General features: G+C 61.4%; 56 protein-coding genes and 2 tRNA genes (1 of these 58 cut by a window edge). 21 read left to right on the top strand and 37 right to left on the bottom strand.

Translation table 11 applies throughout. The features are described 5' to 3' along the window. A protein-coding gene (lepA, locus tag HMPREF2996_RS07935; RefSeq protein ID WP_070447895.1) for a translation elongation factor 4 crosses the window boundary here: on the bottom strand, positions 1 to 1485 show its 5' portion. 363 nt of this gene lie to the left of the window's left edge; the window shows 1485 of its 1848 coding nt (coding positions 1-1485); its start codon is at positions 1483 to 1485; its stop codon lies beyond the left edge, outside the window. An 18-nt stretch (positions 1486 to 1503) separates the two neighbouring features. Here lepA and HMPREF2996_RS07930 point away from each other — a divergent pair, with 18 nt between their 5' ends. The 4 genes from HMPREF2996_RS07930 (at position 1504) to HMPREF2996_RS07915 (ending at position 4388) form a co-directional block, all read left to right on the top strand. Then, complete coding sequence (locus HMPREF2996_RS07930; RefSeq protein WP_070447893.1) at positions 1504 to 2025, top strand: type II toxin-antitoxin system PemK/MazF family toxin; 522 nt, start codon at positions 1504 to 1506, stop codon at positions 2023 to 2025. Between the two features lie 118 nt (positions 2026 to 2143). Further along, positions 2144 to 2407, top strand: coding sequence for a 30S ribosomal protein S20 (gene rpsT, locus HMPREF2996_RS07925; RefSeq protein ID WP_070447890.1), 264 nt, complete (start codon positions 2144 to 2146; stop codon positions 2405 to 2407). Next, a complete protein-coding gene (locus HMPREF2996_RS07920; protein WP_070645329.1) occupies positions 2408 to 3217 on the top strand; it encodes a DNA adenine methylase in 810 nt (269 codons plus the stop codon). Next, positions 3210 to 4388: a type II restriction enzyme gene (locus tag HMPREF2996_RS07915; protein ID WP_246823012.1), complete on the top strand. Its 1179-nt coding sequence runs from the start codon at positions 3210 to 3212 to the stop codon at positions 4386 to 4388. Before HMPREF2996_RS07920 ends, HMPREF2996_RS07915 begins: the two co-directional genes overlap by 8 nt. Here the strand turns inward: HMPREF2996_RS07915 and HMPREF2996_RS07910 are convergent. The 20 genes from HMPREF2996_RS07910 to HMPREF2996_RS07815 form a co-directional block, all read right to left on the bottom strand. Further along, positions 4385 to 5026 (bottom strand): LysE family translocator, encoded by a 642-nt coding sequence (locus HMPREF2996_RS07910; protein WP_070730862.1) that lies wholly within the window; start codon positions 5024 to 5026, stop codon positions 4385 to 4387. The two genes, HMPREF2996_RS07915 and HMPREF2996_RS07910, sit on opposite strands and share 4 nt — an antisense overlap. After that, entirely contained in the window at positions 5023 to 5391 is a 369-nt protein-coding gene (locus HMPREF2996_RS07905) for an ankyrin repeat domain-containing protein (RefSeq protein WP_046648995.1), read from the bottom strand. The genes HMPREF2996_RS07910 and HMPREF2996_RS07905 overlap by 4 nt, the downstream gene beginning before the upstream one ends. Before the next feature lie 11 nt (positions 5392 to 5402). Further along, complete coding sequence (gene holA / locus HMPREF2996_RS07900) at positions 5403 to 6350, bottom strand: DNA polymerase III subunit delta (RefSeq protein ID WP_070645334.1); 948 nt, start codon at positions 6348 to 6350, stop codon at positions 5403 to 5405. Then, positions 6347 to 7597 (bottom strand): ComEC/Rec2 family competence protein, encoded by a 1251-nt coding sequence (locus HMPREF2996_RS07895; protein WP_070711106.1) that lies wholly within the window; start codon positions 7595 to 7597, stop codon positions 6347 to 6349. Before HMPREF2996_RS07895 ends, holA begins: the two co-directional genes overlap by 4 nt. After that, positions 7594 to 8196: a ComEA family DNA-binding protein gene (locus HMPREF2996_RS07890; RefSeq protein WP_070719560.1), complete on the bottom strand. Its 603-nt coding sequence runs from the start codon at positions 8194 to 8196 to the stop codon at positions 7594 to 7596. Before HMPREF2996_RS07890 ends, HMPREF2996_RS07895 begins: the two co-directional genes overlap by 4 nt. Before the next feature lie 104 nt (positions 8197 to 8300). Further along, positions 8301 to 9089 carry a DegV family protein gene (locus HMPREF2996_RS07885; RefSeq protein ID WP_070447871.1) on the bottom strand — a complete coding sequence of 263 codons (789 nt, stop codon included), beginning with the start codon at positions 9087 to 9089 and terminating at the stop codon, positions 8301 to 8303. Next, the gene (locus HMPREF2996_RS07880; RefSeq protein WP_070447867.1) at positions 9089 to 9787 is read right to left on the bottom strand and encodes a histidine phosphatase family protein; all 699 of its coding nucleotides are present in this window, start codon (positions 9785 to 9787) and stop codon (positions 9089 to 9091) included. Before HMPREF2996_RS07880 ends, HMPREF2996_RS07885 begins: the two co-directional genes overlap by 1 nt. Continuing rightward, positions 9784 to 10251 (bottom strand): ribosome silencing factor, encoded by a 468-nt coding sequence (gene rsfS, locus HMPREF2996_RS07875; RefSeq protein ID WP_070447864.1) that lies wholly within the window; start codon positions 10249 to 10251, stop codon positions 9784 to 9786. Before rsfS ends, HMPREF2996_RS07880 begins: the two co-directional genes overlap by 4 nt. Positions 10252 to 10347: 96 nt before the next feature. Next, on the bottom strand, positions 10348 to 10965 hold the full coding sequence (gene nadD, locus HMPREF2996_RS07870; protein WP_070711108.1) for a nicotinate-nucleotide adenylyltransferase: 618 nt from the start codon (positions 10963 to 10965) through the stop codon (positions 10348 to 10350). Beyond that, complete coding sequence (locus tag HMPREF2996_RS07865; protein WP_070719559.1) at positions 10958 to 11815, bottom strand: cutinase family protein; 858 nt, start codon at positions 11813 to 11815, stop codon at positions 10958 to 10960. Before HMPREF2996_RS07865 ends, nadD begins: the two co-directional genes overlap by 8 nt. Before the next feature lie 10 nt (positions 11816 to 11825). Then, on the bottom strand, positions 11826 to 12731 hold the full coding sequence (locus tag HMPREF2996_RS07860) for a cutinase family protein (protein WP_070730860.1): 906 nt from the start codon (positions 12729 to 12731) through the stop codon (positions 11826 to 11828). A 190-nt stretch (positions 12732 to 12921) separates the two neighbouring features. Then, the gene (locus tag HMPREF2996_RS07855) at positions 12922 to 14190 is read right to left on the bottom strand and encodes a glutamate-5-semialdehyde dehydrogenase (protein WP_070719557.1); all 1269 of its coding nucleotides are present in this window, start codon (positions 14188 to 14190) and stop codon (positions 12922 to 12924) included. Between the two features lie 74 nt (positions 14191 to 14264). Continuing rightward, positions 14265 to 14771 (bottom strand): DUF1707 SHOCT-like domain-containing protein, encoded by a 507-nt coding sequence (locus tag HMPREF2996_RS07850; RefSeq protein WP_070447852.1) that lies wholly within the window; start codon positions 14769 to 14771, stop codon positions 14265 to 14267. Next, positions 14771 to 15676 carry a D-isomer specific 2-hydroxyacid dehydrogenase family protein gene (locus HMPREF2996_RS07845; RefSeq protein WP_070447849.1) on the bottom strand — a complete coding sequence of 302 codons (906 nt, stop codon included), beginning with the start codon at positions 15674 to 15676 and terminating at the stop codon, positions 14771 to 14773. Before HMPREF2996_RS07845 ends, HMPREF2996_RS07850 begins: the two co-directional genes overlap by 1 nt. 15 nt (positions 15677 to 15691) lie before the next feature. Further along, complete coding sequence (locus tag HMPREF2996_RS07840) at positions 15692 to 16621, bottom strand: D-isomer specific 2-hydroxyacid dehydrogenase family protein (protein WP_070719556.1); 930 nt, start codon at positions 16619 to 16621, stop codon at positions 15692 to 15694. Beyond that, on the bottom strand, positions 16621 to 17781 hold the full coding sequence (gene proB / locus HMPREF2996_RS07835) for a glutamate 5-kinase (protein WP_246821823.1): 1161 nt from the start codon (positions 17779 to 17781) through the stop codon (positions 16621 to 16623). The genes HMPREF2996_RS07840 and proB overlap by 1 nt, the downstream gene beginning before the upstream one ends. Positions 17782 to 17872: 91 nt before the next feature. Continuing rightward, positions 17873 to 19402 carry a GTPase ObgE gene (gene obgE, locus HMPREF2996_RS07830; RefSeq protein ID WP_070719555.1) on the bottom strand — a complete coding sequence of 510 codons (1530 nt, stop codon included), beginning with the start codon at positions 19400 to 19402 and terminating at the stop codon, positions 17873 to 17875. 160 nt (positions 19403 to 19562) lie between these two features. Further along, positions 19563 to 19841, bottom strand: a complete 279-nt coding sequence (rpmA, locus tag HMPREF2996_RS07825) for a 50S ribosomal protein L27 (RefSeq protein WP_070447838.1) — start codon at positions 19839 to 19841, stop codon at positions 19563 to 19565. Positions 19842 to 19883: 42 nt separating this feature from the next. Beyond that, entirely contained in the window at positions 19884 to 20189 is a 306-nt protein-coding gene (gene rplU, locus HMPREF2996_RS07820) for a 50S ribosomal protein L21 (RefSeq protein ID WP_070447835.1), read from the bottom strand. Between the two features lie 200 nt (positions 20190 to 20389). Further along, positions 20390 to 23581 (bottom strand): translation initiation factor IF-2 N-terminal domain-containing protein, encoded by a 3192-nt coding sequence (locus HMPREF2996_RS07815; RefSeq protein ID WP_070730858.1) that lies wholly within the window; start codon positions 23579 to 23581, stop codon positions 20390 to 20392. A 155-nt stretch (positions 23582 to 23736) separates the two neighbouring features. On the opposite strand from HMPREF2996_RS07815, the gene HMPREF2996_RS07810 reads away from it, so the two are divergent. Further along, a complete protein-coding gene (locus HMPREF2996_RS07810) occupies positions 23737 to 24540 on the top strand; it encodes a hypothetical protein (RefSeq protein WP_070730856.1) in 804 nt (267 codons plus the stop codon). On the opposite strand, the gene arsB is transcribed toward HMPREF2996_RS07810, so the two are convergent. Then, entirely contained in the window at positions 24537 to 25601 is a 1065-nt protein-coding gene (gene arsB / locus HMPREF2996_RS07805; protein WP_070711117.1) for an ACR3 family arsenite efflux transporter, read from the bottom strand. The genes HMPREF2996_RS07810 and arsB overlap by 4 nt on opposite strands. A gap of 113 nt (positions 25602 to 25714) precedes the next feature. Between arsB and HMPREF2996_RS07800 the strand changes: the two genes are divergently transcribed. Beyond that, entirely contained in the window at positions 25715 to 26065 is a 351-nt protein-coding gene (locus HMPREF2996_RS07800; RefSeq protein ID WP_070447901.1) for an ArsR/SmtB family transcription factor, read from the top strand. Between the two features lie 136 nt (positions 26066 to 26201). Here HMPREF2996_RS07800 and ndk read toward each other — a convergent pair whose 3' ends face one another. From ndk to HMPREF2996_RS07770, 6 genes are read right to left on the bottom strand one after another with little or no spacing between them, the layout of a single operon-like run. Continuing rightward, positions 26202 to 26612, bottom strand: a complete 411-nt coding sequence (ndk, locus tag HMPREF2996_RS07795) for a nucleoside-diphosphate kinase (RefSeq protein WP_039676402.1) — start codon at positions 26610 to 26612, stop codon at positions 26202 to 26204. A gap of 59 nt (positions 26613 to 26671) precedes the next feature. Further along, positions 26672 to 26983, bottom strand: coding sequence for a hypothetical protein (locus HMPREF2996_RS07790; RefSeq protein ID WP_070447822.1), 312 nt, complete (start codon positions 26981 to 26983; stop codon positions 26672 to 26674). A gap of 5 nt (positions 26984 to 26988) precedes the next feature. Further along, positions 26989 to 27873, bottom strand: coding sequence for an alpha/beta hydrolase (locus tag HMPREF2996_RS07785; RefSeq protein WP_246823011.1), 885 nt, complete (start codon positions 27871 to 27873; stop codon positions 26989 to 26991). Between the two features lie 9 nt (positions 27874 to 27882). Next, the gene (locus tag HMPREF2996_RS07780) at positions 27883 to 28329 is read right to left on the bottom strand and encodes a DUF4233 domain-containing protein (RefSeq protein ID WP_070447819.1); all 447 of its coding nucleotides are present in this window, start codon (positions 28327 to 28329) and stop codon (positions 27883 to 27885) included. Next, positions 28326 to 29855, bottom strand: a complete 1530-nt coding sequence (locus HMPREF2996_RS07775) for a bifunctional tetrahydrofolate synthase/dihydrofolate synthase (RefSeq protein WP_070730855.1) — start codon at positions 29853 to 29855, stop codon at positions 28326 to 28328. Before HMPREF2996_RS07775 ends, HMPREF2996_RS07780 begins: the two co-directional genes overlap by 4 nt. Then, complete coding sequence (locus tag HMPREF2996_RS07770; protein WP_070730852.1) at positions 29855 to 32593, bottom strand: valine--tRNA ligase; 2739 nt, start codon at positions 32591 to 32593, stop codon at positions 29855 to 29857. The genes HMPREF2996_RS07775 and HMPREF2996_RS07770 overlap by 1 nt, the downstream gene beginning before the upstream one ends. Before the next feature lie 57 nt (positions 32594 to 32650). Here HMPREF2996_RS07770 and panB point away from each other — a divergent pair, with 57 nt between their 5' ends. Both panB and panC read left to right on the top strand, forming a co-directional pair. After that, positions 32651 to 33472, top strand: coding sequence for a 3-methyl-2-oxobutanoate hydroxymethyltransferase (gene panB, locus HMPREF2996_RS07765; protein WP_070525703.1), 822 nt, complete (start codon positions 32651 to 32653; stop codon positions 33470 to 33472). A gap of 10 nt (positions 33473 to 33482) precedes the next feature. Then, positions 33483 to 34304 carry a pantoate--beta-alanine ligase gene (panC, locus tag HMPREF2996_RS07760; RefSeq protein WP_070645367.1) on the top strand — a complete coding sequence of 274 codons (822 nt, stop codon included), beginning with the start codon at positions 33483 to 33485 and terminating at the stop codon, positions 34302 to 34304. Here panC and HMPREF2996_RS07755 read toward each other — a convergent pair. Then, a complete protein-coding gene (locus HMPREF2996_RS07755; protein WP_070730850.1) occupies positions 34301 to 35263 on the bottom strand; it encodes a malate dehydrogenase in 963 nt (320 codons plus the stop codon). The two genes, panC and HMPREF2996_RS07755, sit on opposite strands and share 4 nt — an antisense overlap. A 175-nt stretch (positions 35264 to 35438) precedes the next feature. Here HMPREF2996_RS07755 and HMPREF2996_RS07750 point away from each other — a divergent pair, with 175 nt between their 5' ends. Then, positions 35439 to 36182 (top strand): TetR/AcrR family transcriptional regulator, encoded by a 744-nt coding sequence (locus tag HMPREF2996_RS07750; protein WP_070447801.1) that lies wholly within the window; start codon positions 35439 to 35441, stop codon positions 36180 to 36182. Positions 36183 to 36447: 265 nt separating this feature from the next. Here the strand turns inward: HMPREF2996_RS07750 and clpX are convergent, their stop codons facing one another. Next, positions 36448 to 37743: an ATP-dependent Clp protease ATP-binding subunit ClpX gene (gene clpX / locus HMPREF2996_RS07745; protein ID WP_010190911.1), complete on the bottom strand. Its 1296-nt coding sequence runs from the start codon at positions 37741 to 37743 to the stop codon at positions 36448 to 36450. Positions 37744 to 37942: 199 nt separating this feature from the next. Between clpX and HMPREF2996_RS07740 the strand changes: the two genes are divergently transcribed. Continuing rightward, entirely contained in the window at positions 37943 to 39247 is a 1305-nt protein-coding gene (locus HMPREF2996_RS07740) for an MFS transporter (RefSeq protein ID WP_070730848.1), read from the top strand. A gap of 41 nt (positions 39248 to 39288) precedes the next feature. Further along, the gene (gene fabG, locus HMPREF2996_RS07735; protein ID WP_070730846.1) at positions 39289 to 40059 is read left to right on the top strand and encodes a 3-oxoacyl-ACP reductase FabG; all 771 of its coding nucleotides are present in this window, start codon (positions 39289 to 39291) and stop codon (positions 40057 to 40059) included. Positions 40060 to 40112: 53 nt separating this feature from the next. Here fabG and HMPREF2996_RS07730 read toward each other — a convergent pair whose 3' ends face one another. Together HMPREF2996_RS07730 and HMPREF2996_RS07725 are read right to left on the bottom strand one after the other, a co-directional pair. Then, positions 40113 to 40736 (bottom strand): ATP-dependent Clp protease proteolytic subunit, encoded by a 624-nt coding sequence (locus HMPREF2996_RS07730; RefSeq protein ID WP_010190916.1) that lies wholly within the window; start codon positions 40734 to 40736, stop codon positions 40113 to 40115. Positions 40737 to 40757: 21 nt separating this feature from the next. Then, on the bottom strand, positions 40758 to 41357 hold the full coding sequence (locus tag HMPREF2996_RS07725) for an ATP-dependent Clp protease proteolytic subunit (protein WP_010190917.1): 600 nt from the start codon (positions 41355 to 41357) through the stop codon (positions 40758 to 40760). A gap of 138 nt (positions 41358 to 41495) precedes the next feature. Here HMPREF2996_RS07725 and HMPREF2996_RS07720 point away from each other — a divergent pair, with 138 nt between their 5' ends. The 6 genes from HMPREF2996_RS07720 (at position 41496) to HMPREF2996_RS07695 (ending at position 46959) form a co-directional block, all read left to right on the top strand. Further along, positions 41496 to 42176: a metal-dependent transcriptional regulator gene (locus HMPREF2996_RS07720; RefSeq protein WP_010190918.1), complete on the top strand. Its 681-nt coding sequence runs from the start codon at positions 41496 to 41498 to the stop codon at positions 42174 to 42176. Between the two features lie 115 nt (positions 42177 to 42291). Next, positions 42292 to 42759 carry a class Ib ribonucleoside-diphosphate reductase assembly flavoprotein NrdI gene (gene nrdI, locus HMPREF2996_RS07715; protein WP_005324049.1) on the top strand — a complete coding sequence of 156 codons (468 nt, stop codon included), beginning with the start codon at positions 42292 to 42294 and terminating at the stop codon, positions 42757 to 42759. A 50-nt stretch (positions 42760 to 42809) separates the two neighbouring features. Next, positions 42810 to 45005 carry a class 1b ribonucleoside-diphosphate reductase subunit alpha gene (gene nrdE / locus HMPREF2996_RS07710; protein ID WP_070730845.1) on the top strand — a complete coding sequence of 732 codons (2196 nt, stop codon included), beginning with the start codon at positions 42810 to 42812 and terminating at the stop codon, positions 45003 to 45005. Between the two features lie 51 nt (positions 45006 to 45056). Then, positions 45057 to 46082 carry a class 1b ribonucleoside-diphosphate reductase subunit beta gene (nrdF, locus tag HMPREF2996_RS07705; RefSeq protein ID WP_023020918.1) on the top strand — a complete coding sequence of 342 codons (1026 nt, stop codon included), beginning with the start codon at positions 45057 to 45059 and terminating at the stop codon, positions 46080 to 46082. Then, positions 46066 to 46338, top strand: coding sequence for a hypothetical protein (locus HMPREF2996_RS07700; protein ID WP_034655492.1), 273 nt, complete (start codon positions 46066 to 46068; stop codon positions 46336 to 46338). Before nrdF ends, HMPREF2996_RS07700 begins: the two co-directional genes overlap by 17 nt. A 39-nt stretch (positions 46339 to 46377) precedes the next feature. Then, positions 46378 to 46959 carry an NADPH-dependent FMN reductase gene (locus HMPREF2996_RS07695; protein ID WP_070447780.1) on the top strand — a complete coding sequence of 194 codons (582 nt, stop codon included), beginning with the start codon at positions 46378 to 46380 and terminating at the stop codon, positions 46957 to 46959. A gap of 173 nt (positions 46960 to 47132) precedes the next feature. Here the strand turns inward: HMPREF2996_RS07695 and tig are convergent, their stop codons facing one another. The 3 genes from tig to HMPREF2996_RS07680 form a co-directional block, all read right to left on the bottom strand. After that, the gene (tig, locus tag HMPREF2996_RS07690; protein ID WP_070730843.1) at positions 47133 to 48491 is read right to left on the bottom strand and encodes a trigger factor; all 1359 of its coding nucleotides are present in this window, start codon (positions 48489 to 48491) and stop codon (positions 47133 to 47135) included. A gap of 73 nt (positions 48492 to 48564) precedes the next feature. Then, positions 48565 to 48638 (bottom strand) — tRNA-Pro (locus tag HMPREF2996_RS07685). 137 nt (positions 48639 to 48775) lie between these two features. Then, positions 48776 to 49579, bottom strand: a complete 804-nt coding sequence (locus tag HMPREF2996_RS07680; protein ID WP_070564606.1) for a hypothetical protein — start codon at positions 49577 to 49579, stop codon at positions 48776 to 48778. Positions 49580 to 49781: 202 nt separating this feature from the next. Between HMPREF2996_RS07680 and HMPREF2996_RS07675 the strand changes: the two genes are divergently transcribed. Continuing rightward, positions 49782 to 49856 (top strand) — tRNA-Gly (locus HMPREF2996_RS07675). 181 nt (positions 49857 to 50037) lie between these two features. Continuing rightward, complete coding sequence (locus HMPREF2996_RS07670; RefSeq protein ID WP_070730841.1) at positions 50038 to 50865, top strand: aldo/keto reductase; 828 nt, start codon at positions 50038 to 50040, stop codon at positions 50863 to 50865. Here HMPREF2996_RS07670 and HMPREF2996_RS07665 read toward each other — a convergent pair. Further along, the gene (locus HMPREF2996_RS07665; RefSeq protein ID WP_070447768.1) at positions 50862 to 51335 is read right to left on the bottom strand and encodes a ribose-5-phosphate isomerase; all 474 of its coding nucleotides are present in this window, start codon (positions 51333 to 51335) and stop codon (positions 50862 to 50864) included. The genes HMPREF2996_RS07670 and HMPREF2996_RS07665 overlap by 4 nt on opposite strands. A 107-nt stretch (positions 51336 to 51442) precedes the next feature. Here HMPREF2996_RS07665 and HMPREF2996_RS07660 point away from each other — a divergent pair, with 107 nt between their 5' ends. Then, complete coding sequence (locus HMPREF2996_RS07660) at positions 51443 to 51814, top strand: hypothetical protein (protein WP_070730839.1); 372 nt, start codon at positions 51443 to 51445, stop codon at positions 51812 to 51814. Here the strand turns inward: HMPREF2996_RS07660 and HMPREF2996_RS07655 are convergent. After that, entirely contained in the window at positions 51811 to 52425 is a 615-nt protein-coding gene (locus HMPREF2996_RS07655) for a mycothiol-dependent nitroreductase Rv2466c family protein (RefSeq protein WP_070730838.1), read from the bottom strand. The two genes, HMPREF2996_RS07660 and HMPREF2996_RS07655, sit on opposite strands and share 4 nt — an antisense overlap. 100 nt (positions 52426 to 52525) lie before the next feature. On the opposite strand from HMPREF2996_RS07655, the gene pepN reads away from it, so the two are divergent. Next, positions 52526 to 55066, top strand: a complete 2541-nt coding sequence (pepN, locus tag HMPREF2996_RS07650) for an aminopeptidase N (protein ID WP_070719544.1) — start codon at positions 52526 to 52528, stop codon at positions 55064 to 55066. Positions 55067 to 55246: the final 180 nt, after the last annotated feature.

The raw sequence follows: 55246 nt of genomic DNA, 5'->3' as shown, positions 1-55246 counted from the left end.
CAGCTGCTCGCCAGCCTCCTCGTAGTTGAGGGAAGCGTAGCCCTTGGTACGGGACTTCAACATGTCGAAGAAGTCGAAGATGATTTCACCCAGCGGCATGGTGTAGCGCAGCTCCACGCGGTCCTCAGACAGGTAGTCCATGCCGCCCATCTGGCCGCGCTTGGACTGACACAGCTCCATCGTCGGGCCCACAAACTCCTCCGGCACGATGATAGTCATCTTCACAATCGGCTCGTAGACCTCACGCAGCTTGCCACTGGGCCAGTCCGACGGATTGTGCACCATGGACTCCTCGCCATCCTCCGCCACCACGCGGTAGGTCACCGACGGTGCCGTGGAAATCAAGTCCAAGCCAAACTCGCGCTCCAGACGGTCGCGCGTGATTTCCATGTGCAGCAGGCCTAAAAAGCCACAGCGGAAGCCGAAGCCTAGGGCGACGGAGGTCTCGGGCTCGAAGGTGAGGGAGGCGTCGTTAAGCTGCAGTTTCTCCAGCGCATCACGCAGGTCCGGGAAGTCTGCCTGGGAGATGGGGAACAGGCCGGAGTAGACCATAGGGTTCGGGTCGGCATAGCCCTTGAGCGGCTCGCTCGCGCCATTCGACGCCCACGTAATCGTGTCACCCACCTTGGTCTCACGCACGTTCTTCACGCCAGTAATCAGGTAGCCCACCTCACCCGGGCCCAGCCCCTTACACTTCTGCATGGTCGGGCTGACAATGCCCACCTCCAGCAGCTCATGGTTGGTACCCGTGGCCATCATGGTGACCTTCTGGCGCGGGGTCAGCTTGCCGTCCATCATGCGGATATAGGTCACCACGCCACGGTAGGTGTCGTAAACGGAGTCGAAGACCATCGCGCGGGCCGGGGCATCCTCGCCGAACTCGGACGTCGGTGCCGGGATAAGCTCCGCCACCTTATCCAGCAGCTCCGGCACGCCCTCGCCGGTCTTGCCGGAAACGCGCAACACCTCTTCCGGCTCACAGCCGATGATGTGGGCAATCTCCAGGGCGTACTTCTCCGGATCGGCTGCCGGCAGGTCAATCTTGTTGAGGACCGGGATGATCTCCAGGTCATTTTCCATGGCCAGGTAGAGGTTGGCCAGGGTTTGGGCTTCGATGCCTTGGGCGGCGTCGACAAGCAGGATGGCGCCCTCACAGGCTTCGAGCGCGCGCGAGACCTCGTAGGTAAAGTCCACGTGGCCGGGAGTGTCGATCATCTGCATGACGATCTCCTCCCCCTTCATGGCACCAGATTGAGGAATCCAGGGCAGGCGCACGTTCTGCGCCTTAATGGTGATGCCGCGCTCACGCTCGATATCCATGTTGTCGAGGTATTGGTCGCGCATGTCGCGCTCCTCCACCACCTGCGACAACTGCAGGATGCGATCAGCCAGCGTCGACTTGCCGTGGTCGATGTGGGCGATAATGCAAAAGTTTCGGATCTTGGACGGATCCGTAAACGTAGTGGCCGCGAAGTTTGTAGACATGTGTTTAGAATAGACGACATGTCTAGGTTGGCACGCATTCTCGGTATCGGAGGCCCTGAGCCTGTCGACGTCGGTCTCGAGCGCATCACCGAAGGCCTAGGACTAAACCAGAATGATTCCGTGACGGAACCCCGCAAAGCCGCCGACATTCGCGTCGAGTGCGCTGACGCCCACCCGCGCAGCGTCTTCTTCACCCCCGACATGGACGGGCAGGCAGACTCCGGGGAAGTCGTGTGGGTATGGGCGCCCTCGGATGGCAAGCAATCCCCGCCGCGCGAGCGCGCCGTGCTGATTGTCTCGCGCACGCGCACCACCGTGCTGGGCCTGCTCATCTCCTCCAACCCGGGCCACGCCAACAAGGAGGAATGGCTCGATATCGGCACCGGCGAATGGGACGAATCCGGCCGGCAGTGCTGGGTGCGGATGGACCGCGTGCTGGAAATCTCCGAGGAACAATGCCGCCGGCAAGGCACACTCTTCCCAGAACGCCGCTTCGAACGCATTGCCAACCGGCTACGCTCGCGTTATCACTGGGCCTGATTTGGGGATTCGGCCCGCGCCCTGCTAAATTTTTTGGGATGCCGGGGCACGCTGGCGGTCAGGACCTTGGGTCCGCCTTCCTCGGTTGCACATTCCTACGACTCTAAGAGGTATAACGATGGCAAACATCAAGTCCAAGCAGAAGCGCATCCTAACCAACGAGAAGGCTCGTCAGCGCAACAAGTCCGTACGCTCCGCCGTGCGTACCGAGATCCGCAAGTTCCGTGAGGCCGTCGCCGCTGGCGACAAGGCTGCAGCCGAGAAGCAGCTGCGCGTTGCCTCCCGCGCACTGGACAAGTCCGTGTCTAAGGGCGTCTTCCACCGCAACACCGCGGCTAACAAGAAGTCCGGCATGGCCACCGCCTTCAACAAGATGGCCTAAATGAAACCGCTCCTGAAGTGGGTCGGGGGAAAGCGTCAACTGCTGCCCGTTATCCACTCCGTGCTGCCCGAGAGCTTCGACACTTATGTCGAGCCTTTCTTGGGCGGCGGAGCGGTCCTTTTTTCTTTGGCGCCCGAGCGCGCCCGGGTTAATGACCTGAACACCGAGCTCATCACCGTCTACGAGGTGGTCCGCGATAACGTGGACGAGCTCATCGCCCTGTTAAAGGGCTATCCGAATGATTCGGATTTCTTCTACGAGATGCGCGCCCGCGACCGTGAGCCGGGTTTTGCGCACTTAAGCCCTGTCGAACGGGCTGCCCGCACGATTTATTTGAATAAGACCTGCTACAACGGGCTTTACCGGGTGAATAACGCCGGCCAGTTCAATGCCCCGTTTGGCCGCTATGCCAACCCGAAGATTTGCGATGAACCCAATCTGCGCGCAGTCTCGGAGTACTTGTCCACCCACGACGTGACGTTTTATAACGGCGACTACGCTGCGGTGGAGGCCAACGAGGGGGATTTCGTTTATTTCGATCCGCCCTATGATCCGGTCAACCCCACGAGCAATTTCACCGGCTACCAGTCGGGTGGTTTTGGCCGCGCGGACCAGATTCGGCTGAAGGAAACCTGCGACGACCTCAACGCCCGCGGGGTGAAGTTCCTGCTGTCGAATTCGGCGACGGACTTCATCAAGGAGTTGTACGCGGACTACCGCATCGACATTGTGGGTGCCACGCGCGCGGTCAATTCCGTGGCCTCGAAGCGCGGCAAGGTCGATGAGGTGCTCGTGCGCAATTATGCTTAACGACGCCGCTTGGGACCTCGTCTACCCTCACATCGCCGCCGACATCGCGGACCAGGGTTTCGCGATATTGCCCGCCGCGAAGATTAAGGAGCTATCGGGCCGCGAGCCACGGTTGATGGCCAAGCATGACTTTTCGGCAGCGCGCCCCGAGGTCTTTCGAGAGCACGGGTTATCCATGCTGCCAATTCGCCGCGATGCCTATCTCATTGGCCGCTTTGACCTGTACCAGCCTTTCCCGGAGCAAGCCGGGCCGCTGAAGTCAATGCCGGTTCCCCGCCACATTAAGTCCATTGACTTCGAGAACCTGACCTCGGAGGCCGCCGCACTCACCGCGGCGAGCTTAAGCGGCATGCTCGATGATTTCCTGGGCGGTGAGCTGGTGCCGACGGTCAGCGGGCGCATGTCGACGCTCACTCTGCCCATGCGTATCGGCGGGCGCGACGTGGTGGTGGACCGCGCCCAGATGGAGATTGATGCCGGCTTCGAGTCCGCCGAGCACCTCGTGCTCGTGGAGGCGAAGAACCACCTCTCCCCCGACTTCAACATCCGCCAGCTCTACTTCCCTTTCCGGCGCTTCTCGCTGGCCTTGGAGAAGGACGTCGTGCCGGTCTACGTGGTCTATTCCAACGGTATCTTCCACTTCTACCGCTACGCGTTTAGGCAGCCGGAGGACTTCCGCAGCATCGAGCTGGTCAGCGCGGCGCGCTATGTTTTGGGCGAGTCTGGCGTAACTGAGGCGACGGTGCGCGCGGTCTTAGCCCGCACCCACGTTGAAGGAACGCGCGTTCCTTTCCCGCAGGCGGACTCCTTCGCGCGGGTCATCAGCCTGCTGGAGAACCCAGTGGACAAAGCGGAGATGCCCGAGGAATTTGGTTTTACCCCGCGCCAGGCGGATTATTACACCAACGCCGCCCGCTACTTAGGCCTAAGCAAGCTCAGCGGCACGCGCGATGAACGCAACCTCACCCTCATCGAGGCGCTGGCCTCCCGGCCGGTGCTCCGGGACATGGTGCAGCACGTCGTGACTACCCGCCGAGCGGTGAATAAAGAAGAAGCAATGATCTTCATGCGCGCGGCCAATCTGGGACTCAACGATACGACCCTGCGCCGCCGCTCCGGCACGGTCGCGGCGTGGTCGCAGTGGCTGGCGGAGCTCCTCAACCAGGCCTAGGCGGCCTGGATGCCGGCCCACACCAGGGCGCAGCCAGCCACCACGAAGAAAACGCCGGAACCGATATCGATCCACGGTCCGGCGGCCAACAGACGGCGGCGAATCGCGCGGGTAGAAATGACCGTCGAGAGGAAGACGAAGAGCAGGTAGCTCGACAACGACAAACTCAGCACCAGCGCCACCGATACCCACACCGGCGGGTGCGGCGGCAACAACGGGGCGACCATAGCGGCGAGGAAGAGCACGATCTTCGGGTTGGACAGGTTGGTGGCCAAACCCGTGCGGAAGACCTTGCCCACCGAGCCCAAGCGAGCGGCCGCCTCTTCCTCATCCACCGGCGGTTGCTTGCGCAGCTCCAGCCCGGAACGGATGGAGAGCACGCCCATGAAGACGAGGAAGCAACCGCCAATCACCTGAATCAGGGAGAGGACGCCGGGGAAGGCGGTGAGCAGGGCGGCCGCGCCGAACACGGTCAGCGTGCACCAGAACAGCACGCCCACCTGGATGCCGGTTGCTGCCGCGATGGCGTGGCGGCGCGAGCGCGTAGCATAGCGCGTCACCAGGACGATGTCGGGGCCGGGTGCTGCCGCACCGACGAGGTTCATCAGGAGAATGGCCGCAAACGCGGACCAGCTCATGACAGGCGCTCGAGTAGGTCCTCACGGCCGAACATGCGGGCGGAGTCGAGGGCGTTGGGCTGGCCGGCGGAGGGGTCGGCGCCGGCGTCGAGAAGCGCGTCGATCACCGCGTCCTCCTTCTTAAAAATCGCCCCGGCCAGTGGCGACTGGCCGCGATCGTTGAGGAGGTTGACGTCGGCCCCCGCCGCAGCGAGCTGGCGTACCAGCTCCGCATGTCCATGATAGGCGGCAAGCATGATGAAGGACTGCCCGTCCTGGTTCACCATGTCGACGTTGACGCCTTGCTTGATGTACTCGAGCAGCGTGGCATCGCCGTTACGGGCAAAGTCGAAAAGCTTGGTAGCAAAGTTCTGGATATCATCCATGGAGGGTTAGTCTAGCGCGCCAGCTCCGCCACCCGTTTAACGGCCGCCTCGATGGCGAAATCTTCATCGCCGCCTTGTCCCTTGACCGCAGCATCCAGCTCCGCCATGAGGATGACGGCCTTGGTGATATTCTCCCCCGACCAGCGCCGCGCCACGGGTTGCGTGAGCTTCACCGCATAGGGCGCCATCCCGGTCTGGGAGGCCAGCGAGTACTGATCCCCGCGCGCGGAGTAGAGGCGCGCGATGTTGCCCACCTTGTTGGCCAGAGCAGAGGCGATGGCCACAGGGCTCGCCCCCAACTGCAGCGCCCGGCGGCACGTGGAGACCGCCGCCTCCACGCGGCCAGCCACAGCAGCATCCGCAATATCCCAGTTGGCTACCTCAGCCACGCCCACGTAATACGCGTGCACCGCCTCGCGGGTTACCTTGCCCCCCGTATCGAAGACCAACTGGGAGATGGCGGAGGCGAGTTCGCGTAGGTCGGAGCCGACGCCGTCGAGAAGCGCCTGCACCACATCCGGGGTGGGGCGCACCCCGTGCGAGGCGAACTCCCGGGTGGCCCACTGCGCGAGCTCGTTCGGGTAGAGGGAGAAGACCTCATGCACCTCGGCCGTCTTGCGCAGCGCCGCGATGAGCTCCGGCGGCTTCTTCTTTTTCTTCAGCGTCTTCGCCGTCACCGAGTACATCAGGATGAGCGTGATACCAGGCATGGGGTTGGCGCAGGCATCGAGAAGGATCTTCGTGACCTCCTTGCCGGCCCTCTCCACGTCACTGATGACGATGACGCGGTCTTCCCCGAACAACGACGGACTGGTCGCTTCCAGGATTTCGCCTTCGCTCACCTCGGAGGCCTTGAGCTTGGTTACCTCGCCGTGTTGGATACTCAGGCGGGCGCGCTCGGCCAGGAATTCATCATCGCCGAGAATGAGGTGCACGGGGGCTGAAGACATGCCTGTCATCTTAGCAACGCCGCAATGACCCACCCACAGAGAAGGAGCATCGCAACGGGCCCCGCCGCCACGGTGGTCACCGGCATGGAAGAGGCAACGAGGTGGATCCAATCCGCCAGCGGTTCGATGAGGATAACAAGCGGCCTGCCCAGCCCCACCTGCGCGAGCGCGGCGGCGATGAGGCCCACGACTGTGATGACCGGCACGACAGGTGCCACCAGCACGTTAGCAATCACAGAAACCACCGAGACCCGCCCGGTCATCAACGCGATGAGCGGCATGGTCACGATATCCGCGGCAATGGCCACAGCGAAGGCTCGCGCAACGATGCCAGTCCCCAGCACCCGTAGCAACAGGGGGCTGAGCACCACGATGCCGGCGGTGGCCGCCACGGAAAGCGCGAAGCCGAAGCTGACGGCTAGGTCGCTATCCGCCGCCAGTAGGAAGAGCACCCCGAGGGACAGCGCGTGCAGCGGTTCCATCCTCGAAGAGTTCAGCACCGCTACTAGACCCGCCAGCCCGGCGACGGTGGCGCGTTGGACGGAGGGCTCCCACCCCACCAGCGCTACGAATAACGCCAACGCGCTTGCCGACGCCCCCACCCGCACCCGCTGCCCCGACACCACCAACGCGGCCGCGGTACACACGATGGCAACGTTGGATCCGGACACGGCGCTCAAATGCGATAGTCCGGTATCGATGTAGAGCTGCTTGTCCTCGGGGCTTTGCAGGCTGGTATCGCCCAGCACCATGCCGGGGATGAGGCCGTTATCGCACACGGCGCGGAAGTTTTCTGCCACCGCTGCCGTCCAGCTATGGGCGTGCGCGGTGAGCTCGCCGCTAAAGACGGTTGTACCCACGCCAACCTGATCCGAGGGGCCGGGGTGGCCGTGCACCGTCACCAGCGAGCCGCCGAAGGCCTCCGGTTTTTCTTTGAGGAAGACCGGCAGCTGCGCCGGGTAGCCCGGCACGCGCAGGCGCACCATCCACCCGGATGCCGTCTGAACCGGATCGGCGGCAAGCTTTCCCGTCACCTCCGAGCCGAAGTGAAAGCCCGCGGCGCGCACCGAGCGCACATAAGCCAGGGCGGCGAAGATGACTCCGCTCGCCGCACATAAAATGCCCTGCCCGCGCCACTGACCGCGCGCGAAAGCGAAAAGCACGAGCCCGCACAACAGCCACGGGTGGCCGAAAAGCACTGAGAGCGTGGCCAACCACGCCACTACCGCGGCAGGCACGAGCCGTAGTTCCCTCACGGACGGACCTTATCCTTCAGCTGCGCAAACTTCGCCGGACCAATGCCGGAGACATCCATGAGCTGCTCCACGGTGGTGAAGCTGCCGACCTCCTCGCGGTGCGCGATGATCGCCGCGGCCGTGGCCGGCCCCACCCCGGGAAGCTCGGTGAGCTCTTCGGCGGAAGCCGAGTTGAGGGAGATAGTGCCATCGTCAGCAGCACCCGGGGCAGCGGCAGGAGCGCCGACGGTGATCTGTTCGCCGTCGTTAAGCTTCTGCGCCAGGTTGAGGTTATCGGTGGGCACGCGCGGGCGCGCCACCTCGAGGGCGTCGTTGATGCGCGCACCCGGCGCCAGGGTCACCAGCCCCGGCTGCTCTACCTCCCCCACGACAGAGACCACGATATCGGCCGCTACCTCGCTGCTCGGCGCGGCCACCTCATAGGGGTTCTCCGCACTACGGCTCATCCCCAGCCAGGCCAGGAGCGCAACGCCGGCCACGCCCGCCGCGACAAGCGCCAGCCAGGGTGGCACGCGCACGCGCGGGAAATCGACGTTGAGCAGTTCTTCTTCGCCGGTTGGGCGGGTGAGGTCACGGAGGCGATCAGCAATGGCATTCATGCCCGCGACGCTACGCAGCGCCCTCACCCCCGTCGAGGGCTTAAGCCGCAGCCTGTGGATAACTTGTTGAAGGCATCAACAACGTCTTTAGCTCGGCTCCGCCGTCAGCTAAAGACTGCGGAGACGCCGATGGCCCCAGGGCCGACATGGACGGAGAGGACGTCGGTAAGCGGCACCAGCATGAAGGAAGAATCCGGCAGCGCCAAGCGCAGCAAGTCCTCCAGCCGGCGGGCCGAAACCTTATCCTCGTTGTACTGCACCGCGATGAACGCCGGATTGCCCTCCGCGCGGGAGGCCACCAGGTCCACGAGCTTGGTAAAGGCCTTAGTTTGGGTGCGGGTCTTGCCCACCATCTCCAGCTTGCCGCCTTGGATGGCCATGATGGGTTTGGTAGCGAGCAGCGCGGTGGACAGCATCGCCGTGGCCGCAGACATGCGCCCGGAACGGCGAAGCTCCTCCGTTGAGTTGAGATAGACCCAGGTGTGCCCGCGCTCAAGGGTATTGATGGCTGCGGCATAGCACTCGTCGAGTGAAGCGCCTTCCTGGGCAAGCTTGGCCGCCGCCATCGCAGCCGCGCCCATCGCCATGCCGGCGGTACCGGAATCGATAACACGCACGGTATCGGGGAAAACGCCGGAGGCAGTCACCGCCGCCGACCACGTCGAGGACAGCTCCTTCGAGAGGTGAATGGCCAGCACCCCGTCATCGCCGGAGCGCTCCATCTGACGGCCGTATAAAGCGGCCAATTCGAGGGCAGTCAGACCCGAGGTGGACAGCTCCGCGCCGTCCTTGCCGTGGCTTTCCATGACGTGCAAGTCGACGACGCAGATTCCAAGCTCCTCGACGATATCCGCCGGCAAGCCCGCAGCGGAATCGGTGACGACGCGAATCACTAGACGTCCGCCCCTGCACCACCAACGACAGCACCACCCATGTTCCAGCCGTCGAAGTACCACTGGGCGCGGGCGACGTTCTCCGGGGTGAATTGCAGCGGGGACAGCGGACGAGCGGCATCGAATTCGGGCCGCGCGGTCAGCTGCGACCAGTGGGTATTCTTCAACCCGGAGAGGATTCCATACTGGTGGTGCTCAAGGCCTAAAAGGTGGCAGGTCAGCGCGGAAATAGCACCGCCGTGCGCGACGACAAGCACCGCACCCTCATCCCACTGCGGATGTTTCTGCATGAGCTCATCAATAACGGGGCGCGCGCGGTTAGCCACGTCGACGCGGCTCTCACCCTGGGGCGGGGCCCAGGTGGGGTCGTGGCGCCACAGCGCACGTGCCCCGGGAAACTGCTCGTCCACTTCAGCCGATGTCATCCCCTGCCACTCACCCAGGTGGGTTTCGCGCAGGCGCTTATCGACGGACACCTCAAGCCCCAACTGACGAGCGATGATCTCCGCGGTGTCGCGGGCACGGATGAGATCCGAGGAGAGGATCGCGGTGATGTCTTTGCCCTCGAGCAGGTCAGCAGCCGCGCGCGCCTGCGAGTAGCCTACCTCTGATAGCTCGGTGTCCAAGTGCCCCTGCATCCGGCCGGTGGCGTTGTAGGTGGTCTGGCCGTGGCGGATGAGGAGGAGGCGGCGGGTCATAATTCGTCGTCTTCCGGCTCTGGCTGGGCCAGGGGAATCTCATCGATCGATTCAACATCGCGCGGGTTGACTTCATCAGACCACTCGCCGGGGCGTTCCGGGGTGTCCAGACCGGGGATGTCGAGAAGCGGGCAGTCGTGGTACAGGCGGTCTAGGCCGTAGAACTCGCGCTGATCGTTGCGCTGGACGTGGACCACGATGGGGCCGTAATCGAGCAGGACCCAACGGTTCTCACGATTGCCTTCGCGGCGCTTGGGTTCAAAGCCCTTCTTGGTCAGCTCGTCTTCAACTTCCTCCACGATGGACCCCACCTGGCGCTCGGTATCGGCGGAGGCCAAGACGAAGACCTCGGTAATCGCCAGCACGTCGGAAACGTCAATAGCGGCGATGTTGGTGGCCAGCTTTTCATCCGCAGCCAAGGCGGCGGTTTCCGCCATCTGGCGTGCTTCATCAGTAATCGACATGACAATCCCTACACAGTTACGTTTTCTTAAGAACTCTAGTCTTACACGACAAGGCTCATTTTCCTAGTCGAATTCCCCCTCAAGGACGCGCGGAGGCTACAGGGGCTTTTCCGGGTGCGGGCCATAAAGGTGGTTCTTGGCAATGTATTGCACTACCCCATCGGGTACGAGGTACCACACCGGCTGGCCCTGCTGGGCGCGGGCGCGGCAATCGGTGGAGGAAATGGCCATGGCGGGGATCTCAATCAGCTCGATGTCATCCTGCGAATCCTCCGGCAGCATGTCTTTGCGCAGCTCATAGCCGGGACGAGTAACGCCAACGAAATGGGCCATCTCCAGCATCTCTTCCCAGTTGCGCCAACTCATGATGGACGCCACCGAGTCGGCACCAGTAATGAAGAAGAGTTCGGCATCTGGGAAAATTCCGCGCAAATCACGCAACGTATCGATGGTGTACGTGGGCCCCTCGCGGTCAATGTCTACGCGGGAGACGGTAAAGCGCGGGTTTGATGCGGTGGCCACCATGGTCATCAGGTACCGGTGCTCGGCGGCGGTGACCTGCTTATCGGCCTTTTGCCAGGGCTGGCCGGTGGGCACGAAGACCACCGTGTCGAGGCGGAAGCGGTGGGCTACCTCGCTGGCGGCGACGAGGTGACCATTATGGATGGGGTCGAAGGTGCCACCCATGATGCCGATGCGTTGTGGACTAGTCATGGCTGGTGAGTATACCGGCCACCGCATCAATGACCTGCACGTCCTGCCCGGAAGGCTCCCCCAAGAAATAGGAGGCGTGACGCTCCGCTTTGGTGGCTAAAGCGCGGTTGGCGGCGTCGAGGGAAAAGTCGCACACGAAATCACCGTCTAGGCAGTAATCGACAAAGCGATTCCCTGGGAGCCCGGCGCGGTTCTTAGCCCACGGGACCTGGTGAAGCGGGTTGCCGAAGGTGAGCATGGCGTGCAGGCGCCCGGTTTCGGCCAAATGGCCCTCCACGCTCGTTGCAACAAGCGCTCCTTGCGAGTAGCCGGCAGCTACCCACTGTGGGCGGCAACCGGTGGTGGCCTCATAGTTGTCTACCACCTTCGGGGCATTGCGGGCACCGGTGCGCAGACTCTCGACGGCCCCGAATGTCACTGAATAAGCCAACTCCCCAAGAGAGTGCTGCTGTAGAATCCCAAACGCTCGCTGGACCAGCTGCAGCGGGCCTAAGTCCTCGCCTTCCTGCGCCAATGGCGGCAAGTTCATGGCGGCCGGGTAAGCCTCTGAGTCCAGTGCTAGCACATACACACCATCCATGGCGCCCGAGTGGCGCTGCTCTACCTGGTGGAACAGAGCGGCGAAGTTACGGCCCTCAAAACCGGTGGATTCTGGAGCCTTCGCGGAGTAGCGCTGCGGGCCCACGTATTCGCCTTGTTCCTCGTTCTGGTCCGAACCGCGCGCGACAAGCACCACGGTCTCAGGGCAGGTTTCAACGCCACCCGCCGAGGCCGCGGGCGCACTCATCACCGAGGCTGCCATGCCAAGCACAGCAGTGGATATCGCAAGAGATAAGGAAAGAGACTTCACCCTTTCCTGTTTAGCGGAAACGAACGTCATCCACCATTCGGCCAATGGAATCGTAGACCTGGGTATCCCACTGGTGGTTGGTGAAGAAGTACTGGCCGTGGGAGCCTCCGGTGGGCTGCGCGGCGTAAAGGGTGTTGGCGGAAAGATCGCACACGGCGTCGAGCGGCAAACAGTAGTCCACGCGGCTGACGTTGGCACGCAGCTGCGGGAAGTGGCCCATCGGGCCGCCCGCGCCCTGGGTCGCGCCGACAACGGCCGGATCCCCGGCGCGGGTCAGCGGGTTACCAAAGGTCACGACACCAGCAAGCTGGCCACGGTGGGCTAGCTCCAGCTCGTGGTTGGACAGGACCATAGCACCCTGGGAGTAGCCCGAGAGGATGTATTGCGGATGGCAGCCTGTGGAAGCTTCGTAGTTATTGACCGCGCTGGTAACGCCGCGCCTGCCGGTCTGGACCGAGTACATGAACTGGTTGATGGCGGAGACCGCGGTGTTGATGACCGGGTTGGCGTACTGCGTGGCCAAGCGCACGAGGTCAGCCGCGGTGTTCGGAACCGACTCGTTCGGAACAGAGTATTCCGGGTACGTCGCCGGGTAGTATTGCGGCTCCAGCCCCAGCACATAGACGTCCTTCATCAGCGAGTTGCCGCCGTGAGTGGCTTGGTAGCGCACCTCGGCGCCCTGCAGCATGGCGCGGATGGATTCGCCCTCCCACCCATTGGAGGCTCGGCCACCCTGGTTGGAATACTGCGTGGGGTAGATTTGGCCGTTCTGGCCGGAGCCGCGCGCGGCGACGACCACCACGGCGGGGCACTGTTCGTCGGCATGCGCGGCGGGTGCAGAAATGGTGTGGGGGACGATGAGAGCGGCCGCGGCCACGACGGCGGCGGCGACGGAGGAAGCAATGCGGGACAGCATGAGAGGAAGGCACCAATCAGTTCTTTGCTATTACCGCGCTTTAGAGTACCCAGTCCTCCTTCGCCGCGCGGCACGAACCCTGCACAAGGCGAAACACTCTACTCGAAAACTTTTCGAGTAGAGTGTTTTGTGCAGGTCAGACTCGAAAAATTCTTTTCGAGTAGCTTTCGAGTAGCTTTTCGAGCTGGTTCTAGGGGCGGGTCTGGCCGGTACCCTGCAGCACCCACTTGGTAGACGTCAGCTCCGGCAAAGCCATTGGGCCGCGCGCATGCAGCTTCTGGGTAGAGATGCCGATCTCGGCGCCCATGCCGTAGACCTCACCGTCAGTAAAAGCAGTGGAGGCGTTGAGCATGACCGCTGCAGCATCTACCTCATTGGCAAAAGACAGCAGCACGTCGGCGTCCTGAGCCGCAATGGCTTCGGTGTGGCCGGTGGTGTACTCAGCAATGTGTGCGATGGCGCCATCGACACCGTCGACCACCTTGGCGCAGATATCCATGGACAGGAATTCCTCGCGCCATTCTTCGTCGGTGGCCTCCACGGCGTCCTTGACTCCGAAGGCTTCGAGCTCCTTGACATCACCGTGGATGGTGACCCCGGCTTCCTGGAGGGAGGTGATGATGCGGAGCTTCGAGGCGTCGTCCAGCGCGGCGTCGATCAGCACGCCCTCCGTGGCATTGCAGACGGACGTGCGGCGGGTCTTGCCGTTGACCACCATGTCGATTGCCTTGTCCAGGTCAGCCGAAGCGTCGACGTAAAAGTGACAATTGCCGGTGCCCGTCTCAATGGCAGGGACGGTGGCGTTTTCCACCACGGCGTTAATAAGGCGTGCGCCGCCGCGCGGGATGACCAGGTCCACCAAACCACGGGCGGTGATGAGATCCTGCACGGAATCATGGGTCTCACAGGGCAGAAGCTGCACGCCTTCGCGCGGCAGATCGAACTCCACGAGGGTGTCCTGGAGGAGCTCCACGAGCTTGGCGTTGGAGTTCTTCGCGGACTTGGAACCGCGCAGCAGCGGCACGTTTCCGGACTTCAGGGCCAAGCCGAAGGCATCGACGGTGACGTTCGGGCGGGCCTCGTAGACCATACCCATCACGCCGAGCGGCACACGGACCTGCTTCATCTGGATTCCGTTATCCATGGTGCGGCCCTGCAGGATCTCCCCTACCGGGTCTTGGAGGGAGGCCACTTGGCGCAAGCCGCCGGCAATGCCCTCGATGCGGGCGGCGTCCAGCGACAGGCGGTCGATGAGGGACTCGGACATGCCGTTATCGCGGCCGGCCTCGATATCAAGCTGGTTGGCAGCAAGGATGTCCTCGGTGTGCGCAATCAGATTCTCAGCGGCGCGGTGGAGGATTTCATTCTTGCGCGGGGTGGGCAGCTGCGCGAACTGTGGCGCCACCGCCTTGGCGGCGCGGGCTTTGGACAGAACTTCTTCACGTTCGGTGTTGCTCATGCCATACCAGCGTACGGAAGGTCTGCCCGCTTGTCAGGAATTTTGTGCAGCTATAGGCGCGGATCGGCCTTTAGTTAGGCCTCGAGCTCGCGGCGGCGCTCAGCTGCGGCACGCAGGCGCTCGGCGCGCTTTTTCTCTTCCCCTTCGGTGAGCTCATCGAAGAGCTCTTCATCCGACTCGCTGAACTTCAACACCCCGCGCGCAGCCCAGGAAGCGAAGAATGCAATGACGGGAGAGATCCAGAAATAGCTCCAGTCAAAGACGAAGAGGCCCAGGAAGAGCGCGATCATCGCCACCGACCAGATGACGGAATCCACTATCTGCACCTTGCGTCCGCGGGCGAGCATGTCCTCCAGCTCCGCCTCGTGGCGGGTGGCGGGTGCTGTGGCGCTGGGGGTGGAAAGCTCTGGCAGGTCCGCAAAGAGCTTTTCGACGTCCCCGCGCGTGCGCGCCGCGGCAGCCTCGCCGGTGCGCTGCTCAAATTCATCGGGGTCTAACGTGCCGTTGACAAAGTGCTGGCTCAACTGCTCCAAGGCCGCGGAACGCTCGGCATCGCCGACTCGGATTTCGGGATTCTCCATTAATAGCCAGCTTTCGGATCAACCAGGGTGGGCAGCCGCTCCCCCGCTGCGAAGGCCTCGGCCACCTTGATAGTATGCGCGCCGATCTTCTCGCGCACGGAGCGCTGCGTATTAGCAATGTGCGGGGTAATAACCACGCGCTTATCCTGCCACAGCGGGTGATCCTCCGGCAGCGGCTCAGGGTCGGTGACGTCGAGTGCCGCACCCGCGATCTCGCCTGCCTCCAGCGCCGCAACGAGGTCCTCGGTCTTGATGAGCGGGCCGCGGCCCACGTTGACCACCACGGCATGCTCCGGCATCTGCTGGAAAGCTTCCGCATCCACCATATGGCGGGTCTCCGGGGTCAGCGGCGCGATGAGAACGAAGTAATCCGCCTTCGGCCAGACCTTGTCCACCTGGGAAATCGGGTAGGTCTCCTCTGCTCCCTCCACCGGGTTGCCGGAGCGGTTGACCGCGATGATGCGCGGCCCAAAACCGGAGAGCATGCTGATCAGGCGCTTGCCAATACCACCGGCACCAATAATGGCCACCGTCTTGTCGTCGTAGAGGTAGGAAGTGTGTGCCTCCATCTCAGCATAGGAACCAAACGTGCCATTAACGCGGCGATGCGCATGCAGCTGCGCCAACAGCAGCGCGATGGTGGATTCTGCCACCGTGTTGTCATAGACGCCGGCGGCATTCGACCACGGAACCGAAGTGCCCTTCATCGCATCCAAGACGTGATCCACGCCCGCCGAGGGAATCTGCACGAAACCGATGTTCTCCGGCAGCGGATCCGGGAAATCAGTGCCGTTGCCGGTGTAAATGAGGAAAGAGGCCTCATCAAGCGGAGCGCGCTCAAACCCTGCGGCATCGAGCACCTCGATGGTTTCCTCCCAGGGGTGAGGTTCGATGGCGTACTTCATGAACGTCCTCCTTTGTTAGTATCCGGCGTCCGGGTCGACGCGCGTGGGCATTTCCTCGCCGCGCTCCCACGCGGCAGCGTTGGCATTGAAGATAGCACCCAAGTGGTACTGGGCCACGTGATCCGAGGCCGCCATGTGCGGCGTCAGCGTGGCATTGGGCAAATCATAAAGCGGGTGGCCATCCGGAAGCGGCTCCGGGTCCATGACCTCCAGGCCTGCGCCGGCAATCTCGCCCGTGCGCAGTGCGTCCACGAGATCATCGGTCACCACCGTGCTGCCGCGGCCGACATTGATAAACACCGCCGAGGGCTTCATGGCGCGGAACACAGCGGCATCAAAGAGAGCCTCCGTAGCGGCCGTCGCCGGCAGGATACTCACCACGAAATCCGCTTCGCCCCATACCTCAGCAACGCGCTCAATCGGCAGTGTTACGTCCGCGCCGTCCACCGGGCGGCCTGAGCGGTTCACCGCGGTGATATGCGCGCCAAAGGGCGCAAGGTAGGCCATGAGCTGCGTGCCGATTCCTCCCGCACCCACGATGAGCACGCGTGTTGGCCCCTGTTGGTCATAGAGCCAGGCTTGGGATTCATCAAGCTCGCGCGCCACCGACCACGACTTTGCCAGGGCGAAAGCCTTGTGGTGGTGCGCTTGGGAGAGCATCAACCCCAGCGCGGATTCCGCCACGGGCTTGGCAAAAGCGCCGGCGGAATTGCACCACGGCAGGCCATCGCGCCGGATGAGCCCGGCATCGATATGGCGGTTGACCCCGGTGAAGCAGTATTGCACCCACTGGATATTCTCCGGAATCTCCGGGGTCTGCGCTGGATCCGAGGCGGTGTTCACAAAGACCTCCGCCTGCTCCAAACTCTCAACGCGCTCGTGCCCGGCAGCATCGATATCTGCCACGGTTGCTGCCCACACATCGGGCCCCATGAAATAACGCATTAAATTCGGGACGCGAAGTTGGACAGGTAATCGGCGTGGACAACGGGGCGGCGCATATCCTCCGGCAGCTCCTCGGTGTGCTTGCCCAGCAGGTTGCGCAGCGTGACGGAGTCATAGCCCACCTCACCGCGGCCAATAATCTGGCCCTTGGGGCCCATAATGTCCACGATCTCGCCGGCGCTGAACTCACCCTTGATATCCGTGATGCCCACGGCCAACAGGGAGTTTCCGCCGCGAACCACGGCCTCCATGGCGCCCTCGTCGAGGCGCAGGGAGCCGCCGGTATCCGCGCAGTAGAGTGCCCAGAACTTCCACGCGGACAGGCGGCGCTCCTCGCGGGTGTGGAAGACGGTGCCTACGGAGGCGTCGTCAAGCGCCTGCCCAATATTGTCCGCCGAGGTCAACAGCACAGGGATGCCGCCGCGCGTGGCCAGGCGAGCAGCAGAGACCTTCGTGGCCATGCCGCCGGTGCCCACCTTGCCGCCGTCGCCAGCAACAACCGCCTTGAGGTCCTTACCGGTGCGCACCTCCTCCACGAACTTGGCATCGGGCTCCGCGGGGTTCTTGTCGTAGAGACCGTCCACGTCGGAGAAGAGGAAGAGGGCATCCGCGCCAACCAAATTGGCCACAAGCGCGGACAGGCGGTCGTTATCGCCGAAATGCATCTCGGACGTCGCGACGGTGTCATTCTCATTAACGATCGGCACCGTGCGCAACTGACGCAAGCGATCAATGGTGCGCTGAGCGTTGCGGGCGCGATCGCGCTTGCCGACGTCCGACGCGGTCAACAGCACCTGCCCGATGGTGCGGTTATAGCGGGCAAAGGACACGCCCCACTCGTAGGCGAGGTGGACCTGGCCCACCGCGGCAGCAGCCTGCTTAGTGGCCAAATCGGTGGGGCGGGTGGTCAAACCCAACGGGCCCATGCCCGCGGCCACCGCACCGGAGGAGACGATGATGATGTCCGAGACATTCATGCGGGCGCAGACGGCATCGACGATCTTGTCGATCTTCTCGGTGGAGGTCACAAAGTCATCGCGGGTGAGCGACGAGGAGCCGATCTTGATGACGATGCGCTTAGCTTTGGAGATCTCCTCACGCAGGGGTGAGGAGAAACCGCTGGATTTTTCCGACAGCGTAGTCGTCTCCGGATAATCCATATCCGGGGTTGGTCCCTCGAAGGGTTCGAGGGGAAGCGGATAGTCGAGCTGGTTGTCGTTTTCGGATGACATACCGGCTCAGTATACCGGGCTAGCCTTGCCAGCGATCGCGGTTTGCGGACTCGCGCGTGACCTCACCATCGGTGCCATAGTCAAACTCGTCGACGAGACCACGGCGCGCCTGGGAGGCGCGCTTGCGCTCGGCAGCGGAGACACGCTCGGTGCTCATGAGGCGGCCATCCTGTCCGCGGCCAGCATCGGTAGCACGGCCACCGGCCATGGGCTCGTACTCAAAGGTGATATCCCCGATGGTCACCGGGCAGCCTTCCTGCGCGCCTTGGCGGTGCAGCTCGTCTTCAACACCAGCCTTGGCCAGGCGGTCCGCGAGGTAGCCCACGGCCTCGTCGTTTTCGAAGTCGGTCTGGCGAATCCAGCGGTCGATCTTCTCGCCCTCAACGATGAAGCCGCCCTCCACCTCGGGGTCCGGGGTGACGGTGAAGTCGGCGAACCGGCCCTTCTTTTTCTTGCCTACGGACTTGGGCTGAATGATGGTGTGGTTCTTGTCCGCAGCGACCTTGGGCTGGGCCTTGCGGTGCTCGTTGACCATCTCCATGAGCTTGTACTTGAGTGGGTCAAGCCCCTTCCGGGCGACTGCGGAAATGATGAAGACCGGCCAGCCGTACTTTTCCTCGAGGTCGCCCTTGACAAATTCAGCTAGCTCTTCGGCCTCAGGAACGTCAGCCTTGTTGAGGATGATGACGCGCGGGCGCTCGCGCAGATCACCCAGGCCAGTGTCCTGCTCCAGCAGCTCTTGGTACTTGGCCAGCTCGGTTTCGAGGGCCTCGATATCCGAGAGCGGATCGCGGCCCGGCTCAATGGAGGCGGTGTCCACGACGTGTGCGAGCACCGCGGTGCGCTCGATATGACGCAAGAAGTCGAGGCCCAAACCTTTACCCTCGGCGGCCCCGGGGATTAGGCCCGGAACATCCGCCATGGTGAAGGACTCATGGCCCATATCCACCACGCCGAGGTTGGGCTGGAGGGTGGTGAAAGGATAATCACCGATCTTCGGCTTGGCGGCCGAAAGGACCGAAATGAGCGATGACTTGCCTGCGGAAGGGAATCCGACGAGGCCGACGTCTGCCATGGACTTCAGCTCCAGAATGAGATCGCGCGCCTCGCCCGGTTCTCCCTGCAGCGCAAAGCCCGGAGCCTTGCGGGCTGCGGAGGCCAGTGCGGCGTTGCCGAGTCCGCCGAATCCCCCCTCCGCGGCCACGAAGCGGGTTCCCGGGACCGTGAGGTCCGCGAGCATCTCCCCGTCCTCGGCGTAAACTACGGTGCCCGCCGGTACCTCGAGAATGAGATCCTTGCCGCGCGCACCGTTGCGCATATCGCCAGCACCATTGCCGCCGCGCTCAGACTTGATGTGCGGGCGGTAGTGGAAGTCCATCAGTGTGTGGATTTGGGTTGAGACCTCCAGCAGGATGTCTCCGCCGTGGCCGCCGTTGCCGCCATCGGGCCCGCCGAGCGGCTTGAACTTTTCGCGGTGGACGGAGGCGCAGCCGTGTCCGCCGTCGCCTGCCTGTAGGTGCAAGACCACTCGGTCAATGAATCGTGCCATGCCCGCTAGTCTAACGGTTCCTTGCATGCCGTCCTAGTTGGCCACCGGCGTGAACCCGACGCTAGTGTCCTCTCAGTTTCCTCCGCGCAGCTAGGCCGCACCAGCTGGCGTGAAAACGACAAAATCCCGAGCGGATGCTCGGGATTAAGCCATTAAGCTCTTAGGCAGTTGCTTCTGCAGCAGCCTCTTCAGCCGGAACAATGTTGACCAGACGACGGCCACGCTTGACACCGAACTCAACAGAGCCTGCAGCGAGAGCGAACAGGGTATCGTCGCCGCCGCGACCAACGTTCTCACCCGGGTGGAACTTGGTGCCGCGCTGACGCACGATGATCTCGCCGGCCTTAACCTGCTGACCACCGAAGCGCTTGACACCGAGACGCTTGGACTCGGAATCGCGACCGTTGCTGGAGCTGGAAGCACCCTTCTTAGTTGCCATGTGGTTTCCCTCCTTCAGGGATGAATTACAGCCGGTTAAGGCTTACTTGATACCGGTAATCTTCAGCGTGGTCACCGGCTGACGGTGACCAATGCGACGCTTGTAACCAGTCTTGTTCTTGTACTTGAGGATGTCGATCTTCGGGCCCTTGCCCTGCTCGACAATTTCAGCGGAGACGGAGACCTTCTCCAGGTCTGCAGCCTTCGACTTGACGGTTGCGCCATCGACGAGCAGAACCGGGGTGAGAGCAACGGAGGAACCCGGCTCACCCTCGATCTTCTCGACCTTGACGAGGTCACCTTCAGCAACCTTGTACTGCTTTCCGCCGGTCTTGACGATCGCGTACATAGAGGGCTACCCCTTATCTAAACTCGGCTCGCTAGCAGCTGGGTGGCGCCGCTAGCGAATGGACATTGGACAATTGCGTTCAGATCATAAGCCGCGAGAGACGCGCGAAAACCGCGTTCGTCCCATCCAGCGCATTCATGGTCTAAACAGCGACTGTCAAAGACTACCCCGTGAGGGGGCGAAAAGGCAAAACGCCTTTTCTAGCGCGACCTGCGCCGTGTTACACGACGCCTCCCGCGCCCGCCCCTGCTTCTTGTCGACGCCGTAGTCCGTACGGAGGCCTCGCGCTCCTTAGCGTCGCTTCCCTGTCCGCGTTCATTCGATGCCGGGGTGGGCTGACGCTGCGACATCTTGCGCACCACCCGACGACGACCGCGACCACGGGTGGAGCGCACGCCCGTTGTCTCGCCCGACTCCGCGTTCTTTCGCTCAGCCTTATCCTGCTTCTTGGGGGTAGCCAGCTGGGCTTCCTTGGCCGGCGTCTCCTCCTGCACGAAGTCTTCGCGCTTCGGGCGAATATCCGAGCGGGAATTTCCGCGCGTGCGGCGCTTGCGGCGCGGCGAGTTCTCGAAGGCGGCGACGGCCTCCTCGTAGGTCTGCTCCGAGCACTGGGCGGAAGATTCTTCCGCTTCGGCCTGCTTGTTCTGCGCTTCCTGCTTAGAAGCCGAGTCTTCGCTCGTATCCGCACGCTGCGGCTCCCGGAAAGTACGCGTTGCCCGGCGCGACTTGCGCGAGCGCTTCTGCTTTGACTTCGGCTTCGAACGCTTCGCTTCCAGGTTTTCCGCTACGGCATAGCCAATGGAGGCACTATCTGGCGTATCCGTGTCATCCTCATCGACAACGACCACGCTAGCCACGAGCTCTTCGAGTGAGGATTCCTCGTCGCGCGCCGCTTCTTCGCTATCAGTTTGGGAAACCTCGTGCTCAGATGGTGCGTCTTCGTCATGGCGGTGCATGCGGACGGCTGCCGGGTGCTTCTTCGGATCGCGCTGCGGTGCGCGACGCTCCTTACGAGTCCGGCGCTGCGGCTTCGAGTTTTCTTCCTCAGTGTCCTCATCAACCGGGTAGTCGTGGATGATAATTCCGCGGCCATGGCAGGCCTCGCACTCGGTGGAGAAGGTCTCGATGAGGCCGGTTCCCACGCGCTTGCGCGTCATCTGTACTAGGCCCAGTGAGGTGACCTCGGAAACCTGGTGGCGGGTGCGGTCGCGGCCCAATGCTTCCTTGAGTCGGCGCAGCACGAGGTCTTGGTTTTCCGGCAGGACCATATCGATGAAGTCCACGACGATCATTCCGCCGATATCGCGCAGGCGCATCTGGCGCACGATCTCCTCGGCTGCTTCAAGGTTATTGCGCGTCACCGTCTCCTCGAGGTTGCCGCCGGAGCCGGTGAACTTGCCCGTGTTGACGTCAATGACCGTCATGGCCTCCGTGCGATCGATGACGAGCGTGCCGCCCGAGGGCAGCCACACCTTGCGGCCCAGAGCCTTCTGCAGCTGCTCATCGATGCGGTAGGCGTTAAAAGCATCCTCGCCATCGTGCTCGCGCGCGTCATAGCGCACGACGCGATCGGCCAGGTCGTGTGCCATCGAGTCCACGTAGGCGCTGACCGTGTTGTAGGAACGCTTACCGTCCACCACCAAGGTACTGAAGTCTTCATTGAAGAGGTCACGCACCACCTTGATGAGCAGATCTGGCTCTTCATACAGGGTGACGGGCTTGGCGCCCTTCGTTGCCTTTTCGTGTGCGGCGCGGGCGCTGATGTCCTCCCACAGCGAGTGCAGGCGGTTGACGTCGGAAGCGATGTCCTCCTCCGACACGTTTTCCGCGGCCGTGCGGATGATGGCACCGCCATCTCCCGGGATGACGCGCTCCAGGATTCCCTTGAGGCGCTTGCGCTCCGGTGCCGGCAGCTTGCGGGAGATTCCCGCGCTGCGCCCGCCCGGAACGTACACCAGGAAGCGACCGGCCAGGGAAATCTGGGTGGTCAAACGTGCGCCCTTATGACCGATGGGGTCCTTGGCCACCTGGACCAGCACCTGATCACCGGACTTCAACGCGTTTTCTACCTTGCGGCTGCGCCCACCAATCCCCAAGGCACGCCAGTCGATGTCGCCCGCATACAGCACGCCGTTTCGGCCTTGTCCGATATCCACGAAGGCCGCCTCCATCGAAGGCAAGACATTCTGCACACGGCCCAAGTAGATATTGCCTATCTGGGATGGGTGCGTTTCGGTCGTGACGAAGTGCTCTACCAAAAGGTCGTCTTCGAGCACGCCCACCTGCGTGATGACGCCCGCGCCGTCGGTGCGCTGCTTATCGCGCACCACCATAGTGCGCTCGACCGATTCGCGGCGCGCCAGGAACTCCGCTTGGGAGACAATGTGCTGGCGCTCCCGACCTTTCTCCCGCAGCTCCGCGCGGCGACGGCGCTGTGCCTCGATGCGGGTTGAGCCTTTAATCGCCTTCGGTTCTTCGATGTGCTCGACTTCCTCACGGGCGGACCCACGGCCTTCTGCCCCGCGGCCACGGGAGGTGCCGCGGCTGCCGCGCCGACGACCCCGCGGCTGGCTTACCGGCGCTGCATCCTCCTCGGATTCCTCCTCGTGCTCTTCTGGCTTCTGACGCTTGGACAGCGGCGTGATCTTCGGCGCCATGAAGACTGGCGCAAAGTCGTACACGTCCGGGTCTTCTTCAGCCATCGGGGTAATCAGTGGGGTGAGGTCGTCCCCCTCGTCGCTTTCACCGGCCTCGGCGAGCGCCTCGTGCAGCATTTCAGCATCGACCTTGTCGACGATCTGCGAAATCTCGTTATCAACGTTCTTACGCACGCGCTCGCGCAGCTTCTCCTCTTCCTCGCTCAGCTGCTCCGGTTGCGCGGCCTGCTCAGCATCCTGCGCCAGCGCGGCTTCCTGGGACTCCCCCGCGCTGTCCGGTTGCGCAGCAGACTCTTCCGGTGCGGGTTCCTTTGTCTGTGTCTGCTCCTTCGACTCAGCCTTCTTGCCTGCCTTGCTCACGCGTTTGACCGCGCGCTTGGCGCGCTTCTTCTTGACGGTCTTCGTGGGCTTATCCTCTGCCGAAACCTCCGGCTGGTCGGCGTCCTCGGCCGCGACCTGGTTGTCCTCGGTTGCGGCCTGCTCGGGGGCTTCGGTTGCGGGTACGAGGGCGTCGATAAGCTGGCCCACCTCTTCCGGTGTCAGCGAAGACTGTGCGGACTTCTTAATTCCCATATGTGCGAACTGAGCCACCAGCTCCTTGGAGGCCACGCCCACCTGCTTAGCCAGGGCATAGAGGCGGGTTTTGGGGGCGAGCGCCTCGCGGTCGATCCCCGCTACCGCCGCGGCCAACGTCGATTCACTACGTGCTTCTTCTGTTTTCTTCTTGGATGCCATCAGTGGCTAATCTCCTGACGTCTGCTCACCCCGGGCGCAGGTTGCCGCCACACGGTAGTGAGTCTTTGAAAAATTCTCTTCGTCTTTATTAAGTTGTCAGCGCCTTCCATTCTGGCACAGAGCTCGACCGAGGCTCACATGTTAGTATCGCCGCTATGTCCGACAGCGCGCCCACGAACACACCGGCAGAACGGAAATTACCTAAACAGGCGCCACGCACCGTGGCGCAGGCGCGCGCCCGCAACGAGATTGCGCTGCGGGATATCATCACAGTTGCTGTACCGGCGGGCATCGCCTCCGGCCTTCGCGTCGTCGATTTTCCTTTCCCTTATGCGGTCCCTGTCTATGCGGTGCTCATCATGGTGATGCTCTACGGCGCCATCCGCATCATTCGCAGCAAGCCAAAGTTCGTTCAAGCTGCGCAAGAAGAGTACCGGGCGGGCGATTACCCTCTTCTCGCCTACTTTCTACCGGTGCTTGCTATCTTCTCCCCTCTCATCACTGAGGGAATTAAGTCCACCGGGATTATCGGCGATATCTCACCCAACCCCATCCTTATCGCCGCTGGACTTACTGCCTTCTCCATCCCCGCGTTCATCTTCGGCGGCCGCGCCTTCGGCACGACCTCTTTTCGCGTTGGCAAGCGCCGCATCGAGGCCATCACCGAACAAGGAAGCCTCGAAGGCGTCACTCAAGCGAGCATCACCGCAGTAGAAACTCACCCGGAAGTCCTCAGCGGGCTGGTCGCCGCCGGTGCAGTCACTGGCAATACCACCTCCATCTCTGAGCTGGGGCGGCTGATCGGCTACGAGGAGGGGCTCGAAGAAGAACTCCGTGAACTCGAAGCGGCCGGCGTGGTGAAGCTGCCTGGTCTCATCAAGTGGAGTGGTGAGCGGACCTTTAACATCACTCTGACCGAAGCAGGCGTGCGCAGCATGGACGCCGCACGCACGCGCTAGCGCGGAAGAGTGGCATCTCCCGGGAAGAGTTTCGGGCCAATCCACAGCATGAAATAAACCAGACCAACGAGGACTGGAATCTCAACAAGGGGACCAATCGTTCCGGCAAGGGCTTGAGCAGACATCGCTCCGAAGGTGCCGATGGATACTGCAATGGCTAGTTCAAAGTTATTTCCTGCTGCAGTAAACGCCACGCTGGCAGACTGCGCGTAATTCATGCCAACGGCCTTTGCTACGCCCAGCGACAGCACAAACATGCCCACGAAGTAGATAACCAGCGGCACGGCCACGCGCACTACCGTTGCTGGCTGCTCCACAATGTGCTCGCCCTGCAGGGAAAAGAGCAACACAATTGTGTACAACAGACCAATCATGGCCAGGGGCGATACGGCTGGGAGGAAGCGGTTCTCAAACCATTCCCGTCCTTTTACCTTTTCGCCCCACACGCGAGACAGCGCACCCAACAGGAACGGTATGCCCAAGAAGACAAGTACGGACTTAACAATGGCCCAGAAGGAAAAGTCAGCGCTCGTCGTGTCCAGGCCCAGCCATCCGGGGAGAACGCGAAGGTAGAACCAGCCCAGAACACCAAACATAGCGACCTGGAAGATGGAGTTCAGGGCGACAAGCACAGCCGTTGCCTCGCGGTCAGCGCACGAGAGGTCCGACCACACAAGCACCATGGCAATACAGCGCGCAAGCCCCACAATGATGAGGCCGGTCCGCAGCTCCGACTGGTCCGCCAAGAACAGCCACGCCAGAGTAAACATAAACGCCGGCCCCACCAGCCAGTTGAGGACGAGCGATACTGCCATGAGGCGGCCATCCGTGGCAATTTCCTTGGTCTTCTCGTAGCGAACCTTGGCCAAGGGTGGGTACATCATGACGAGGAGGCCAATGGCGATCGGGATGGAAATCCCGCCGACTTCAACGGCGCCCAAGGCTTGGCCAATCCCGGGAATGAGGTGGCCAATGAGCAGTCCGGCGGCCATCGCCAGAATGATCCACACGGGTAGAAACCGATCAAGAAAAGACAACGTCGGGCGCTGCGGCACAGCCATGTCTCCCCCTCCTTCAACGTTGAACAGAGCACGATACAAACATGCAATGTACAGCACGTATTGATATGCGTCAATATAACGTAGGGCGCAAGAATAACCCCTATACTGATCGCATGGCTTCCTCTTCCACGCCCGAGACCAGCGCGCGCGGCACTGAGTGTTGCTCCTTAAGCACGGGCCCGCTCAACGACGCCGAGGCGAGGCATTTTTCGCAGCAATTCAAAGTGCTGGCAGACCCAGCACGCCTGCGTCTTTTGTCCATCCTGTGCGATGAAGGCTGTGGACCCATGAGCGTCACGGAACTCACCGAGCTCACTGCGCTGAGCCAGCCCACGGTCTCCCACCACCTAGCGCGCCTGCGGGAGGCCGGCTTGCTATCGAAGCAGCAACGCGGCCGCACCGTCACCCACCAGGTGCACAAAGACGCCTTTATGGCATTGCGCACGCTGCTCTCGTTCGACTAAGCCGCGCCCAGATTATCTGCACTCGAGCACACAGGACGGGTTCGGGCTAAGGGCCAGAAATGACAAAAGCCCGAGCAGTTCATTCATCTTTGTGAACTGCTCGGGCTTTATTGCGCGCTAGGCGCGGTGAACTTCTTTAGAGGTTCGGGAACCAGATGGAGATCTCACGCTCAGCGGACTCCGGGGAATCGGAACCGTGGACGACGTTCTCGCCAACGGTCAGAGCGAAGTCACCGCGGATGGTGCCCGGGGTGGCCTTCTCCACCGGGTGGGTGCCACCGGCCAGCTGACGCCATGCGGCGATAGCGGACTCGCCCTCGACGATGCCAGCAACCAACGGTGCAGAGGTGATGAAGTCAACGAGCTCGCCGAAGAAAGGCTTGTCCTCGTGCTCGGCGTAGTGCTTCTTAGCGGTCTCCTCGTCGGCGACGCGCAGATCCATGGCGACGAGCTTCAGGCCCTTGCGCTCGATGCGAGAGATGATCTCGCCCACGTGGCCGTTCTTGACGCCATCCGGCTTGATGAGAATGAGTGTACGTTCAGTCATAGGGCACATAGTACAGAACAGGTGCTCCCGCGTCCTGACAGTGGGGCTAATTCTAAGCGCTACGTGAGGTGTTGCACGATTTCTTCCGCGCGCTCATGACTCGTGCCACGAAACCACATCTGCACTTGGCGCACGGCCGTGCCGTATTGACCGCTCTCCAGCAGGCTTTTTAGCTCCTCGCGGTGCCACTCTTCCAGATCCGCAAACTCCACCGGCCGCTCATCGCGCTGCTGCTTGAGCATACCGACGACGAGGAAGACGAAGGCCGGAATCAGCAGTGCGAGCGGGAACGCGAAGCCACCGAAATACAGCTTGGCCACGAGCGCGGCGATGCACAGCAGTGCGGAAAGACCGTAGAGCAGAAAGAGCATGCCCGTTAGTCTAGCGCGTTGAGTGTCGACTGCAGCCAAACGCGAGAGCGCATGAGCAGGCGCTTTGCCGCCGCGGTATGGGGAGCCCACAACTCGAAGGCATGCACGCCGCCTTCTACAACCTCGCACTGTGTTGGCACACCAGCAGTTTTCAGGCGCTCGGCGTAATCCATAATCTCGCCGTAGAAAAGCTCGCTGCTACCCGCGTAGAGCCACGCCGGCGGTAGCCCCGACAGATCCGTGCGGCGGCCGGGCACGGCATAGGGTGCTTCCGGGTTGCCATCGACGTAGAAGCGCCACGCCTGCGCGTTGGAATCTACGTCCCAGATGGGGTTGCGGTCGGTGGATGCTGTGCGGTCATCGAGCATCGGACAAAATAGCCACTGCCCCGCTGGTTGAACCCCGCCTTCATCGTGGAGGCGCTGGCACAACGCGGCAGCCAGCCCTCCCCCGGCGCTTTGGCCGGCGATAACAATCCGATCCGGGCTGATTCCCAGCTCTTCCGCATGCGTGAGGAGCCAGTGGTGGGCCGCGTGGACGTCATCAAGCGCAGCCGGAAAAGGGTTCTCCGGGGCGAAGCGGTAATGCGGCGCGACGACGGTGACTCCAACCTCTGCGGCGGTCTCCTTGAGGTGCTTGACGTCCTGGCGCGGATGTCCCATGAGCAGACCGCCCCCGTGGATCCACAGCACCGCGCCGCGCGGGTTCTCCGGGCTATAGATGGTCGCGTGGATTTCGGTGTTCTTCACTCGCCGCGTGCGCACGCCCTGGATTAAAGGTGCCGGCCACAGCGCTGGCACGATGCGCCCGGCACGGCGGATGAGCGGATTAGTCGGATCGAATAGCGACATGACCGTCGCTCCCGCGCGCAGCTCCGGACGGATGTACACCGCAGCGACCTACTTCTCAGTCAGGTGCTGCGTGGTGAGGTAGCCGCGCTCCATGCGGGCGACGATCACCGAGCGCATATAGGCCGCGAGCGCCCAGAGCAGGGCGAAGATGATGAAAATGGTCGCCACAGACCAGTGGACCATAAAGCCGAGCACGATACCGATGACGTGGAGGACAATCTGTACCCCGACGATCCACGGCTTATTCATGAAGGGGAAAGACGCCAGGAGCAACACCATAAAACCAATGACCACGCCATAGTTGAACGGGGTCCACAGGGTGCCGTCATAAAGCTTGTATAGCATCGGCAGTGCGAGGACCAGGGTGATCAGCTCCATTGTGAGGGAGCTCGCCACCACCATGCCGCCGAATTGCTTGAGGGGATCCTTGGCCGGTGCCTGGCCCAAGCCAAGCGGACCAATCTCCTCCTCGGGGACGGGTTTACGGGGGCTCATGCGGGTTCCTTTCCAAAGAGTGCGCGGGCGTCACCGGCAGTGACGACCGAACCAGTAATCACGATGCCGGAACCGGACTGCACGTCGGCATCCTCCGCCAATTCAACGGCCTGAGTATAGGCACTAGGGAGGTCGGGCTCGACATACACGCGCTCTTCGCCGAAGATATCGCGGGCCAGCTCCGCCAGCTCATAGGCATCCCGGGCGCGCGGGGAGGTGTTCTGAGTAATGACGATCTCCGTGAGCACAGCCTCCAGGGCGGTGAGGATGCCGGTTGCATCCTTGTCCGTGAAGATGGACACCACGCCGATGAGGCGCGCGAAGTCGAAGTCGCGGTCGAGGGCTGCAGCCAAAGCCTTAGCGCCGTGTGGGTTGTGGCAGGCGTCAAGGAAGGTCGTGGGGCTGGTGCGCACGCGCTCCAGACGGCCGGGAGAAATGGCCTTGGCAAAGCCGGTGCGCACTGAAGCAATGTCGAGCGGGTGGCCTGCCGACGCCCCGAAGAAGGCCTCCACCGCGGCCAAAGCCACGGCCGCGTTCTTGGCTTGGTGCTCGCCGTGCAGCGGCAGGAAGATGTCTTCGTACATCCCACCCAGGCCCTGGATGGTCAGCTGCTGGCCGCCCACTGCGATGCGCGATTCCAGTGCAGCGAATTCGGAGCCCGCGCGGGCCACGCCGGCGCCGACGTCGACGGTGCGCTGCAGCAGCACGCGCATGGCTTCCGGGTCCTGCTCGGCGATGATGGCGATGTTCTCCGCCGGTGTGAGCACGTCCTCGGCATCGTGCTCGCGGGCCTTGATGATGCCGGCCTTCTCACCAGCAATCTCCGTAATGGTATCCCCGAGGTAGTCCGTGTGGTCGAGGCCTACCGGCATGACCACGGCTACCTCTGCGTTGACCACGTTGGTGGCATCCCACGTGCCGCCGAGGCCGACCTCGACGACGGCGACGTCGATGGGGGCATCGGCAAAGGCTGCGTAAGAGATGGCAACAAGCACTTCGAAGGTGGACATAGGAATGTCGGAGCGGGAATCCACCATCTCCACATAGGGCTTGATTTCACGCCAGATGCGCACGAAGTCGCGCGGGTGGATGGGGTGGCCGTCGATGCCGATGCGCTCGGTGACCAGCTGCAGGTGCGGGCTGGTCACCAGGCCAACACGGCGGTGGAAGGCGCGCAGCAGCGAATCAATCATGCGGGCGGTCGAGGACTTACCGTTGGTGCCAGCGACCTGGATGACGTGGAAGGAACGCTCCGGGTTACCCAAGAGATCCATGAGCATCTCGATGCGCTCGAGGCTCGGCTCGATGATGGTCTCTGGGGCGCGGGCGTTGAGCTCCGCGGTGACCTCGGCCAGCTCCGCGAGCTCTTCCGGCGAAGCTTGCTCGGGGGCGGCCTCCTCGTAATCCTCCTCGCCACCGAGGTTGAGGGTCAGGCCGGAGTCGGTGATTTCCACCGGCCCACCATCGGTGCCCTCCGCGAGGGCATCGACGACCTCAAATTCCTCGCGGTTCTTCTCCTCCGCCACTACTTGAGTCCCTCCAGACGTGCGGTGATGCGCTCGACCTCCTCCTGGGCCACTTGCTGACGCACGCGGATCTTCTCCACGACTGCCTCCGGCGCCTTGGACAGGAAGGCCTCGTTACCCAGCTTCTTGCCGGTCTGGTCCAGTTCCTTCTGGGCCTTGGCCAGATCCTTCTCCAAGCGCTTGCGCTCAGCGGCGACGTCGACGGCACCGGAGGTATCCAAGGTGACCTCAACGGTGGCCTGGGACAGACGCACCTCGATGGAAGCAGACGCGGTGAAGTCCTCGCCCGGCTCCGTGGTATTGGCCAGGTTGCGGATGAGTCCCTCCTGCTCCTGCAGGTCAGCCGCGGCGAAGTCGAGGCGTCCCGGGACCTTCTGGGAAGGCTTGACGCCCTGATCGGAGCGGAAGCGGCGCAGCTCGGTGATGAGCTTGTCGGCATCCTGAATGCGGCGGGCAGCCACCTCATCCTTCTCCGCGCCACCGTTGGTGTGCTCCTGGGTAGGCCACTGCGCTGTGACGATGGTCTCCCCGCCAGTCAGAGCCTTCCACAGGACCTCGGTGACGAAAGGCATGGTCGGGTGCAGCAAACGCAGAACCAGGTCAAGCACGCGGCCCAAAACGATCTGGGTCGTGCGTCCGGTGGCCTGCTCCTCGGCGCTCGCCGCATCGAAGTCGCGCGGGATCTGGGTCTTGGCAATCTCCAGGTACCAGTCACATAGCTCATCCCACACGAAGTGGTAGAGCAGCTCATTGGCCTTGGCGAACTGGTAGTCATCCAGGTAGGCGTCGACCTTGGCGCGGACCTCCTCGGAACGGTCGAGGATCCAGCGGTCGGCGTCGGTCAGCGCGTCGCGTGCCGGCAGCTCCGCCACGCCCGCGCCGTTCATGAGCGCGAACTTGGTGGCGTTAAAGAGCTTGGTGGCGAAGTTACGTCCGGCGGCGGCAGCGTCGACTGCCAGCGGCAGGTCCACGCCCGGGTTGGCACCGCGGGCCAGGGTGAAACGCAGCGCGTCCGCACCATAGTCGCGCACCCAATCCATCGGGTCGATGCCGTTGCCCAGGGACTTCGACATCTTGCGGCCCTGCTCATCGCGCACGAGACCATGGAGGTAAATATCCGTGAACGGCACCTGCGGGCGGCCATCCTTGCCTTCGCCGAGCAGCTCCGGGGTGTGCGCGCCGGCAAAGGTGCCGAACATCATCATGCGTGCGACCCAGAAGAAGAGGATGTCATAGGCGGTAACCAGCACGTTCGTGGGGAAGAACTTCTCCAGATCGGCGGTCTTTTCCGGCCAGCCCATCGTGGAGAAAGGCCACAGCGCAGAGGAGAACCAGGTGTCCAGAACGTCCGGGTCCTGGACGTAGCCTTCCGGCGCTTCCTCGTCGGGACCAAGGCAGATGATGTCGCGCTGGCCGTCCTCGCCCTCTGGCCCGTACCAAATGGGGATGCGGTGACCCCACCACAGCTGGCGGGAGATGCACCAATCGTGCATGTCATCGACCCACTCGAAGTAGCGCGGCTCCAGGGACTTCGGGTGGATGGTGGTATCGCCCTCGCGGACGGCGTCGCCGGACATCTTCGCCATCTTCTCCACGGCCACAAACCACTGCAGGCTCAGGCGCGGCTCAATCGGCTCGCCGGAGCGCTCCGAGTGGCCCACGGAGTGGACGTAGGGGCGGATCTCCTTGACAATGCGGCCCTGTTCGCGCAGCGCCTCACGGATCTCTACGCGGGCCTCTTCGCGGGTCAGGCCGTCAAACTTCGTGCCGGTATTCGCGATGTGTCCGGTGGTGTCCATGATGGTGGGCATGTCCAGGTCATGGCGCAGGCCCATGGCATAGTCATTCGGATCGTGTGCCGGCGTGATCTTCACTGCACCAGTACCGAATTCCATGTCCACGTAGTCATCGGCAATGATCTTCAGGCTCAGGTCATCGCGGAAGGGGTGTGGCAGTTCCTGGCCCACCAGGTGGGCGTAGCGCTCGTCCTCGGGGTGGACGGCAATGGCGACGTCGCCCAGCATCGTCTCCACACGGGTGGTGGCCACAATGAGGTGGGGTTCATCGTCGTTCAGCGAGCCATAGCGAATGGAGACAAGCTCACCCTCGACGTCCTTGTACACCACCTCGATGTCGGAGACGGCGGTCTCCAGGACCGGGGACCAGTTGACCAGGCGGTTGGCCTGGTAGATCAGGTCCTCGTCGTAGAGGGTCTTGAAGATGGTCTGGACGGCGCGGGAGAGGCCATCATCCAGCGTGAAGCGCTCGCGGGACCAATCCACCGAGTCACCGATGGCACGCATCTGGTTTTGGATGGTGCCGCCGAACTCTTCCTTCCACTCCCAGACCTTGTTGATGAATTCTTCGCGCTCATAATCCCAGCGCTTCTTGCCCTCCTGCTCACGCAGGCGGGCCTCCACCTTGGTCTGGGTAGCGATACCGGCGTGGTCAGCACCCGGCAGCCACAGGGTGGCATAGCCCTGCATGCGCTTGCGGCGAATGATGGAATCGATCAGAGTGTGGTCCAACGCGTGGCCCATGTGCAGCTGGCCGGTGACGTTCGGCGGCGGCAGCACGATGGAATAGGGCTCGGCCTCCGAGGACGCGTCCGGGGTGAAGTAACCGGCGTTTACCCAGCCTTCGTAGAGGTCTTTCTCTACTGCCTGCGGCTCCCAGGACTTGGGAAGCTGGTCCGCGCGGTTGGTGCCAACGAGTTGCTCTTTATTCTGATCAGTCACCTGGCCAACTCTACCCTGTACGTCAACTGGCACTAGCGCCCTGTCTAGAGTAAGAGCATGTCTCACAATCCTGGCCACCGCGCCCGTCTCCGCACCCGCTTCTTTGCTCAAGCCAAAGAGAACTCTCAGGCCTTTGCGTGCCTGACGAGCTATGACTGCATGACCGCCGAAATCTTCGATGAAGCCGGGGTGGATCTCCTGCTCGTCGGCGATTCCCTGGCCAATGTGGTCCTGGGCCGCGAAACCACGCTCTCGCTTACCCTCGATGAAATGATTCCGCTGGCCCGCGCCGTGGTTTCAGCTACCTCCCGCGCCTTCGTGGTGGTGGACTTGCCCTTCGGTTCCTATGAGGCCGGCCCCGCCCAGGCACTGGAGTCTGCCGTGCGCGTCATGAAGGAAACCGGCGCGCAGGCCGTGAAGCTCGAGGGCGGTGCCGAGCGCGCACCGATTGTTGCCGCGCTTGTCGCCGCCGGCATCCCCGTCTGCGCCCACATCGGATTCACGCCCCAACAGGTTCACGCCTTGGGCGGCTTCGTGGTCCAGGGCCGCGGTGCCGGTGCGGAGAAGCTGCACACGGACGCCCGCGCGCTTGCCGACGCCGGCGCCTTCGCCGTGGTACTGGAGATGGTCCCAGCTGCGTTGGCTGAGGAGGTGACCAAGGAACTGCCCATCCCCACCATCGGTATTGGCGCCGGCGCACAGACCGACGGCCAGATCCTCGTGTGGACCGATGCCTTCGGGCTGGGCGGACCCAAGGCGCCGCGCTTCGTGCGCCGCTACGCAAACCTGCGCGGCGCGCTGCTGAAGGGTGCGAAGAATTACGTGGCCGATGTGGGCGAGCGCTCCTTCCCCAACGCCGAGGAATCCTTCGAGGACTAAAGTTTGGGCCATGCAGATCCTTACAACTAAATCTGAACTCCGCGCCTTCCGCGCGGCCGCATCCGGCACCGTGGGATTGGTGCCCACGATGGGCGCGCTTCACGAAGGCCACGCTTCACTCGTGCGCCGCGCCCGCGAGGAGAATGACACCGTGGTGTGCTCGGTCTTTGTCAATCCCCTCCAATTCACCGACCTCGGCGATTGCGAGGACTACCGCGCCTACCCGCGCGACCTCGACGCGGATGCAGCACTGCTCGATTCTCTAGGCGTGGATGCGGTTTTCGCTCCCACCGTGGAGGAGATGTACCCGGGTGGCACCCCGCGGGTGTGGGTGCGCACGGGTGAGATGGGCTCGGTCTTGGAAGGCGCTTCGCGCCCCGGCCACTTCGACGGCGTGGCCACTGTGGTGAGCAAGCTATTCACTCTCGTGCGCCCCGACCGCGCCTACTTCGGGCAGAAGGATGCCCAGCAGGTAGCCATTATTCGGCGCTTGGTGGCGGACCTCGACCTGCCACTCGACATCGTCAGCGCGCCCATCGTCCGCGCGGCGGACGGCGTGGCCGAGTCCAGCCGCAACGCTCGCTTGAGCCCTGCCGAGCGCGAGCAGGCCGTGGCGCTGTCCCAGGCGCTCTTCGCACTGCGGGATGGTGCATCCCTCAAGGAGGCTGAAGCCCAGCTTGCTTCCTCCCCCGGCGTGACGGTGGACTACCTCACCGTGGTGGATCCAGCCACGCTCGAGCCCGTTGATGCACAACACCGGCCCGCCCTGGCGCTCGTTGCAGCGCAGGTGGGGCCGGTGCGGCTCATCGATAACTTAGTGCTTGAGTCTTAGTCCTTGAGCAGGTGGGCTACGGCCTCGCGCTCCTCACGCAGCTCTTGAACCGAGGCCTCGATGCGCTCCTTCTGGAAATCGTTGAGCTCGAGGCCTTGCACGATTTCCCACTTGCCGTCGCGGGCGACGGTGGGGAAACCTGCGACGAGGCCCTCGTCCACGCCATAGGAGCCATCGGAGACGACGGCTGCGGTACGCCAGTCCTCGGTGCCATGGATCCAATCGTGCATGTGATCCACCGCGGCAGAGGCTGCGGAGGCAGCTGAAGACTTACCGCGTACGGCGATGATCTCGGCGCCGCGCTTGGCCACCTTCGGAATCATCTCTTCCTTGTACCAATCCTCATCCACCTCGGCGTTGGAGAAGGTCAGGTCCGGGAACTGGGAGGCAGAGTGATTGCCCCACACGGCAACTTTGGTCAGCTCCGCGGTAGGCACTCCCGTCTTGAGGGAGACTTGGCTCTGGGTGCGGTTGTGGTCCAGGCGCATGAGCGCGGTGAACTGGCTCGGGTCCAGGTCCGGTGCGCTGTTCGCCGCAATATAAGCGTTAGTGTTGGCCGGGTTACCCACGACGAGGACGCGGACATCGCGCGCAGCGACGTCGTTCAGCGCCTTGCCCTGGACCGTGAAAATGGCACCGTTGGCTTCCAGCAGGTCGGCGCGCTCCATGCCCTTGCTGCGCGGGCGGGAACCGACGAGGAAAGCAGCCTTGGTGTCCTTGAAGGCCACGTTCGGATCATCGGTGACGGTAATGCCGCGCAGGAGGGGGAAAGCAGAGTCATTGAGCTCCATGGCCACGCCTTCAGCGGCGCCCACGGCGTCCGGGATTTCCAGCAAAGCCAGCTCCACCGGGGTGTCCTTGCCATAGACATCGCCCGCAGCGATGCGCCACAGCAGGGAGTAAGCGATATTTCCGGCGGCGCCGGTGACGGTGATCTTGACGGGTTTCGATGCAGTCATGTGCGAGTCCTTTCGGCTGGGTATTCACCTTCCCACCCTAGTCCCGTTTTTCGCCCCCGTGGGGTGTGATTTTACCCCCGAAAGATGCGAGTTCTCTGTACTTGAGCTCCACGGCCGTCTTTTTTCGGCATAGTGGACAACTGTACGCATATCCATCGACTAGACGGGACTTTCCATGAGCACTGAGACTTCATCGGTCGACTCCGGCTCTGTTGAGCACGTGATCGATGTTGCGATATCGGAGTTTTCGGAGCATGGTTATGCCGAAACCAAGCTCGAGACCGTATCGAAGCTGTCTGGGATGTCCAAGCGCATGATCCACTACTACTTCGGGGATAAGAAGGGGCTCTACCAGCAAGCCTTGGCAGCGGCAGCGCGGCGCCTCAACCCGCCAGAGGGCAGCCTCGAGATCAATTCTGCTGTCCCAGTCGAGGGCGTGCGCACCTTGGTGGATTGGTTGTTCCGCCAACATGTGAATAACCCCGAAGCCATCCGGATGCTAACGATGGAATCCTCCCACAGTGTGCTGGAGTCCTCGCAGGCGCTTGTCGACGTGTCCGAGATCTCCCTCCACCTCGACAGGCTGCTCATGCTGGGCCAAGATTCCGGCGCGTTCCGCCCGGGAATTTCCGCCAACGATATTTTCACGCTGATTTCTGCGCTCTCGATGTACCGGGTGACGAATCACGCGATGATGAGCAACCTGCTCGACATCAACATGTACACCCACAACAACACTGAGGGGTTGCACCGCATGGCGGTCGATGCTGTGCTGGCTTTCCTTACGGCGAACATCCCGGACATCGGCTTCGAGTCCTACCTCACCCAGAACGAAACCGAGCTCGATGCTGAGTCCGCGCCCTTGGATGTCTACTCCACCGAGGACGAGGGCGACGCGTCAGCGAGCCTCTACGAATGACGCGCCGGCGGGGACTCTACGATTAGAGCCCTCTCCCCAGCATCGCGCGAGCAAAGAAACCAAAGTAAAGGAACCATCTGCGCGCCGGCCTGAGCACAAGCCCAGGTCACAATTTCACTCCACAGCTACATGGTCCCATTCATCTGGTTCCTTTGCCCCAACAGGCAGATGGCATCTGACAGAAGGCGTTTTTAGACCTGAAAACGCCATGTAGACAGCACAAAAGGCATCTTCAGCCTTGAAGATGCCTTTTAAGAGATGCCGTTTAGGCAGATTCCTTCGCCTCATCCGAGTACACGAACTCCGGCTCGCCGCCGTCGGTCACGCAGTCCTGCGTGATGTGGACGCTGGCAATGTCCTCGCGGTCTGGGAGGTCATACATGATGGGCACGAGCAGCTCCTCCATGATGGCACGCAGGCCGCGGGCACCGGTCTTGCGCTCGAGCGCGAGCTCGGCGATTGCCTCCAGCGCCTCATCCTCGAAGTGCAGCTCCGCACCATCCATGCTGAACAGGCGCTGGTATTGCTTGACCAGCGAGTTCTTCGGCTCCACGAGCACCTTAACTAGCGATTCGCGGTCCAGGTTATCCACCGTGGCAACCACCGGCAGGCGGCCGATGAACTCGGGGATGAGGCCGAACTTCACCAGGTCCTCCGGACGCACCTGGGAGAAGAAGTCGACTGATTCCTTCTCATCCTTAGTTTCCAGCTTGGCGCCAAAGCCCACGCCCTTCTTGCCCACGCGCTCCGAAATCACCTTATCCAAGCCCGCAAAAGCACCGGCCACGATGAAAAGGATGTTCGTCGTATCCAACTGGATGAATTCTTGGTTCGGGTGCTTGCGCCCACCCTGCGGCGGGATCGCCGCCACGGTTCCTTCAAGGATCTTCAGCAGCGCCTGCTGGACGCCCTCACCGGACACATCCCGGGTAATCGATGGATTCTCCGACTTGCGGGAGATCTTGTCCACCTCATCGACGTAGATGATGCCGTGCTGCGCGCGCTCCACATCAAAGTCCGCAGCCTGCAGCAGCTTGAGCAGGATGTTCTCGACGTCCTCGCCCACGTAGCCAGCCTCGGTCAGGCTCGTGGCATCCGCGATGGCGAAGGGGACGTCCAACAAACGCGCCAAGGTCTGCGCCAAGTAGGTTTTACCGGATCCCGTCGGGCCCAGCATCAGGATGTTGGACTTAGAAATCTCAACTTCTTCATCCTGCGCCTTCTTCCGGCGGCCCTCCAGGCCCGCGGCCTCCTCAGCCTTGATGCGCTTGTAGTGGTTGTACACAGCCACCGACAACACGCGCTTGGCCTGGTCCTGGCCAATGACGTACTTATCCAGAAAAGCCGAAATCTCCGAAGGACGCGGAAGGCGCATCTCCTTCTCTTCGTCCGCCTCGGCCTGAGCCGCGCCGAGCTCCTCCTCGATGATTTCGTTGCAGAGCTCGATGCACTCGTCACAGATGTAGACGCCGCCGCCGGCGATAAGCTTCTTCACCTGCTTCTGACTCTTTCCACAGAAGGAACACTTGAGCAGGTCAGCGCTTTCTTGCATACGTGCCATGAAGGCCTTTCAACTCTTTTCTCTGGGGTTATGGTGGGGCGATTTTACCGCAGTTTGTTCCACTCTAGTAAACCACTCAGACTCGAGCGCTATTCCTCACTCAGCGGCGCGCCCTTGAATTTAAAACGGCAGTTAGTGGACATAGACAGAGCGGTTCACTAACTTACATCGAAACCGCTCTATCAGCAGAAAGATTTTCATGGACATCCGCGAACTCATCGACCGCTCCCCCATGGGCGCACGCCAATGGCTCATCATCGCCATTGCCCTCTTCCTCAATGCACTCGACGGCTATGACATGGTGGCCATGGCCTTCGGCGCCGGCACCGTCAGCGAAGAGTTCGCGCTGTCCGATTCTTCCCTTGGCTGGCTCCTGTCCTCCGCCCTCATCGGCATCGGCCTTGGCTCGCTCTTCCTCGCCCCGTTGGCTGACCGCCTTGGACGCACCACCCTCATCACGGTCTCGCTCGTCATTGACCTCGTCGGCCTCGTGCTCACCGCCCTCGCGCCTACATTTAGCCTGCTGTTGCTGTGCCGCCTCATCACCGGCATTGGCGTCGGCGGCGTCCTTGTCTGTGTCACCGTGCTCGTCAGCGAGTACTCCAACCTGCGCTTCCGCGGCCTGGCCGTCGCCATCTACGCCTCCGGCTATGGCCTCGGTGCCTCCTTCTGCGGCGTTGTCGCCTCCTCCTTCGATACCTGGCAGCCCATATTCTGGGTTGGCGCAGCACTCACAGTTGTCGCCCTTATCCTCACGGTTGCTTTCGTCCCCGAGTCCGCAGACTTCCTCGCCGCCCGTGGCCGCATGGACACGGTGCGCACCATCACCGCCAAACTCGGCCTCACGGGAGACGTCAGCGTCCGCCCGCGCACCAGCCACAAGGCCTCCTACAAGGACCTCGTCTCGCCGCAGTTCCTGCGCACCTCCATCAAGCTCTGGCTGGCCTTCAGCTTCATCATGTTTGCCTACAACTTCACCTCGCAGTGGACCCCGAAGCTTCTTACCGCCGAGGGCCTTACCGCCCAGCAGGGCATCATCGGCGGCATCATGCTTTCCTTCGGCGGTGCTATCGGCGCCATCCTCTTCGGCCTGTTCACCACGCGCATCGACGCCCGCCCCCTGCTCATCGTCTTCTGTCTTATCTCCTCCGTCGTCCTCGTCGGCTTCATTAACTCCACCGCCGTGCCTTCCCTCATGTTTGCCCTCGGAGTCGGCGTAGGCCTTACCCTCAACGCCTGCATCTCCGGCCTTTACACCGTCACCCCGGAGGCTTACCCTTCGGCGCTGCGCACCACGGGTACGGGCGCTGCCATCGGCATCGCTCGCGTGGGCGCTACCCTCGCTCCCATCCTGGCGGGCTATCTGCTCGAAAGCGGCTGGACCCCAACGGGGCTCTACACCCTCGCCGGCGCTACCGCTGTGTTGGCCGGAGTCTCCCTCATCGGTGTGCGCGCCTACACGGCAACCACCAAGCAGACAGCACCCCAGACCGTGGCGGCCTAGGCTGGAGGGGGCACACAGCCCCAACCGCTTAGGAGCAGCACATGTTTAATCTTCAGGACCACGTTGCCATCGTCACCGGCGGCGCCGCCGGAATCGGCCGCGGCATCGTCAGCGCTCTACGCGAAGCCGGCGCGACCGTCGTCATCGCTGACCTCAACCTCGAGGCCGCGCAGAAGACTGCCGAAGAACTCGGGGCGGACGCCCTGCTTGTCGACGTCACCTCGCGCGACTCCGTCCGCACCCTGTACCGGGACGTCGTCAAGCGCTATGGCCGCATCGATATCGTCTGTTCCAACGCCGGTGTCTTCCCCAACTGCCCGCTCGAGGACATGACCGACGAGCAATGGGACGCCATGTTCGCTATCAATACGCACGGCACGTTCACCGTGGTGCAGGAAGCACTGCCCTATATGAAGGAGGCGGGCTACGGGCGCATCGTCATCACCACCTCCATTACCGGCTCGCACACCGGCTACCCAGGCTGGGCGCACTACGGCGCTTCGAAGGCCGCACAACAAGGCTTCATGCGCTCCGCGGCACTGGAAGTTGCCCGTGATGGCATCACCATCAATGGTGTTCTGCCAGGCAACATCCTCACCGAGGGTTTGGAGGGCCAGGGTCAGGAGTACCTCGACCAAATGGCACGCTCCGTCCCCATGCACCGCTTAGGTTCCCCGCGCGATATCGGCAACGCCGCGGCCTTCCTCGCCTCCCGCGAGGCAGGCTACATAACGGGCCAGACCATCATCATTGACGGCGGCCAGATCCTCCCCGAGTCCCCCGAGGCCATCCTGCCGCCCTACGAAGCCTAAGCATGGCCGAAGCCCCGCTATCTACTAGACAGCGGGGCTTTAAGCTTGATTACTTAGGCGTTGAGCTTGCGGTAATCAAAGACGGTATCGATGAGACCGTAGTCAACGGCTTCCTGCGCGGTAAGAATCTTGTCGCGGTCAGTATCGATGCGCACCTGCTCCGCAGTGCGGCCGGTGTGCTCAGCCAGGGTCTCCTCCATGAGGCGGCGCATGCGCTCGATCTCGTTGGCCTCGATCTCAAGGTCCGACACCTGGCCCTGCGTGCCCTGCGTACGCGGCTGGTGAATCAGCACACGAGAGTTCGGCAGCGCAGCGCGCTTGCCCGGAGCACCGGCGGCCAACAGAACAGCCGCTGCGGATGCCGCCTGGCCCAGGCACACGGTCTGCACGTCCGGGCGGACGTAGCGCATGGTGTCGTAGATAGCCATCAGCGCAGTAAACGAGCCACCCGGGGAGTTGATGTACATCGTGATATCGCGGTCCGGGTCCTGGGACTCGAGGACCAGCAGCTGCGCCATGATGTCGTTGGCGGAGGTGTCATCGACCTGGGTGCCCAGGAAGATGATGCGCTCTTCAAAGAGCTTGGAATACGGGTTGGTGGTCTTCGATCCCTGTGCGTTCTGCTCAATGAACTCCGGCAGAACGTAGCGGGAAGAAGGCATCTGAAGGTTAGACATAGTGATAAAGCTCCTTGTTCCCTAGTTGGTGATAGGACCGTTGACGGACTCGATGACGTGGTCGACGATGCCGTATTCCTTGGCCTGCTGGGCGGTGAACCAGCGGTCGCGGTCCGAATCCTTGGTGATTTGCTCGAAGGTCTGGCCGGTGTGCTCAGCGATGAGCTCAGCCATCTCGCGCTTGGTCTGCGCGAACTGCTCGGCCTGGATGGCGATATCTGCGGCGGTACCACCCACACCAGCGGAAGGCTGGTGCATCATGATGCGTGCGTGCGGCAGGGCGTAGCGCTTGCCCTTGGTGCCGCCGGAGAGCAGGAACTGGCCCATCGAAGCGGCCAGGCCCATGCCATACGTAGCCACATCGCACGGCGAGTACTTCATCGTGTCGTAGATGGCCATGCCCGCGGTGACCGAGCCACCCGGCGAATTAATATAAAGCGAAATATCGCGCGTGGGGTCCTCTGCGGACAGCAGGAGGATCTGGGCGCACAGTTTGTTGGCAATCTCATCATCCACCTGGGTTCCCAGGAAAATAATGCGCTCGCGCAGCAGGCGCTCATACACGCTATCGCTCAGATTCATACCCGTAGACGACGAGTTCATTGAAATCTTCTCAGACATTAATGGTTCTCCTTCAAGTGAAGAATGCTTTAACTGGCCCCACCTTACCGGCATTCCTCTCAAACTTGGCCTCTGTTCGCTATGAGCGTTGGGGCGCAGCACCAAAGGCGCATACGGAAGCTGGGTTAACATTTGCTCATGTCTGTTTCCGAGCTATCCACCAGTACCCAGAACTATTTGAAAGCAATCTGGGGGCTAAAGGAATGGTCGTCCGAGCCCGTTACCGCCACACTTATAGCGAAACAGTTGGGACTCAAGCTCTCCTCGGTTTCCGATGCAGTGCGCAAAATGTCGAAGCAAGGGCTCGTGTCACACACGCCCTATGGCTCTGTGGAGTTAACCGAACTTGGCAGGCAGTACGCATTGGTCATGGTGCGCCGCCACCGATTGCTTGAGTCTTTTTTGGTTCAAGCATTGGACTACACGTGGGACGAAGTCCATAATGAAGCCGAAAATCTCGAACACGCGGTGTCCGACATGCTCATAGAACGTGTAGATAAGTTCCTTAATTACCCCACTAGGGATCCGCACGGCGATCCTATCCCTACGGTTGATGGACAGATCACAATCCCCAGTGCGCACCGTCTCACCGACAGCGGTGCGCAACCGCAAGTGACCGTGGAACGCATTTCTGATTCCGACCCACAACTGCTGAAGTTCCTTGAAGAGCGCGGCATTGTCACAGGGGCTGTTCTTAGCACGCGCGAGGGAGCGCCCTTTTCAGATTCTCTCGAAATACAGGTGGCCGGCAGCACTCAGTGGGTAGTGCTTGGACGCCCAGCTACCGACGCAGTGTTTGTAGCACACCACAGCCGTTAGACCTTCCCCTTTGCATTAATCCTTCTCTCACCTGCTCTTTTCAAAACTACGTTAGGCCGTAGTTGCAACTACGACATTGCGAAGTTAGTCTTTTCGAATATCACCTATCCCACCTATGGCTAAGGCCAGGATGAGCAGGATTGCTATGTCAGACTCACCAGATTTGGTGTATTTTTCTAGCGTTTCAGAAAACACAAAAAGATTCGTCGAACGCTTAGATAGACCCGCGGTGCGCATTCCACTGCGCCCCAAGAAAACCGGGATGATCCAGGTTTCACACCCGTACGTACTCATCGTTCCCACCTACGGCGGAGGCTCGCTCAAACGCGCAGTCCCCAAACAGGTCATCGACTTCCTCAATGACCCAATCAACCGCTCCTTTATCCGGGGCGTTATTACCTCAGGGAATACCAACTTCGGAAGTGCTTACTGCGTCGCCGGACGCATCATTTCCGCCAAGTGCCACGTACCGGAGCTGTATCACTTCGAGCTTCTCGGCACCCAGAAGGACATTGCCGCCGTAAAGCAGGGCCTTCAAAAGTTTTGGGAGCAGCAAAAGCAGCTAACGATGACACCCCATTAATCCCCCACAAGATGAAGAACACATCCGCATCACACAGATTGGACAACACAATGTGGCCTCTTGATGCCACCCCCACACAGACTATTGGCGCTACGCCCCGCACTGCTTCAGCAGACAATGCCGGCGGTGTCGGCAAGCGCAAAAGCTACCACGCACTCAACGCGCAGCTGAACTTGTTCGACGCTTTTGGAAAAATCCAGTTTGACAAGGACATTCAGGCAGCAAAAGACTATGTCACGCACCATGTCGCTCCCCGCATGCATCAGTTCGATTCCACCAAGCAACGCTTGGAATGGTTGGTTGATAACGAGTACTACGAGCGGGATTTCCTTGAGCTTTATGATGACGCCTTTCTGTGCGCCATGTACGACAGAGCACATCAAGCTAAGCACCAGTTCCGCACCTTCCTCGGCGCATTTAAGTTCTTTACTTCATATGCACTGAAAACCTTTGATGGCTCCCGATTCCTAGAAGGCTACGAAGAACGTGTCGCCACCACAGCTTTATACCTTGCACAGGGCGACGAAGAGCTCGCAGAAAAGCTGGTGGATGACATCATGACCGGACGCTTCCAGCCCGCCACCCCTACTTTTCTCAACGCAGGCAAAGCCCAGCGCGGCGAAATGGTCTCCTGCTTCCTTCTGCGAATCGAAGACAATCTGGAGAGCATTGGCCGCAGCGTGAACTCTGCACTGCAACTATCAAAGCGCGGTGGTGGAGTGGCCTTGTTGCTGAGCAATCTGCGCGAATCCGGAGCCCCGATCAAAAAGATTGAGAACCAGGCTTCCGGCGTAGTCCCAGTCATGAAAATTCTCGAAGATAGCTTCAGCTATGCCAACCAATTGGGCGCCCGGCAGGGCGCTGGAGCCGTCTACCTGCATGCGCACCATCCAGATATTCTTCGCTTCCTGGATACCAAGCGGGAAAATGCCGATGAGAAAGTCCGCATCAAGACTCTTTCGCTGGGGGTTGTTATTCCAGATATAACCTTCCGGCTGGCCAAAGAGAACAAGGATATGCATCTTTTTAGCCCGTATGACATCGCTCGCGAGTACGGCGTAGCCATGTCTGACATGTCCATCACCGAGTGCTACGACGAGTTGGTTGCCAATCCGCGAATTTCTCACACGACCATTAAGGCCCGCGAGTTTTTCACCACGCTGGCTGAGCTTCAGTTTGAATCCGGATACCCCTACATCCTCTTTGAGGATACGGTCAACCGCGCTAATCCCCTCAAAGGACATATCAATATGTCCAACCTGTGTAGTGAAATCCTCCAGGTCAACACGCCATCGACCTACGGAGCTTCGGGTGACTACACCACCGTCGGCCAGGATATTTCCTGCAATCTAGGTTCGCTCAACATTGCGAAGGCTTTTGAATCACCGGACTTTGGGGAGACCGTCGAAACCGCAGTACGTGCCCTCACGAAGGTTTCAGACCTGACGAATATCGAAGCTGTTCCTTCCATCGCTCACGGAAATGCCTCCATGCATGCCATTGGTCTGGGCCAAATGAATCTCCACGGCTTCCTTGCTTCACAGCGTATTCCTTATGGCTGCGCCGAGGCACTGGACTTTACAAATATCTATTTCCTCACGGTGACCTACCATGCGCTCCGCGCATCCCATGCACTCGCGGTTGAAAAAGGTCAACGATTCACAGGCTTCGAAGAATCCACCTATGCCACTGGCGCCTACTTTGACAAATACATCGACAAAGACTGGGTGCCAGCCACTGAACACGTAAAACAGCTCTTCCATGAAGCAGGCGTGCAGATTCCTCAACGCGAGGATTGGCTACGGCTCAAGAAACAAGTGATGCAAGACGGCATCTACAACGCCTACTTGCAGGCAGTTCCACCCACTGGATCAATTTCCTACATCAATGACTCCACCGCGTCCATCCACCCGATTGCCTCCAAAATTGAAATACGCAAGGAAGGCCGCTTGGGGCGCGTGTACTACCCCGCGCCGGAAATGACCAACGACAACCTGGAGTATTTCGATGACTCCTACGCCGTGGGATACAAAAAAATCATCGACACCTACGCCATGGCCACCCAACACGTGGACCAAGGACTTTCCCTGACCTTGTTCTTTACCGCTGATACCACCACGCGGGACATCAACAAGGCACAAATCTATGCCTGGAAAGCCGGAATCAAGACCCTCTACTACATCCGTTTACGCCAATCCGCGCTCCAAGGAACCGAGGTCGAAGGCTGCGTCTCCTGTGCTTTGTAGGAGCACGGCCCTCCCCTTGTCTACAACCATTCACTCAGAAAGAAGGAAGCTATGTCTTCAACATCAAACAGTGCTGAACTAACCAGCATTTCAGTTACTCCGCCGAGCTACCGGCATGATCCTTCAGCCCGCATCCGCGCCATCAATTGGAACCGGGTGAGCGATGACAAGGATCTTGAAGTGTGGAACCGTCTCACCGCCAATTTTTGGTTGCCAGAGAAGGTCCCGCTTTCTAATGATCTCCCGGCGTGGCAGAAGATGACGCCCGAGGAACGCAACCTCACCATGCGGGTGTTCACGGGACTCACCACCCTGGATACTGTCCAGGCCACTGTGGGAGAAATCTGTCAGATTCAAGATGCCCGCACCGAACACGAGGAGGCCGTGTATACCAACATCGCCTTCATGCAGTCAGTCCATGCCCGTTCTTACTCTTCAGTGTTTTCTACCCTGAGCAGTACAAAGGAAATTGATGAAGCATACCGCTGGGCGGTGAATAACGACCTTCTCCAGGCACGCGCCAAGAAAGTGCTCGCGCACTATTTTGGGCCGGATCCACTCAAACGCAAGGTGTCATCGACGCTGCTTTCCTCGCTGCTTCTCTACGCGGGTTTCTATCTTCCCTTGCACTTTTCTGTCCACGCCACCCTGACAAATACGGCAGACATGATTCGCCTCATTCTGCGTGACAAGGCAGTGCACGGCTACTACTCGGGCTACAAGTATCAGCGCGGTTTGGAATCCACGACCCCGCTACGGCAGAAGGAAATGCATGATTTCACCATTTCTTTGCTCGAAGAGCTTTATGCACTAGAGCTGGACTATTCCGGCGAGCTATATGAGCCTTTGGGACTCATGGATGATGTAGCCGTGTTCGTTCGCTATAACGCCAATAAGGCACTCATGAATTTGGGCTACCCGGACTATTTCCCGCCCGAAGAAACGGAAGTGAACCCAGAAATCCTCGCGGCCCTAGCCCCCGGAGCAGATGAGAACCATGACTTCTTCTCCGGATCTGGTTCCTCCTATGTCATTGGTACTGCTGAAGAAACGAGTGATGATGACTGGGATTTCTAAACCTTTTCCGCGACCGGACCAAGGAAGCTGGCTTGAGACCATCGCGCTGTTTGAAGCCATCCGCGAAGGAAACCAACCCGCAGCCATGCGGCTGTTGAATACATCCGCCGCACGAGAGGCCGTCCTCGGGGGTCTTCTAGGGCTCATCGAACTGTACTTCCGCCATGAAGAAGGAGACAAAGTAGATGGCTTCCTCACCGCCGCCCACGCTGCCGGCCCACCACCGGCCTTTGGCTGCAAGCCTTTTCTCCCTTGACCACGTCTCCCTACACCCAACTAAGAAAGAAGGTTTACCATGACCACCCCACGTATCAGCGTTATCGTCGGCAGCCTGCGCCGAGAGTCATTTGCACGCAAGATTGCACACGAGGTGCTCACGATGATCCCTGAAGACTACGAGGCAAACATCGTGGAAATCCGTGACTTGCCGCTCTATGACTTCGACTACGATGACCCCGCCGTCACGGACAAGCCCACTCCGGCTGAGTACACCACCTTTCGCGAGACCATCAAGAACTCGAGCGGGATCCTCTTCATTACGCCAGAGAACAACCGCACTATCCCTGCCTGCCTCAAGAACGCAGTGGACATCGGCTCTAAGCCCAACTCAGATGTGGCGTGGAAGAACCTTCCCGCAGGTATCATTAGCCACTCTGTAGGCCGCATGGGCGGCTACAGTTCACAGAAGAACCTTCGCCTCGCCCTGTCCTACTTCGATATGCCGCTCCCTGGTCAGCCCGAAGTATTTCTGGGCCAATCCCCCACCCTTTTCGAAGAGTCCGGACATCTCAATCAACGCACCGCAGACTTTGTCAAGGATTACGTTATGCGCTTCCTGCAGTTGACCGACGAGGCCTTTAGAGCCACGAACGGCTAGCGGTATCCCCAGCCAACACCCATCGCGCCCTCTACGAAGTACTCAAAGACTCCTAGAGGGCGTTCACAATGACACAAACCCCGGATTCAGGCTCATCCTTGAGTTACCTGAATCCGGGGTTTCATGCGCGCTCGCCACCACACATGTGGCAGCAGCGCGTTACAAGCGGGAGATTACTTCTCCTCGGAAGCTTCAGCAGCGTCCGCTTCTTCGATTTCACCGAAGTACTGGTCAACGTCAACCTTGTTGCCCTCTTCATCGGTGACCTCGGCACGGCAGATGGCCATTGCCAGGGCCTTGCCACGGCGAACGTCAGAGAACAGGTTGCCCAGCTGGTTGCTGGACTGCAGCTGCTGGATGAACTGGTTCGGGTCCATGCCGTAAGACTGCGCGGTGAACAGGATGTGGTCGGTCAGCTCCTGCTGGGACACCTCCGGCTCCTCAATCTCAGCCAGGGCGTCGAGGAAGAGCTGGGTGCGGACGGATTCCTCAGCGGACTTGCGAGCATCAGCGTCGAACTCCTCGCGGGTCGTGCCCTGTGCCTCAAGCAGCTGGGCCAGAGCCTTCTCGTCGTGAGCCAGCTGACCCATGACCTGGTGCAGCTGAGCGTGAACCTGCTCATCAACGATGGAGGACGGCAGCTCGAAGGAAACCTCAGCCAGAGCGGCCTTCAGGACCTCATCGCGGATGGCAGCAGCCTGCTCGGACTTCTTGGTCTCCTCGACGCGGGACTTGGTGTCCTCACGTAGCTCATCGATGGTGTCGAACTCGGAGGCCATCTGTGCGAACTCGTCGTCGAGATCCGGCAGCTTGCGCTCCTTAGATTGCTGGACGTGGACCTTCACGGTGGCCTCTTCACCCTCGTGCTCACCGGACTGGATGGTGGTGGTGAACTCGTTGTCCTCATCGGTCTTCATGCCGCGCAGTGCGGTATCGAGACCCTTAATCAGGTTGTCGTCACCAATGCGGTAGGTCAGCCCCTCGTGGGATGCCTCCTCCAGCTTGGTGCCGTCGACCTCAGTGGTGATATCCACGATGCAGAAGTCACCGGTCTTCATCTTGCGCTTGGTGTCCTTAAGCTCACCAAAGCGGGAAGCCAGATCCTCGAGCGCCTTGTCGACGTCCTCTTCGGAAGTCTCCAGCGCCGGCACCTTGACGGAGATCTTGGAGAAGTCCGGCACCTCAAACTCGGGACGAACGTCTACCTCAGCGGTGAACTCGACGAAGTCGTTGTCCTCCAGCTTGGCAATGTCAATCTCCGGCTGACCAATAACCTTGAGATCGTTTTCTTCAACGGCCTGCTCGTAGCGGGACGGCAGCATGTCGTTGACGACCTGCTCGAGGATGGGGCCACGACCAAAGCGGGCGTCGATAAGCTGGCGCGGAGCCTTGCCCTTACGGAAACCCGGGATGGAAACCTGCTGCGCGATCGCCGCGTAGGCCTGATCGATTTCCTTGTCCAGCTCAGCAAACGGAACGTTGACGGTGAGCTTGACGCGGGTATCGCTCAGCTTGTCTACGGTGGTCTTCACGAGAAACTCTCCTGATTGTGATCGTTCAAAGATGAAATTAGGGGGCCTGGATGAGTGTCCAGGCCCCCATACGTCGGGGCGACAGGATTTGAACCTGCGACCCCCTGCTCCCAAAGCAGGTGCGCTACCAAGCTGCGCCACGCCCCGTATGGAAAGCCTCTGCGCCCGGAAGTTCCGCACGCAGCTGCGCTTCATACTGGGGCTAGTGTACCGATAGCTGCTTGACTATCCCAACACCGGCCCCAATTAAACTTTGTTTCCCCACGTCAGGGGCAGCTTTAGCGCTAGAAGTCGAAGTCGAAATCAAACATTCCGCCATCGCCCCCGTCGCCACCAAACAGGCCGTCGAAAAAGCCGCCCTCCTCGCCTCCCCCGGCGTCACCGGCACCATCCATGGCGCCGCCGTCCATACCCTCGGCGCCGCCCATGTCTCCGCCCCAGTCGCCGCTTTCAGCGGCTGCGGCGGAGTAGCCCACTCCCGCCATGCCGGCGAACATGGCGTTGAACATCATGGAGTATCCCACCATCCACACGCCGGTGGTCAACGCGTCAGCCCACCACGGGCGCGAGTACCAGCCGGCCGGGACCGGGCGCCCTGCTACGACACCACCCGGGTAGTAGTTGGGGGTTTCTGCGGATGCGCTTGGCGACGCTGTCAGGGTCTCCCCGTTGGCCTCCACCGTGCGGGTCTCCGTCACCTTGCCGGCCTGGCGCTGGCCTTCCAACGGCGGCAGCTCTGGACCCGGGTCCATACCCATAATTTCACGGGCCGCCGCAACATAGTAGAGACCCTCCAATGCAGATTCGCGCGCTAGGTGCGCCTGCTTGACCGTGGTGGCCTGGGAGATTGCCGAGTTAGCGGCGGTAAAGCGCTCGGAAGCATCCGCCATAGCCTGCTGGGAGGCGGTATCCGTGCCGCTGATATTCATCACCTGACCACCGAGACGCTCGGTCCACCGGCGGGCATCCGCCATCGCATCATCAAAACGTTGGGATTCTCGCAGCTCTTGCTGCTTCTTCCCGTTTCGCGAGGACAGAAACCAAGCGCCGCCGCCAACGACGAGGATGAGGAGCAATAACGAGCTCACGAAAGCACCACTTTCATCTCAGAGTCAAATTGTGTGTTGTCGTAATTATGTACCTACCCAAAGTAACGCCTTTTACCCCTTTCTAGTTCCCATTTTCGTTTCAGCGCCCACGTGCGCTAAAGTAGTTCGCACGCCGATACAACGGCTTTCAACGTTGAGACTTTCAAAGTCAAGGCCTTGAAAGTTGAAGATTACCGGTTGTGGGAATGTCGTATAGTGGCTAATACCTCAGCCTTCCAAGCTGAAGACGCGGGTTCGATTCCCGTCATTCCCTCCAATTCGATTCCCGTCATTCCCTCCAAAAAGCTGCACTGAGCACCTATTTTAGCTAGCCGGTGCGGCTTTAGTCGTTTTTGATTCTGTGGCGCTACTCCACACTCGGAGCACTCCGGTGATTCGCGTAGCCCATAACTTTCCTTTTCTGCGCGGGTGACCAAGCTCTGCGTAGAGTGGGCCGCATGACAGTACCGAATATTGAACTCAACGACGGCAACACCGTCCCCCAGCTCGGCTACGGCGTCTTTAAGGTTGACCCCAATAAAACCGAGGAGCTGGTCCTCGAAGCCCTCAAGGTGGGCTACCGCCACATCGATACCGCCGCCATCTACGGCAACGAGGAAGGCGTGGGCCGCGCGATAGCTAAGTCTGGCATCCCACGCGAGGAACTGTTCATCACCACGAAGCTGTGGAATGACCGCCAGACTGATGCCGCCGCTGCTCTCGACGAGTCTTTGGAAAAGCTAGGACTGGACTATGTGGACCTCTACCTCATCCACTGGCCCTGCCCGGACAATGGCACGTACGTCGACGCATGGAAGCAGCTCATTGAGCTAAAGAAGGCCGGCAAGGCCAAGTCCATCGGCGTCTCCAACTTCGAATTAGAGCACCTGGACCAGCTGGAAACCCAGACTGATGAAACCCCCGTGGTCAACCAGGTAGAGCTGCACCCTTACCTGCAGCGCTGGCGCGAGCTCGATGCCTTCCGCGCCCACCAGGTGCACATCGAGGCCTGGGGTCCACTAGGTCAGGGTAAGACGGATCTCTTCGAGCAGCCGGAAATCACCGAGCCCGCCGAGAAATATGGCGTTTCCCCCGCTCAGGTGATCATCCGCTGGCACCTACAAAATGGCGTCATCGTGTTCCCGAAGTCCGAAAACCCGGAGCGCATCGCGCAGAACTTCGATGTCTTCGGTTTCGAGCTGGATGATTCCGAGATGGCTGCGATTACTGATCTTGACCTTGGGGAAGAGGGCCGTGGCGGCACTCACCCCAAGGAAATGAACTAAGCCTCCGGAAGCTCCGGCGGAATGTTGGTGCGCTCGTACTCGGCAAGAATGTCGATGCGACGCTGGTGGCGCTCAGCACGGGACCATTCCTGATCAAGGAAGGCATCCACGATGGCGAGTGCCTCCTCCTCGGAGTGCATGCGGCCACCGATGCCGATGAGCTGGGCATTGTTGTGCTCACGAGCCAAGCGGGCGGTCTCGGGGGACCACGCCAGGGCGCAGCGCGCGCCCTTCACCTTATTCGCGGCAATCTGCTCACCGTTGCCGGAACCGCCCAACACGATGCCGAGTGAGCCCGGATCGTTGACGGTCCGCAGCGCGGCCTCGATGCAAAATGCCGGGTAATCATCCTCGGCGTCGTACTCGTGGGCACCGCAGTCAATGACGTCGTGGCCCTGCTTCTCCAGGTGTTCAGCGATGACGTTCTTCGTCTCGAACCCTGCGTGGTCTGCTCCTAAATAAACGCGCATGGCCCACATCTTAGCGGGCAGCACGACTCCCCGCTGAGCCCTGCCATTAATAGCGTGCGCTTGCTACGCTTGGGGCCACTCACGCACAAGAGGAGGTTGGCATACCCATGACCAGACGCGTCGCCGCCCTATACCTCGTAGCTTTTCTCATCGGCGCCGGTTTGTTCGCCGCAGGTTTCTTCACGGAACGCGGCTTCCTCCGGCCTCTGGTCATGGCGATCGTGATGACCGTGGCTCACCTCGGGGTGGGCGCTTGGTGGATAGCACAGAAGCCACACCGTGCAGCTGGGATCACCGCCGGTGTGCTTGCACTCCTCGCAGGCGCTTCATGGGCTACGTGGGTAGTCGCCGCGTGGGAGGAATTTCGAGCGCAAGCCTCCCTCCCAATCATCAACATTGCCGGGCTGCCCGCCTTCGCGCTTAGCCCGGTGGTCCTCATCTGCGTCGTCGTCGCAGCGACGCAGAATCGAACTCGCTAAACCTGCGGGGCTTCCGTGCGGGAGCGCTTGAGCTCGAAGAAGTAGGGGAACTGGGCGAGGCGCACGGAGGCGTCGAAAAGCTCGCCGGCTTCCTCGCCGGTGGGAACGCGCGTGATGACTGGGCCGAAGAAGGCGGTATCGCCGAACTTCACCACTGGGGTACCGACCTCGTCGCCAACTTCGGAGATGCCGCAGTTGTGGAACTCGATGAGCTTGTCATCCATCTCTTCGGTGTTGGCCACGGAGGCGAAGTCGGCGGGGAGGGAGGCGTCGTCAAGCGCCTGCTTAATGATGTCATCGTAGGCACCGTAACCCTTCTTACCGCCCTGGCCCTCCGTGTGGATGCGGGTGCCCATGGCGGTGTAGAAGGCATCGACCTTGTCCGGGGCTTCCACGGCAATCTTGGCCGCTACGCGGGCAGGGCCCCAGTTGGCCTCCATCATCTTCATGTACTCCGGATCCAGGTCGCGGCCCTTGTTGAGCACGGACAGGGACATCGGTTCGAAGGTCACCTCGATATCGCGAACCTTCTCCACTTCCTTAATCCAGCGCGAGGTCAGCCACGCGAAGGGGCACGAGCAGTCGAACCAGAACGTCACTTGTTGAGCCATAATAAATCTCCTTTGCTTGTGCAGTCTGTGGCACCCCACCCTAGGCGTGTGACTACGCTGGTGCAGAGACTTAAAGTAACGAGAAAGAGGAGTAACCTACATGACCTCGATCAACCTCACCCGCGAGGAAGCCCAACAGCGCTCCGACATGGTGGAGGTAAGCCACTACGACGTCGCGCTCGACCTCACCGGGGAAGAGTTCTTCACCTCCACCACGGTGGTGAAATTCCGGGTGAAGGAAGCTGGTTCGACGTTCATTGATTTGCGCGGTGACGAGCTTCTCGAGGTCCGCCTCAATGGTGCGCCGTTGCCCACCAGCGCTTATGACCCGACGTACGGCATCCCACTCTCGGGTTTGCAGGTGGCGGAGTATGAGCTCAAGGTCGTGGCGAAGATCCGCTACTCCCGCACCGGCGAGGGTCTGCACCGCTTCGTGGACCCGGTGGATGGTGAGGCCTACCTCTACACCCAGTTCGAGACTGCCGACGCCAAGCGTGTCTTCGCCTGCTTTGACCAGCCGGACTTGAAGGCTACGTACTCGCTGACTTTTGAGGTCCCAGAGCACTGGGCGGTCATTACCAACTCCCCCATCACGCGTTCGGGCAATACCGTGCGCGCTGCGGTGGATTACCCGCTGTCGACCTACCTGATTGCGCTGTGCGCGGGCCCGTACGTTGGTGTGACGGATACGTGGACCGGAACGTTGGCGGAGCATCCCGAGGGCTCGCCGGCACAAACCGTTGAGGTGCCGCTGGGGATTTACTGCCGCCCCTCGCTGCTGGATTCGCTCGACGCGGAGCGCCTCTTCACCGAGACTAAGCAGGGCTTTGATTTCTATCACCGCAACTTCGGCTTTGCCTACCCCTTTGGCAAATATGACCAAATCTTCGTGCCGGAGTTTAACGCCGGTGCGATGGAGAACGCCGGATGCGTAACAATTCGGGACGAGTACGTCTTTACGTCCCAGGCCTCGCACTACAAATACGAACGCCGCGCGGATACCATCCTCCACGAGCTGGCCCACATGTGGTTCGGTGATTTGGTGACCATGCAGTGGTGGGATGATTTGTGGCTCAACGAATCCTTCGCTACCTGGTCCGCGGCGATCTCCCAGGCGGAGGAAACTCAATACGACACCGCGTGGGTGACCTTCGCCAATGTGGAAAAGGCCTGGGCTTACCAGCAGGATCAGCTGCCCACCACGCACCCCATTTCCACGGATGCCTCCGATATTGAGACCGTGGAACAGAATTTCGACGGCATTACCTACGCCAAGGGTGCGTCGGTGCTCAAGCAGCTGCAGGCCTATGTGGGCCGCGAGAACTTCTTCGCCGGCGTGCGCCGCCATTTCCAGGAACACCAGTGGTCGAATGCCACCTTCGGGGATCTGCTGCGCCACTTGGAGGAGGCCTCAGGGCGTGACCTGTCCTTCTGGGCACAGCAGTGGCTCAAGACCACGGGCGTAAACACGCTGGGCGTGGCGTTGGGTACGGACGAGTCCGGCATCATCACGCAGGCCTACCTCACCCAGCGTGGTGATACCCTGCGCACGCACCGCGTCGCTGTCGGCGTCTATGCCTTGCAGGGTGAGAAGGTGGTGCGCACCGAGCGCATCGAGATGGATATCGACGGCTCCTCCACCGAGATTCCGGAGCTTGTGGGCCGCGCGCTTTCCGACGTCCCCTTCGTCCTTCCCAACGACGATGACCTGACCTACTGCCTCATCGATCTGGATGCGGGTTCTTTGCAGTTCCTGCTGGAGAATGTCGACAAATTCGAGGACCCCATGGCCCGCACCCTGTGCTGGTCCACCGCGTGGGAGATGACCCGTGCAGGTACCATGCGCGCCCGCGATTTCGTCGCGCTCGTCGCCCGCGGTGCGGCGGCGGAGACTGAGCTCGCCGTGCTCGAGCGCATCCTCGCCCAGGCCGCTTTGGCCCAGTCCACCTATGCCGACCCGGAGTGGGCGAAGGAGGACACGCAGCTTGCCGACGCCCTCCTGGCCGGCGCCCGCTCCGACGACGCCGAGCGCTCCATCGTCTTCACCCAGGCGCTGGCCGGCATCAAGCTTCACGACGCCTCCCGCACCTTCTTCCAGGACCTTCTTGAGACCTCCTCGGATGCGGGCCTGCGCTGGAAGGCGCTCACCGCGCTCATTGCTGATGGCTCGCTTGCCGACGTCACCGGGCCCGAAGCCGCCGGCGCCGCCCTGACGGCGGTGGCTGAGGAACTCAAGCGCGATAACACCGCGACGGGCTACCAGGCCTCGCTTAAGGCGTTGGCTGCGGTTAATACCGAGGACAACAAGCGCGCGGTGTGGGACGAGATTGTCGCCGGTGAACTGGGCAACCGCGACTTGGAATCCAAGCTAGCGGGCCTGGCGTTCGTAGGCTCCGACGAGCTCCTGCCGAGCGCTGAGTTCTTTGACGTGGCGGAAAAGATCTGGTCCGCGCAATCCAACGAGATTGCCCTGACCACGGTAACCGGGTTGTTCCCGCGCTGGGATGTCAGCCAGGAGACCCTCGACCGCGCCGACGAGTTCCTCTCCCGCGACTTGGCCGGCGGCTTGCGCCGCGCAGTCACCGAGCAGCGCGACCGCCTCGCCCGCGCTCTGCGCAACCGCGCCGTCGACCGCGGCTAGTCCCCAGAGCATACGCATCAAGCCCCTCACCTGAGGGGCTTGTGCTCCAGTTCCTCCTCCCCCTGTCCGCCGCCACCGTTCACCCAGCCAATCCCTGTCCGCAGCCACCATTCACCCAGCCAATCCCGTTCCCTACCGTTTGTCAGCGTTAGCCACGCCTGTGGCCAACCTTCCTCCCGT

Source organism: Corynebacterium sp. HMSC066C02 (assembly GCF_001814945.1).
Lineage (GTDB): Bacteria > Actinomycetota > Actinomycetes > Mycobacteriales > Mycobacteriaceae > Corynebacterium > Corynebacterium aurimucosum.
Note: the sequence above shows the minus strand (reverse complement) of the source record. Positions and strands in the feature narration are given on the sequence as shown.

Excerpts from the sequence above, each read along its gene's own strand:
- HMPREF2996_RS07930 (WP_070447893.1), top strand. The coding sequence starts at position 1,504 with ATGTCTAGGTTGGCACGCATTCTCGGTATCGGAGGCCCTGAGCCTGTC.
- rpsT (WP_070447890.1), top strand. The coding sequence starts at position 2,144 with ATGGCAAACATCAAGTCCAAGCAGAAGCGCATCCTAACCAACGAGAAG.
- HMPREF2996_RS07920 (WP_070645329.1), top strand. The coding sequence starts at position 2,408 with ATGAAACCGCTCCTGAAGTGGGTCGGGGGAAAGCGTCAACTGCTGCCC.
- HMPREF2996_RS07915 (WP_246823012.1), top strand. The coding sequence starts at position 3,210 with ATGCTTAACGACGCCGCTTGGGACCTCGTCTACCCTCACATCGCCGCC.
- HMPREF2996_RS07910 (WP_070730862.1), bottom strand. The coding sequence starts at position 5,026 with ATGAGCTGGTCCGCGTTTGCGGCCATTCTCCTGATGAACCTCGTCGGT.
- HMPREF2996_RS07905 (WP_046648995.1), bottom strand. The coding sequence starts at position 5,391 with ATGGATGATATCCAGAACTTTGCTACCAAGCTTTTCGACTTTGCCCGT.
- holA (WP_070645334.1), bottom strand. The coding sequence starts at position 6,350 with ATGACAGGCATGTCTTCAGCCCCCGTGCACCTCATTCTCGGCGATGAT.
- HMPREF2996_RS07890 (WP_070719560.1), bottom strand. The coding sequence starts at position 8,196 with ATGAATGCCATTGCTGATCGCCTCCGTGACCTCACCCGCCCAACCGGC.
- HMPREF2996_RS07880 (WP_070447867.1), bottom strand. The coding sequence starts at position 9,787 with ATGACCCGCCGCCTCCTCCTCATCCGCCACGGCCAGACCACCTACAAC.
- rsfS (WP_070447864.1), bottom strand. The coding sequence starts at position 10,251 with ATGTCGATTACTGATGAAGCACGCCAGATGGCGGAAACCGCCGCCTTG.
- nadD (WP_070711108.1), bottom strand. The coding sequence starts at position 10,965 with ATGACTAGTCCACAACGCATCGGCATCATGGGTGGCACCTTCGACCCC.
- HMPREF2996_RS07860 (WP_070730860.1), bottom strand. The coding sequence starts at position 12,731 with ATGCTGTCCCGCATTGCTTCCTCCGTCGCCGCCGCCGTCGTGGCCGCG.
- HMPREF2996_RS07855 (WP_070719557.1), bottom strand. The coding sequence starts at position 14,190 with ATGAGCAACACCGAACGTGAAGAAGTTCTGTCCAAAGCCCGCGCCGCC.
- HMPREF2996_RS07850 (WP_070447852.1), bottom strand. The coding sequence starts at position 14,771 with ATGGAGAATCCCGAAATCCGAGTCGGCGATGCCGAGCGTTCCGCGGCC.
- HMPREF2996_RS07845 (WP_070447849.1), bottom strand. The coding sequence starts at position 15,676 with ATGAAGTACGCCATCGAACCTCACCCCTGGGAGGAAACCATCGAGGTG.
- HMPREF2996_RS07840 (WP_070719556.1), bottom strand. The coding sequence starts at position 16,621 with ATGCGTTATTTCATGGGGCCCGATGTGTGGGCAGCAACCGTGGCAGAT.
- proB (WP_246821823.1), bottom strand. The coding sequence starts at position 17,781 with ATGGATTATCCGGAGACGACTACGCTGTCGGAAAAATCCAGCGGTTTC.
- obgE (WP_070719555.1), bottom strand. The coding sequence starts at position 19,402 with ATGGCACGATTCATTGACCGAGTGGTCTTGCACCTACAGGCAGGCGAC.
- rpmA (WP_070447838.1), bottom strand. The coding sequence starts at position 19,841 with ATGGCAACTAAGAAGGGTGCTTCCAGCTCCAGCAACGGTCGCGATTCC.
- rplU (WP_070447835.1), bottom strand. The coding sequence starts at position 20,189 with ATGTACGCGATCGTCAAGACCGGCGGAAAGCAGTACAAGGTTGCTGAA.
- HMPREF2996_RS07815 (WP_070730858.1), bottom strand. The coding sequence starts at position 23,581 with ATGGCATCCAAGAAGAAAACAGAAGAAGCACGTAGTGAATCGACGTTG.
- HMPREF2996_RS07810 (WP_070730856.1), top strand. The coding sequence starts at position 23,737 with ATGTCCGACAGCGCGCCCACGAACACACCGGCAGAACGGAAATTACCT.
- arsB (WP_070711117.1), bottom strand. The coding sequence starts at position 25,601 with ATGGCTGTGCCGCAGCGCCCGACGTTGTCTTTTCTTGATCGGTTTCTA.
- HMPREF2996_RS07800 (WP_070447901.1), top strand. The coding sequence starts at position 25,715 with ATGGCTTCCTCTTCCACGCCCGAGACCAGCGCGCGCGGCACTGAGTGT.
- ndk (WP_039676402.1), bottom strand. The coding sequence starts at position 26,612 with ATGACTGAACGTACACTCATTCTCATCAAGCCGGATGGCGTCAAGAAC.
- HMPREF2996_RS07790 (WP_070447822.1), bottom strand. The coding sequence starts at position 26,983 with ATGCTCTTTCTGCTCTACGGTCTTTCCGCACTGCTGTGCATCGCCGCG.
- HMPREF2996_RS07780 (WP_070447819.1), bottom strand. The coding sequence starts at position 28,329 with ATGAGCCCCCGTAAACCCGTCCCCGAGGAGGAGATTGGTCCGCTTGGC.
- panB (WP_070525703.1), top strand. The coding sequence starts at position 32,651 with ATGTCTCACAATCCTGGCCACCGCGCCCGTCTCCGCACCCGCTTCTTT.
- panC (WP_070645367.1), top strand. The coding sequence starts at position 33,483 with ATGCAGATCCTTACAACTAAATCTGAACTCCGCGCCTTCCGCGCGGCC.
- HMPREF2996_RS07755 (WP_070730850.1), bottom strand. The coding sequence starts at position 35,263 with ATGACTGCATCGAAACCCGTCAAGATCACCGTCACCGGCGCCGCCGGA.
- HMPREF2996_RS07750 (WP_070447801.1), top strand. The coding sequence starts at position 35,439 with ATGAGCACTGAGACTTCATCGGTCGACTCCGGCTCTGTTGAGCACGTG.
- clpX (WP_010190911.1), bottom strand. The coding sequence starts at position 37,743 with ATGGCACGTATGCAAGAAAGCGCTGACCTGCTCAAGTGTTCCTTCTGT.
- HMPREF2996_RS07740 (WP_070730848.1), top strand. The coding sequence starts at position 37,943 with ATGGACATCCGCGAACTCATCGACCGCTCCCCCATGGGCGCACGCCAA.
- fabG (WP_070730846.1), top strand. The coding sequence starts at position 39,289 with ATGTTTAATCTTCAGGACCACGTTGCCATCGTCACCGGCGGCGCCGCC.
- HMPREF2996_RS07730 (WP_010190916.1), bottom strand. The coding sequence starts at position 40,736 with ATGTCTAACCTTCAGATGCCTTCTTCCCGCTACGTTCTGCCGGAGTTC.
- HMPREF2996_RS07725 (WP_010190917.1), bottom strand. The coding sequence starts at position 41,357 with ATGTCTGAGAAGATTTCAATGAACTCGTCGTCTACGGGTATGAATCTG.
- HMPREF2996_RS07720 (WP_010190918.1), top strand. The coding sequence starts at position 41,496 with ATGTCTGTTTCCGAGCTATCCACCAGTACCCAGAACTATTTGAAAGCA.
- nrdI (WP_005324049.1), top strand. The coding sequence starts at position 42,292 with ATGGCTAAGGCCAGGATGAGCAGGATTGCTATGTCAGACTCACCAGAT.
- nrdE (WP_070730845.1), top strand. The coding sequence starts at position 42,810 with ATGTGGCCTCTTGATGCCACCCCCACACAGACTATTGGCGCTACGCCC.
- nrdF (WP_023020918.1), top strand. The coding sequence starts at position 45,057 with ATGTCTTCAACATCAAACAGTGCTGAACTAACCAGCATTTCAGTTACT.
- HMPREF2996_RS07700 (WP_034655492.1), top strand. The coding sequence starts at position 46,066 with ATGACTGGGATTTCTAAACCTTTTCCGCGACCGGACCAAGGAAGCTGG.
- HMPREF2996_RS07695 (WP_070447780.1), top strand. The coding sequence starts at position 46,378 with ATGACCACCCCACGTATCAGCGTTATCGTCGGCAGCCTGCGCCGAGAG.
- HMPREF2996_RS07670 (WP_070730841.1), top strand. The coding sequence starts at position 50,038 with ATGACAGTACCGAATATTGAACTCAACGACGGCAACACCGTCCCCCAG.
- HMPREF2996_RS07665 (WP_070447768.1), bottom strand. The coding sequence starts at position 51,335 with ATGCGCGTTTATTTAGGAGCAGACCACGCAGGGTTCGAGACGAAGAAC.
- HMPREF2996_RS07660 (WP_070730839.1), top strand. The coding sequence starts at position 51,443 with ATGACCAGACGCGTCGCCGCCCTATACCTCGTAGCTTTTCTCATCGGC.
- HMPREF2996_RS07655 (WP_070730838.1), bottom strand. The coding sequence starts at position 52,425 with ATGGCTCAACAAGTGACGTTCTGGTTCGACTGCTCGTGCCCCTTCGCG.
- pepN (WP_070719544.1), top strand. The coding sequence starts at position 52,526 with ATGACCTCGATCAACCTCACCCGCGAGGAAGCCCAACAGCGCTCCGAC.